We start from the raw sequence: 57,671 nt of genomic DNA on the forward strand, positions 1-57,671 counted from the left end.
TGCCGGCCTGGAAAAGCCATTATCAGGTGAGGTGACCTGGTTGGGGAAAGTACTTACTGGACCACATCCTCGTCTGTCAGTCGCTTTCCAGGATGCTACGTTATTACCGTGGCTTACACTTGAGCAAAATGTCGCTTTTGGTCTGGATTTTCGTCATCAGCCTCGCATCTCTGCGTCTCAGCGACAAACCAGAATAATGAAAGCAATTGAATCAGTCGGATTAATTCAACATCTGGGTAAAATGCCTGCCCAACTTTCAGGCGGTATGGCACAACGCGTTGCTTTGGCCCGCTGCCTGGCACGATTACCGAAGGTGATGCTGCTGGATGAGCCATTTAGCGCGCTGGATGAAATAACCCGGCATGATATGCAACGTTTATTGATATCAGTTTTGCGTCAACATCGCATGTCTGCGTTATTAATAACACACGATATAGATGAAGCATTATTAGTTGCAGACCGGATAATTTTATTAGGAGGTCAACCTGGACAGATTATGGGGATTTGGCGACTCCCTCTCCCTTATCCACGTGATAATCTCCTTGAGGATCTTGCTAAATATAGAATTGAGATCCTGAAAAAACTGCATGAGTTAACCCGTAAGAATGACGTGGAGAAATACAATGTGCCAGATGTGTGACAACCTGACGCGTAGAGATTTTTTAAAATTAAGCGCTTTGCTGACAACCGGGGCAGCACTCCCACTGATTCTTCAACAGCAGGCACGTGCAGCAGCTGAACCGAATGCTCCTGTCAGGATCGGATATTTGCCGATTACCGATGCTGCACCGCTTCTGGTAGCACATGGGCTGGGTTTATACGACAAGGCCGGTTTAAAAGCAGATAAACCTGTTATGTTCCGAAGCTGGTCACAACTGACCGAAGCATTTATTGCCGGCAATGTTAATGTGATACATATGCTCGCACCAGTAACTATCTGGGCGCGCTATAAGACTAAGATTCCTGCAAAAGTGGTAGCCTGGAACCATACCAATGGTTCCGCCTTAACCGTTTCTCCTTCTATCAATCAAATTACTGATTTATCAGGTAAAACTGTTGCAGTACCTTTTTGGTATTCAATTCACAACATTGTACTTCAGCAAATGCTGCGCAACTCTGGATTAGAAGCCGTAATGGGCACACCCGGTGAAAACCAGGTAAAACTGGTTATCCTTTCACCTTCAGATATGGTCCCAGCTTTAGCATCAGGTCAGATTCACGGCTTTATTGTGGCAGAACCCTTCAATGCACTAGCTGAAGCTAGCAAAGTTGGAAAAATTTTACGTTTCACAGGTGATGTCTGGCAAAACCATGCCTGCTGCGTCGTTATGATGCATGAAAATGATCTGACCCAGCGCCCAGCATGGAGCCAGGGAGTCACAGATGCCATCGTTAACGCACAGAAATGGATCCGTGAGAACAGAGAGCAATCAGCACAAATGCTGTCACGACAAGATGCGCATCACTACACCCCACATGATAATGGTGTGTTACGCCAGGTGATGCTACCAACTGAAGCTTTGCAAAAAAGCTGGATAGAAAGTGGTGCTATAAGACACCCTGACTGGCACCAAAAACGCATAGACTTTCAGCCCTGGCCCTATCCCAGCTATTTTGCATCACTCACTGAGCAATTAAAACTGACAACAATTGAGGGCGATAATACTTTTATCAAGCAACTCGATCCACAACAGGTGGCTAAAGACCTGGTAGAAGAAAAGTTCGTCCGCGAGAGCATTATACGGGCCGGAGGTATGAAAGCATTTGATTTGCCCGAGCACACTTATAGTCGAGAGGAAGTTATTACCTCATGAAAAGAAGTATAGTGCACCTGAGCTGGTCGTTACCTGGATTTGCTGTATTAATCACGATCTGGTGGTTAGTGACAAATGCTTCAGATGGTATGGCAACTTTATTTTCACCAGAGCAAGCATTTATCAGCCTCTGGGTAATGTTCCATCAGGGATTATTAATACAAAACATCATTGTCAGCCTTTCACGCGTTGCAATAGGTTTAGGATTCGCGTTATTAATTGGAGTACCTATAGGATTAATGATTGGATGCTCTGCTGTACTTGAGCGAATCACAATGCCCGCGATGCAGTTTTTACGTATGGTCTCCCCCATTTCATGGATGCCCATTGCAGTCATGATGCTAGGTATTGGAGATCACTCAATTTGGTTTCTTCTGGCATTTGCCGCTGTCTGGCCGATCATTCTTAATACAGCCAGCGGTGTAAAGCAATTGCCTCCAGGCTGGACGATGTTGGCGAAATCACTAAGTGCAACCCCTGTAGAATGGTTATGGTATATTGTAGTCCCTGCAGTAAGAATACACGTTCTAACCGGGATCCGATTATCTATCGGGGTTCTATGGATCGTACTTGTCCCCTGTGAAATGCTGGGTGTAAACTCTGGACTTGGTTATGCAATTCTGGATGCACGCGACCGTCTGGATTACCCAGCACTAATGGCCGTTATTATCACCATCGGATTTATAGGGTTTGTGATGGATTGGCTTTCTCGTATTTTGATATCGCATACCAGACATTAATTAAATATTAATGCTATACAAAAATCATGATATATATTAAAAAGACAAGTCTCTCAGCAGAGACTTGTCTTTTGTTTTAAATAATCCTAATCAACAATTTGCTCAGCTCAGATGTCTTTGTAAAGAATGGCTCATGGCCGGCATCCAATGTATAAATTTCAGAAATCCCGGCACGCTCAGCCATAGTTTTTTGAAGCAACGGAGATATTGCGTGATCTTCACCACTAATTATATATGCCTTAGTAAGACGTTCAAAACCCTCTGTCTGGACCAAGGATGTTGTTATTGGTGCTAAGGGTTGAGGCTTAAACTTGTGAATGATTGCTCCAAGGTCAGGCCCCGAATAGTCGTGAAAAAATGTCTCAGCAATTTTATCTGAATTAAGTACAGCCACGCCTTCATCCAAAAGATATTGTGCAATGGGTCCCGGAGTTCCTAACTCAGTACTCAGTTGGCCTAATGACGCAACAGACTCTCCGGTCTGAGGAAGAAAAGCACATACATATATAATTTTTGCAAATAACTCTGGAGCAAGAGAGGCAGCCGCGGTGACCGCTGCTCCTCCCATACTATGCCCTACAAGAAAAATATCCCCACGATTAGAAAATTTAAGCGCTTCTTGTATGATTTTTTGGGCATACGAGTCTAACGATACCTGGCTAACAGGTGTATTGTCATCTCCACTACCAGGCAGATCAAGTGCCCTGGCGTTACAGCCAGCACTAGTCAGCGCATTGATAACAGGCTCCCAAGCCCAGCCACCCTGCCATGCGCCGTGAACAAACAAAATTTTCTTCATCATTTAACCCCATGAATTTAGACTTAATCAACATTAAGTGAAAATTATGATAAAAATTAAAGATACAGTATGATGATTAAATCTTAGATCAGTTATCTGGAATCAGCAATTTCATAACATGGTAAAATACCTGGCAGAGCGAGTTAACAACATAATCAATTGAAGCAAACCATTTATGTATTGAAATAAGCATTTAACCCAACTGAAAAGTCAGTCAAGCACGAATAACATGATTAATGTTAATATCATGTTGATAACTATATGAGCACATAACAGATAAAAACACCTGACTTATGATGATTGAATTCATCAAGTATACAACTATAAATTATTACTGAAGAGTATATCCATGGCAGTTAATGCCGGCTTCAACAACCACTTCGCCATGAGGAGTGATTACCTCAAAAAAGAACGATAATCGCTCAAAATCATAAATAACACAAATACATTCAAGATATATTTAACTTCATCATTGTCAATAACCAATGATGAAGAAGGGAGTTATAGCTCTTAAATAGGCATCTTCAATTAGATCGTTATAAAGGGAATAATTATGCCAATATACGTAGCACCGCATAACAAAGTTGGTCGAGATGGTGGGTCATTTCAGGAATGTGAGATAAATACCAATAATCATACAGTCACAAGGAAATTTGGGAAGTACTGTACTATAAGAGATAATGAGTTCGCACCACCTACCAGCACAACCGGGCGCTTTTGGTTGCAAATTTATAGAACTCCAGATAACACAGAGTAATCAAATTCAGAGCCACTTGAATAGTGGCTCTCCTCATAGAATGTAAAAATCATATCAAATGAAATTTACATTAACTTTGAAAATATTGTCGACTCTAAGATATGACCATGTAAAGGATAATTTTCATAAAAAGCTAAAGAGTGGCGCTCTCACTGTGCACTGTTTAAAATCCCTTCCAGAGTCTCACCAACTGAAAGTAAATTAACATCACTACCAGGTAGTCCATCTATTTCCAGGGCAACAGGCATCTTCGTTGATGAACCCTTACCTACAGGGATAGAAAGTCCGGGTAAATTGATATTACTACCAAAATCAGTATTATGAATCATCAGCTGGAACATTGCCATTGATGTAGAATCAATATTACTAAGAGGAGCTACAATTGGAGAGGTCGGAAAAATCAATCCATCAAGATGATTTGTCTCCATAACATCTTTTGTCATAGATGAGAGTCTTGGAATACCTTCAGTTAACGCCCATTTATATTCTGGTTCTAGCGCAACCAGATTACCACTACGATCAGGATAACGTTGTGGTAGAATATTATTATCAAACAATTTCTTTACATCGGGACTGGCTATTTTAGCAGCAAGTTCTTCAATACTGATCTCGGTATGATTGTCCCGTAAATATTTTTCCAAATCATATTTCCCTTCATGTACAACTACTGGAAAGGAAACAGATTTGACTAACTCCCCCACGCCAGGCATCGAAACTGGGACAATCACTACACCTGCATTACGTAGTTTTTTCATTGCCTGCTCTGTTTTTTCTCTCACATCATGATCACGTCCTTCCCAAAAGTAACTAGCAACTCCAAGACGAATTAAATTAGCAGCTTTAGGCTTATTTTGATTTTCATTTGTAATGATCTGATCCATGAGCGCTATGTCAGCTACACTATGAGCCATGGTTCCTGGTGTATCCCGGTGATGAGATATTGGTATTATACCCTCACGTGGGTAACGACCTGTTGTCGGACGAAAGCCAACACAGCCATTCAAAGCACAAGGCTGACGAACAGAACCTCCTGTATCTGAGCCGGTTGCAATAGTTGCCATTCCGGCAGCTACTGCAACAGCACTTCCTGAAGAAGATCCTCCCGGAATACGGCTTGAATCATTTGCATTCCGAATACCTATAATACCAGGATAATGATAAGCCGGATTCAATCCTGTCATACCATAGGCCAACTCTTGCATATTTGTTTTTCCAATAAGAATAGCTCCTGCTGCTTGTAGTTTTCTGATGACAGGAGCTGTAGTTGATGGCACAAAATTACGCAAAGCCGGAGTTCCACCTGTATTTGGTAACCCTGCTACCTGTGTATTATCTTTCACAGCGAATGGAACACCGCCTAAGGGTAAACACGCTTCCCCCTTTGATATTCTCATATCATAGGCTTTAGCTTCATGAAGTGCACTTTCTGCAGTCACAGTAATAAATGCATTAAGATTTGGATACGTTTTAATATTTGATAAGTAGGCTTCTGTAAGATCTTTACTGGTAATTTTGCGCTCGCAAATTAATTTAGCTGCCTCAGTCGCCGTCAATCTTTTTAAGTCCGGTAACATTATTTTAGCATGCGCAAAACTAATGTTGTATAACAGAACTAGCAATACACAACAGGATTTTATCTTCATATCTCTTCTCTCTTCATGAACATGATGTAATCATGATTAAGTCAGAGACACGACGGCTTCTCTATCCTCAAAATTGAGGAGATACTAATTTCGTATACGTGCTGTTAGTTCCGTGCGGTTTGCGCATTTTAACTTATCCATAGCCCGATTCAGATGTGATCTGACCGTTGTAAAACCAATCTCAAGAGACCTTGCAACTTCTTTATCACTAAGTCCGGTTACAACAAGCCGTACCACTTCTCTTTCTCGTGGCGTCAGCGATTCAGTCGGTGTATTCAAACCTCTGACGAAAAAAGGTTCCAAAGTGGTGAGTAAACTCACTTCTCTCGCACCAAAATGGGGCATATCCTGCGCTCGCCAGATACGCAGGTCGCCAACATCACGACCCTCTTTAAAAAAGTACACATTTATGCCGTGAAACATGTCATTAGCTTTTAAAAAACCATGATAAAAGTCAGTCCTTTCAAGCTCAGAGCGTTTAATCACCTCTTCGGCTAATGAAGGGCAACGCTTTTGTCGAAGAGGTGCAGTAAGTGGATCGACTTCTTCCCATATTTCACTGTATTCTTTAAGTGCACTATTGCTGAGATTCCAGCCAACCAGGTCGCGAGTTTTACCACTGCCTGGCTGGCATATACCTGAAGCAATGACATCTGCTTTAAGCAATTTGCCAACCTCAGGCAATATATCAATCCTGATTTGTATATTGTCCTTATGGCTGGAAAGTTTCCAGATTATCTCACCAAATAAATCCAGTTCAGCATAAGTCATCTGATAGGTATTGTTCATAAGCCACCTCCTTTTCAGATTAACTTCATGCAAGAAACACACCAAACTAGATAGGAAGGTCAAAAAAACCATTAAAGCAACTAAGATCATAAACCACTAATAACCAGAATGCTTAATAGATTCACATGAATGAATACAGCTAAAAATACTTACACCTCAAGATTATAAAATAAGGTATAGCTAAAATGGACTTCGTTCGAGTATGAGTTATATAACATATTTACTAATCTCAGAATCCTTCCACACAAAGCCTGCTCCAGGTTCGTCACTAAGAATCGCCTGGCCTTCTATAAATCTTAATGAGGAGTCCAAAATGGATGACGCTATATCCATACGTTCAAGCCAATCAGCCGTTGGTGTTACTGTGAGAACATGGGCACTGAACTCTTGAAAAAGATGGCTGGATAGAGGAATACCTTTACTTTCTGCCAATGTTGCAGCTTTCAACCATCCGGTTACTCCACCAATTTTCATAATATCTGCCATAGCTAAGTCACACGAGTTGGCTTGTAAACAATTGTTCATCTCAAATATCCCAAGCCAGTTTTCACCCATCTGAATAGGTAAATGAGTAGATGAAGAAATTTTTGCGTGGCCAAAATAATCATACTGCTTAGTCGGTTCCTCAATCCACACAATCCCTTCATTTTCGAGTAACTGGGAACGTTTAATCGCCTCAGGAACATCAAGACTCTGATTATAGTCAACCATAACAGCAATTTTATTGTCTGTAGCGGATTTTATGGCCCTAATAACTGCAATATCTTCTTCGACTGTATCATATCCAATCTTAGTTTTCAGAGCCTTAAATCCTTCCTTAAGAGACCGTTTTGCGCGTTCGACTGCTAATACCGCACCGTCCATACTATGACTATCGTAAGCCTTTATTGGTCTGTGGTTACCCCCTAATATTTTATAAAGTGGTGAATTTGAAGCTTTTGCAAAGGCATCCCATAACGCCATATCGATACCTGCAGTAGCCATTCTTAATAACCCAGTATGCCCGACGAGTAGAAAAGCTTTTTCAATTGCAAATGAAATAGCCACTGGGTTGAGGTCATTTCCTTCAATAAAACTTCTTAAACTTTGTACCATTTCTCTTAGAGGAATAAGGCAAACAGGAGTATACGAAAAAATCCATGCATGCCCTGTCACACCCGCATTTGTATTTATATCAATCAACACTAATGGTGCAGAGGCTACTGTACCAACTGCAGTCTGAATCGGGATTTCAAGTGGGGCATTAACAGCACGGACCTCTAATCCAGTGACCTTAATATCAAGATTAGTCATAACTATCTCCTCTTTTTCAACTCCGTCAAATGGCAAAATGTGATGAGTTTTTCCAAATCACTTAGCCTTCTAATGAAGAATGCTACCTCTATGAGTTGATAAAGAAAAATAGATAGCAACTAATAATTAACATAGACGCATTCTATTTAACAATCATTTATTGCTGAAAAATCATAAAGATGAGTGTGATCTGAATGACCTATGCGGGAAGCATAAAATGATCAAAAAATGTTATGTAAAAAAGTCCGCCATGAGCAGCGGACAAATCGACACTTACAATTATTATAGTTACGTTACTATCGACATATCGGAGACACCAATAGCGTTTACCACCCTTTTGAATTTTCGATATCTAATCAAATCGATAGTTTAACATCAGGATTATAGATAAAGCCTATAAATGTGAATTATCACGAATTCTTGGTACGGGTGATCTAACCGAACAACATACTTCTTTAAGCATATTGCAGAACCATCTTTTTGCAGGTAAGTCTCCGCTGCTCATCTGGCTGTAGAGACAGACCTCCACATCAGGAACATTGAACGGCAATGGTAAAATTCTACCTTCATTCAACTCTGCAAACATATGGCCAATGCTTGATGGTAAAGTCGTAAGACACTCGGAAGAAGAAATCAACTCTCCTAAAGCGCTGAAGTGAGGAACTCGTAATACGACATGTAATTCGTTCCCTGCCTGCCTGACTCTCTCTTCAACATAATGGTGACCAGCCTGAGAGGATACAGTAATATGCTTTTCTTTCAGGAACGAATCTGACGTTAAATTATCCTGGATACGTGGGTGATTTTTATTCAACAGACATACATATTGGTCTCTAAGTAAGACTTCGCATCTTACATTGGATACTTTGCTATTTCTGTTGCAAATTGCAGCATCAATTTTACCATTGAGAAGCCAATCTTCAAGTAAGTCAACATCAAGTTGAAGCACCTCCAGCTTTACATTAGGAGCAACCTGTTGCAACTCTCGATATATGTAAGGTAAGAAAAAAAATTCACCAAGGTCTGATAACGCTAATGTAAAACGGAAAGTAGATGCTGCGAAATCGAAAGTCTTACTGTCTGCCACAGCCTGATCAATTGAACTCATCGCTCGTTTAAATACTTCATACAGCTGGACTGCACGAAAAGTAGGTAGCATGCCTGCACTATTGCGGGAAAACAAAGCATCATCAAACTCATCCCTCAACCGCTTTAACGCATAGCTTACAGACGGTTGGGTAATGAAAAGTCGTTCAGCAGCCCCTGTTACGCTCTGCGTCTCATATATTGCGATAAAAACCCGAAGCAAATTGAGATCCATATATAGACTCCATCTATTTTCTTCTCAATATACTATCTATTTGATTAATTACAAGGTGGGACTTTATAGTTTTCCTATCTAAAATGGAGATACTATGATGAAAACTGTACATAATATTACTTATCAATTACTGCGCAAAAATGGCATCAGTAAAATATTTGGTAACCCTGGTTCTAATGAACTCCCCTTTCTGAAAGATTTTCCTGATGATTTTGAATATGTTTTAGGACTACAGGAAGCAGTTGTAGTCGGTATTGCTGATGGTTATGCTCTAGCTTCTGGGAAAGCGGCAGTTGTCAATCTGCATTCAGCAGCAGGTACAGGCAATGCAATGGGGGCATTGGCTAACGCATGGAATTCACATTCTCCCCTTATAATTACCGCCGGCCAGCAAAATAGGGCAATGATGTCAGTTGAGGCATTATTGACCAACATAGATGCCTCCGCCCTCCCCAGACCATTAGTAAAGTGGAGTCATGAACCAGCGACACCACAAGAAGTACCTTATGCATTTAGTCGTGCAATTCATACCGCAACGTCCGAAGCACCCGGCCCGGTATATCTTTCAATACCTTATGATGATTGGGATAAACCAGCAGATAAGGCTTCAGAAAGTTTATTAGAGCGTAAGGTAAAAAGTGCGCGAGCACTGGACGATGAATCGTTACAAACTCTTGTCAGCCAGATTAATTCCGCAGTGAATCCTGTTCTGGTTTTAGGAGCAGATGTAGATGCGGCAGATGCTAATGAGAAAGCAATTACTCTCGCTGAAAAACTAAAATGCCCGGTGTGGGTTGCCCCATCAGCTCCTCGCTGCCCTTTCCCAACACGTCATCCATCCTTCCGTGGGATCCTTCCGGCAGGTATCGCCTCTATCAGTCGATTACTTGATGGGCATGACCTGATAATTGTAATTGGTGCACCAGTTTTTCGTTACCATCAATATGAACCGGGCGAGTACCTTCCTAATGGTGCTGAATTGGTATCTATCACTTGCGATTTAAATGAGGCCTCTCGTGCACCAATGGGTAATGCATGGCTCGCAGATATTAAACCCGCACTAAATCAACTCGTGATGAATGTCGCAGAACGTAATTCTGACCTGCCATCACCATTACCCTTACCCGATGTGGTGGAACTTACTTCTCCGCTCAAACCTGAAACTTTCTTTGATACATTGAACTCTGTAGCACCGAAAAATGCTATTTATGTTAACGAGTCAACATCCACAACTAACATACTGTGGCAACGTTTAGACCTGCGTTCTCAGGGTAGTTACTATTTTGCTGCAGCAGGTGGTCTTGGTTTTGCCATGCCCGCCGGAGTAGGTATTCAACTTGCCAAGCCTGACCGTCAAGTCTTTGTAGTAATCGGTGATGGATCTTCAAATTATAGTATTCAGGCATTATGGACTGCAGCTAAATACAATATCCCTGTCATATTTATTGTATTAAAAAATGGTACATACGGTGCATTACGTTGGTTCGCTGGGGTTCTGGGTGTGAATAATGTCCCTGGATTAGATGTACCCGATATCAACTTCTGCCGTCTTGCTGAAGGATACGGTGTGCAATCATTCCAAGCGAACACACCTGAGCAGCTCCGGCAGTCCATAATCGATGCACAACATTCCGGGAAACCAGCACTGATTGAAGTCGAAACCTGGGGTCCGCTGCAGGAGGGGAATTAATGAGCAACAAATTATTCAATGTTGAAGACTACCGATTATTGGCAGAAAAGAAACTACCTAAAATGATCTTCGATTATCTTGATGGTGGAGCGGACGACGAAAAAGGTCTCTCTCATAACAGAGAAGTATTTAATCGCTGGCGTTTTACCCCCCATCGCCTGATTGATGTAAGTAAAAGGGATATTACACAGAAGATTTTCGGTAAAAAATGGGATGCCCCATTTGCGATTGCTCCGACAGGTTTGAATGGAGCATTATGGCCTAAAGGAGACTTGATACTAGCTAAAGCTGCAGCAAAGGCAAATATTCCCTTTATGCTTTCAACAGCTTCAAATATGAGTATTGAAGATGTCGCACGGCAATCAGATGGTGAAAAATGGTTTCAGCTTTATGTTGTACATCAGGAACTAGCTTCACAGATGGTAAAGCGGGCACTTGATTCAGGTTATACTACATTAGTTATTACTGTTGACGTTGGTGTAAATGGTAATCGTGAACGTGACTTACGTAATAAGTTTGGTTTGCCAATAAAATACTCTCCTGCAATGATGCTAGATGGGTGTACTCATCCTGGTTGGTCGTTGAGATTTCTTCTTGGTGGTATGCCGCAACTGGCCAACTTTGTCACTGCCGAAACGAGTAGTCTTGAAATGCAGGCAGCTATAATGAGCCGTCAAATGGATGCCAGTTTTGATCAACAAAGCCTGAGACGACTTCGTGATATATGGCCACATCGTTTATTAGTAAAAGGTATTACACGAGTAGAAGATGCTGAAAATTCTATCAAATCTGGTGCAGATGGCGTAATCCTTTCAAACCATGGTGGGAGGCAACTGGAATATAATCTCGCCCCAATTGAAACCCTCCAATCCGTAGCTAGCAAAATTGATAAACCAGTTTTGATCGATAGTGGTTTTCGTCGGGGTTCAGATATCGTTAAAGCCCTATGTTTGGGAGCTGACATGGTTCTCTTGGGCAGAGCTACTCTCTATGGATTAGCAGCAAAAGGGCAACAAGGAGTAGATGATGTTATAACCCTTCTTAAACAGGATGTAGATCGCACACTGGCTCAAATAGGGTGCCCTTCTGTTAAGAATCTAAGCACTGATTTCATTACAAAAGATTGACTCTGCCCTCATCCTCGTAAAATTATCGAAGCCGAAATGAGTACATACTCACGGCTTCAATTATTTTATCTTCTTCGGCATATCTATTATATAGATAAGCATTACCTTAATTATTAATAAGTTTATCACTTACAACTGTTATAGATAAATCCTCCAAAGCTGTGCATGGTGAATGAAAAGAATGGATGTTCTAATCACGCAAAACGACCGAGGAGACATCATGAAGGATAATAAACTTTCAGATAATGAAAGATTAAAGGAAGAAAGCAATTTATTGAGAGGAACTATCACTGATGACTTAAAAGATTCAATGACCGGTGGTTTCAAAGGTGATAACTTCCAATTAATTCGATTTCATGGTATGTATCAACAAGATGACCGTGATATTCGTCAGGAACGGCTTTCTCAAAAGTTAGAGCCTCTACACACGGTTATGTTGCGAGTGAGACTCCCTGGTGGGATTATTACTCCCAGCCAATGGTTAGGTATTGACGAATTCGCTCGTGAACATACTTTATATGGTAGCATTCGTATAACTAATCGCCAGACCGTACAATTTCACGGCGTGCTGAAACAAGACATTAAACCCGTACATCAACTACTTAACAGACTGGGCCTTGACTCACGAGCTACAGCCGGTGATGTTAATCGCAATGTTCTTTGCACAGCTAACCCAGTAGAATCCTCTCTTCATCTTGAAGCCTATGAATGGGCTAAGAAAATATCTGAACATTTACTCCCTCGCACAAATGCTTATGCGGAAGTTTGGTTAGATAAAGAAAAAATTGTCTTAGAAGAAAATGAACCTATTTTAGGTAATACTTATCTCCCCAGGAAATTTAAGACTGCCGTAGTTATTCCTCCACAGAATGATGTCGATCTTCACGCAAATGATCTCAATTTCATCGCAATCGGAGAGAATGGAATCCTGAAAGGTTTTAATGTGTTGGTAGGCGGCGGATTAGCAATGACGCAGGGAGACACCAGCACCTATCCACGACTCGCTTCTGAATTTGGATTTATACCTCTGGAGTATACATTAAAAATTGCTGAAGCCGTTGTATCTGTCCAACGTGACTGGGGAAATCGTACAAACCGTCGCAATGCCAAAACGAAATACACACTCGAACGAGTTGGAGTTGAAGTATTTAAAGCCGAAGTTGAAGCTCGAGCTGGCGTCAAATTTTCTGATCCAGAACCGTATCGCTTTACCGAGCGTGGTGATCGAATCGGTTGGGTACGTGGAATTGATAAGGACTGGCATTTAACACTTTTCATTCCAAGTGGTCGTCTTATTGATAGACCCGGATTACCTTATAAAGCTGGAGTTGCAGAAATTGCAAAAATACATACTGGTGACTTCAGATTAACTGCAAATCAAAATTTAATTGTAGCAGGTGTAAGCGATGACAATAAGCAACGAATTGAAAGCATCGCACTTGCGTATGGGTTAATTAATGAAAGTTTAACTGAGCAAGAGAAAAATTCTATGGCATGTGTTTCTTTTCCGACATGTCCTTTAGCAATGGCTGAAGCAGAACGTATTTTGCCTGATTTTGTCTCAAGTCTTGAGAAATCACTTGTACGTCATGGAATAGGAAATGAATCCTTAGTCTTCCGTATCACTGGTTGTCCAAACGGCTGTGGGCGTGCCATGTTGGCTGAAATGGGTTTGGTTGGTAGAGCGCCTGATCGCTATAGCCTCTACATCGGTGGGAACAAGGAAGGTACTCGCATACCACGCCTTTATCGTGATAATTTCGAAACGTCTGATATTAAAGAAATTATTGACCATTTAATTGCTAGCTGGTCATCTCAGCGGTTAGAAGATGAAGGTTTTGGAGATTTTGTGATCAGAACTGGAATAGTTTCGCCTGTTATTGACTCTGCCAGAGATTTTCATCTTCAGGATTGATAAAATTGCAGAGGTTTACAATGTAACCTCTGCAGCCTTCTGTATATCCCATTTTATGCTCTTGAATTCGATCCCCCTCATTTATCCAAAATTATATTTATTGTGGCTGTAAATAAATCTATTCGATAGAAAATTGATGACATCATTTTTTCAAAAAAAAACTATAACAATTATATTGTTTATATCTATAACAGAACAATGTTTATATAATTTATTTACTTTTCACGCCATCGGAGTTAATATAATAAACGGCAAAGATGGACGTATTTTTGTCGTTTAAGTGTAATCGTCCGAATTATATGCCCGCCTCGTCCTTGAGGACGGGCTTTTTTTAATGTTATTATTTTCACAAATACAATTTATTTTTCACCACATATAGTTTCCACTGGATTATCAATGAAGAAAAAAAAGTCTAATGAGCTGCCAAAAAAAAGGCCTGGTTGTTTGTTATTGATTTTCTCAGCAATTGTTTTTATCGCATTAGTTTACGGGATAATCATTGCTTGCATGACGTTGCCAGATAAGGTCAAAGCACGGGAAAACTCTCTACTACAAGTTAACTCATGTAAATCAGATGGAAAAACAGAGGGTGATGACGAAATTCAGAAGTACTACGATAATGAATCTTGTGAGGAAATGATAAAACAACATACATCACGATTTAAAGAGGAAAAGTAATAAAAGGCCTGCTGATTATGTATCAACAGGCCTTTTTTTTAACCTCTAATCATCATGTGGTAATGCATGCTCCAGATAATCCAGATTGATAATCCAATCACGATGAGAAGTATGAGCAGTGTAAAAATAAAACTGGCAAGATTCCAGCCGCCTTCAGCTTTTCTATTCAGATGGAGGAAAAAAACCATCTGTACTAATAATTGGGCTACGGCAGCTAAAATAAATACAGTTAGCGTGAGTGACCTGGGTCCGACAGGATACATGACTAACATGAATGGAATTAAGGTTAGGATTACACAAAGTACAAAACCAGTAATGTAGCTTCTATAAGTCCCATGTGCTTCTGAATGAGCCTGCGATGCTGAACTTCCCATCATTAGTAAACCCCCAATAAATAAACAATGGTGAATACACAGATCCATACTAAATCAAGAAAATGCCAAAAGAGGCTCAGACATTCTAAGCGCTGGGTTATTTTTCCACCAATCCCCCTTGTGATGATTTGATGGATTAAAATCCCCATCCAAACTAAGCCAACAGTCACATGCAAACCATGCGTGGCAACAAGGGAGAAAAATGCAGAAAGCCAGGCACTCCGGTCAGGTCCCGCATTAATCTCAATGAGGTGGTGAAATTCATTAACTTCCATAGCAACGAATGCTACGCCAAACAAAAATGTAATAACAAGCCATACTAACACTTGGTTTTTTTTGCCTTCCCTCAAAGAGAGCATAACAAAACCACATGTTATGCTTGATAACAATAACATGAACGTTTCAGCTAATACGTATGGCACATCGAATAGATCTTTTGGTGTTGGTCCACCAGCAAATGCGTTACTTAACACAGCGTAAGTCGCAAAGAATGTACCAAACAAAATGCAATCTGACATAAGGTAAATCCATAGTCCCAATTTGGTACCATGATCATGACTCTCATGCAGGTGCTCATGAATCACTTCTTCTTTATAAGAAGCCTCAATCGTATGGCTGCTCATTGTTATACCTTTTTGAATTCTTTATTTAGGTGATTGCCTTCGATTTTTTCAATCTCTTCAACGCTGACAACGTAATCAATATTTTCGTCATAAACTCTCATGAAGACACCGGCGACCATGCCAAAGAAGCATACTATTGCTAACCACCAGATATGCCAGATTAGTGCAAATCCGAGCACTGTCCCGATCATCGAGATAACAAAAGGTGTTGCAGCATTACGTGGCATATGAATTGGTTCATACTTTGGTGCTTCTTTATCCAATCCTTTTTTCTTTAATTCATGCCAGTAATCCAGGCTATCAACATGAGGAACTACCGCAAAGTTATAAAATGGAGGCGGAGACGCTGTTGCCCATTCCAGAGTACGTCCATCCCACGGATCACCGGAAACTGCAGGAAGTTTTTTGTGGTCACGTACACTGACAATAATCTGCAGGATAAAGAAAATGATACCAAAGAGAATGAAGACAGCACCTAATGCTGATATTTTCAGATAAGGAGACCAATCGGGGTTTGTATAGTGGTTAAGGCGACGAGTCATTCCCATGAAGCCAAGTATATACATAGGAATGAAGGCAAGATAAAAACCTACAATCCAACACCAGAATGAGTATCGACCCAGCTTCTCATTTAGCTTGATACCAAAGACTTTTGGAAACCAGAAACCAAAACCAGCAAAGTAGCCAAACAAAGCACCGCCGATGATGACATTATGGAAGTGAGCAACCAGAAACAGGCTGTTATGAAGTAAAAAATCAGCTCCCGGAATTGCCAAAAGAACCCCTGTCATACCACCAATTGTGAAAGTGACCAGAGAACCCAGTACCCATAACATAGGTGTACTGAAGACAAGGTTGCCGCGATACATGGTGAAAAGCCAGGTAAAGATTTTTACACCAGTTGGAATTGCAATAATCATCGTCATAATGCCGAAGAAAGCATTGACGTTAGCACCCGAACCCATTGTGAAAAAGTGGTGTAACCATACGATAAACGACAAAATGCCGATAGCGACTGTTGCACCGATCATTGAGTTATAACCAAACAACTTTTTGCGTGCAAAAGTTGGAGTGACTTCAGAGAACACCCCAAATGCCGGCAGCACCAGAATATAAACTTCTGGATGACCCCATGCCCAAATCAGGTTCACATACATCATTGGATTTCCACCTAATTCATTGGTGAAAAAATGCATGTCTAAATAACGGTCGAGCGTGAGCATGGCCAGAGCAGCTGTAAGGATTGGAAATGCAGCAATGATGATGGCGCAAGTAACCAGTGTGGTCCAGGTAAATACAGGCATCATCATCAATTTCATACCCGGTGCACGCATCTTAAGGATCGTGACAAAAAGATTCACACCCGTCAGTAATGTCCCCAAGCCTGACAGTTGCAAACTCCAGATATAGTAATCGACACCAACTCCAGGACTGTATTTAATACCCGAGAGAGGTGGATAAGCGACCCATCCAGTTTGTGCAAATTCACCTATCCCTAAGGAAAGGTTGACCAGAATCACACCACCGACAAATAACCAAAAACTTAAGGCATTTAACCATGGGAATGATACATCCCTGGCTCCAATCTGTAATGGCATAATGATATTCATCAGGCCAGTGATAAATGGTGTGGCGACAAAGAAAATCATGATGACGCCATGAGCCGTAAATATTTGATCGTAGTGATGTGGTGGCAAAAATCCTTCATTGCCTCCACCAGCAATCGCAAGTTGGGTGCGCATCATAATTGCATCGGCAAAGCCACGGACCAACATGATCAACGCAACAAAAATATACATTATACCAATGCGTTTGTGATCAACTGTCGTAATCCAGTCATTCCATAGTACTCCCCATTTTCTGAAGAAAGTCAGCCCTGCAACGACAGCAATACCGCCAAGTATAATGGCCGCTACCGTTACCATGATAATGGGTTCATGGTAAGGAATATCGTCCAGTGTTAGTTTCCCGAACATCATAAACTCCGTATTTCTTATTCGCCGGAATGGCTCATGGTGGTTTGTGCTGAAGTCATATCCATGCCTGAATGCTGTTCATCTTTCGCATGCATATCCATGCCTGAATCCATAAATTGGTCGATAACCTGTTGAAAGACTCCATCCTGGACACTGGAAAAATACTCAATGGGATGTTTCTGACTAGGTTCGGCAAGTTTCTTAAATCCTGCAAAATCAAGGGAACTGTTTTTTGACCTGACGTTGTCTATCCACTTGTCGAAATTTTCTTCTGACGTCGCATGTGCTATAAACTTCATATCAGAAAATCCTTGACCACTGAAATTGCCAGACATGCCGTCATAATTTCCAATTTCATTCGCTTTTAGATTTAACTGAGTTCTCATACCCGCCATGGCATAGATCTGCCCGCCTAGCTGTGGTATGAAAAATGTATTCATGGTTGAATCAGAGGTGATCTGGAAAGAAACCGGGCGATCGGCTGGAAAAACTAATTCATTTACGGTCGCAACTTTCTGTTCTGGATAGATAAATACCCATTTCCAGTCTGTTGCAATGACCTCAACGGTCAACGCAGGTTTTGAAGATATTAGTGGCTTGTATGGATCCAGTTTATGTGTACTTACCCATACAATTGCAGCAAGTATCGCAATAATGATCATTGGTACACCCCAGACAACCAGTTCAATTTTGTTTGAATGTGCCCAATCAGGGGTATATGTGGCTTTTTTGTTCCCCGCCCGGTAACGCCATGCAAAAAGAAAAGTCATTAGTATTGCTGGAATTACCACTATAAGCATAAGAAGGATAGCAGTGATGATAAGGTTACTCTGCTGGACTCCCACCTCACCTTTTGAGTTGAACAATACCCAGTTACATCCACTTAATAAAAAAGGCATTGCGATAATTATCAATGCTTTCAATGATTTAAATAATTTAATAACCATCCCGAATGCCCTAAATTTCTTTAATGCACATGCAATCATCAACATGGATAATGTTGTGCTGTTTAGCCATAGAACAGTGCCCTAAACTACTACTCTCGATGGAAAGAGAGAGGTAGGATGGAAGAAAATTTGTTATCAACTTGTTATCTCCTTTGCGATAATTTTGTTAACCAAGCAACATAACCCATACAAAAATCCGATTGCGTGCATACACATTGTAACAATGGATTATTTTTATACTCTTTTGTATGGCTTTTTTAAAGGTTAAATAATGCTTAAATCACCGAAAAACCATACAAGACCAGTCAAAAGAGAGTGGATCAAACCGCTCTCCCAAGGAGATGGCCCACGCTACAAACAGATAGTGAAAATGGTGATCGCTGCTATTGATGAGGGGCGATTATTGCCTGGAGACAGACTGCCCCCTCAGCGGGAACTAGCGGATATGTTGAAAGTCGATCTGACGACGGTCACCCGGGCGTATAAGGATATTAAGGAAAAAGGCCTTACCCAGGCTGCCACCGGAAGAGGATCTTATCTATGCTATCAACCTGATAGCCATTCCCATGTGGACCTGAGCATGAACACCCCACCAGGTTCAATAAAAATTCTCCCTTTAATCTCTGAATCAATTGAACGGCTGCAACATACGACGGATGCTGGTAGCCTAATGTCTTACCATGTAGGTGCCGGTTCTCAAGCAGAACGCATGGCTGCTGTAAAATGGCTGCAACCTTTACTGGGAATGTTCAGTAGTGAGCGAGTGGTAGTAAGCCCTGGTGCGCAGACAGCTATTAGCATTTTGTTAAATCTTCTGACCAGAGTAGGTGATACGGTTATAACTGATACATTAACTTATCCGGGATTTATCGCTGCGGCACGACAATTCAATCGTAGAATTGTAACGGTTGAGTCAGACAAATACGGCATTATTCCCGACAAACTAGAAGCAGCATGTACACAGCACAAAGCTAAGTTGATTTATCTTAACCCAACCATTCATAATCCGACTGCAATTACGATCCCTGCAGAGCGTAGAAAAGACATAGCGGAATGTCTCAAACGCCATAATCTGATACTCATTGAAGATGATCCTTATGGACTACTTCCCTCTGTGATTGAGAAGCCTATCGCTAACTATGCGCCCGAAAATACGTATTATATATCGACGATTTCTAAATGCCTGTCACCCGGTCTTCGCGTCGCATGGATCATCACTCCGCTAACACCATCGCTTGAACAGGTTGTAAATGCACTGAGATCTACTATTCTGGTCAGCAACCCACTCATGCTTTCAGTTGTAACCGACTGGATAAACTCGGGAATTGCCTATACTTTATTGAATGAGTTAAAGCAAGAAAACCTCAAACGTCAGAACCTGGCCAAAAGCATACTAAATGGAAATATTCAGTCTGACACGTATGGCTTACATTTATGGCTTGAAGACATGCGACCATTTGATTCCCAGTCGATTGTACAGTCTGCAGCCCAGGTTGGACTTGGGATCACACCTTCCCACGTTTTTTCACCAGACGGTGTTGCAGCTAATGGAATTAGAGTTTCCCTTGGCGGTGCAAGAACACTTGAGCAATTATCAGACGCGTTAAAAAGGTTAAATAAGGTGATTTCAGACAAAAATTCTTATGGAAGTCAAAATATGATTAATGGTATTGTCTGACGCATAGATAGGCCGGGATAAAATGATTTATTATTTCTTTATGATAGGTCATTTTTACTTTCACCATAACATGGATACTTCTTATATAAACTTAACTTATTCTTAATAAAAAACAAATAACTCAATCACTAAAAGTTTTATTATAAATTAGCATTAATTTATGTCGGTATAAATGATAAATTTCACTTACTCAATGTTAACAAATTTTATCTTTTCATAAAAATTGTCATCTTTAATTTCCCCTAAGAGGTCTGGGTGTCCCATAAATATCCCGTGACCTTGTATTTTTTTTGCTTTCCGGTAAGACCCTGGCGTCTCATTAAATTGTATTTTAAAGGCACGTGTAAATGATTGTTGAGAAGAAAAGTTATACTTTAATGCAATTGAAAGTAATGGTTCAGATGTTTTACATATATCAATAGCTGCTTTGGTAAGGCGACGCAAACGCAAATAATCAGCTATAGATATACCTGCCACTTCTAAAAAAATCCTTTGAATATGCCATCTCGAATATCCGGATTTTTTTATTACATCATCCATGTTTATTTGGTCATCAAGATTTATTTCGATCCATTGGATAAGATCGATAACTTGCTGGCATTTATTTAGCATGTCAATTACCTTGATCTGATAAGAAATAGTGTTTCATTTATTAAAAGTAACGTTAAATAAATTATTAACTCGTTGATTTAGCATTAGATATTGCTAATATAGTATAAAAAGACACATCAAACCATAAACAGTTTACTGCTAAAAACTATAACAATTATTATAACTTCTTCTTACATTTTGGATGTGCATATCCCGCAGATTTGAAAGAATTTCTTGCCAGATCGCCCAAACCTCTACCAGTACATGCTCATCACTGCAAAATTTTTCAAGCTGTACTCCTGATATAACTATTTTCTTTCAATTATGTGAAATTTTTTTATTAGCAAAATTTTCATCTTGCATTGGAATAATAATCATTGTTATTACCATTCATAATTTTATTATCATATTGATTTATAAGGAATTTATTAATTTAGATTTATTTTCAACAGTGGCTACACTTTAGGTGAAATTTACATTAATAGAACAAAAACACCAATAAACTAACAATTAGCCTCCTAATTATAAAGTGTTATAGGTTTTAACCTACCAAACTGTATCTTGCGCAATTCTGTAATGGGTTTAGCATTTTAAACACGGCATAAACTAACATGAAACTTATTATCACCTGCGTTATTACAAACTTTTCACATTTTGGGAGCAAACAATGTTTGGTCTAGATGCCTATCATCTCGCAAGGATACAGTTCGGGTTCACTGTGTCTTTTCATATAATTTTTCCCGCTATTACTATAGGACTGGCAAGTTATCTTGCGGTACTTGAAGGCCTGTGGCTGAAAACTCGTAATGAAGCTTATCGGGATTTATATCACTTTTGGTCTAAAGTTTTCGCTGTGAACTTTGGAATGGGCGTTGTATCCGGTTTGGTTATGGCATATCAGTTTGGCACCAACTGGAGCGGCTTTTCCCAATTTGCAGGTAGTATCACTGGCCCTCTTCTGACTTACGAAGTGCTCACTGCATTTTTCCTGGAAGCTGGTTTTCTTGGTGTGATGCTATTCGGCTGGAATCGTGTTGGGCCTGGACTACATTTTTTTGCAACATGTATGGTCGCTTTAGGAACGATATTCTCGACCTTTTGGATTCTTGCATCCAATAGCTGGATGCACACACCTCAAGGTTACATCATACAGAATGGCGTTGTAGTACCTCAGGATTGGTTAAAGATCATCTTCAATCCATCGTTCCCATTCAGATTACTTCATATGTCAACCGCAGCATTTCTCGCCAGTGCATTTTTTGTTGGATCTTCTGCTGCATGGCATTTGCTACGTGGGAATGACTCACCTGCCATACGCAAGATGTTTTCCATGGCATTGTGGATGGCGCTTATTGTTTCCCCAATCCAGGCTTTTATCGGTGATGCGCATGGGCTTAATACCCTCGAACATCAACCTGCAAAAATCGCGGCTATTGAAGGTCACTGGGAAAATCCCCCCGGAGAAGCAACGCCTCTCATTCTTTTTGGTATTCCAAATATGGAACAGGAGCGCACAGACTATGCATTGGAAGTCCCTTACCTCGGTAGCCTGATCCTTACTCACAGCCTGACTAAACAGGTACCGGCGTTAAAAAGTTTTCCTAAAGAAGACCGACCAAATTCGCTGATTGTATTCTGGACATTCCGAGTGATGGTCGCTTTAGGATTGCTTATGATCCTGACCGGAGTAATCAGCTTGTGGTTACGTTATAAAAAACGCCTTTATCAGAGCAGACCATTTCTATGGTTTACGCTGTTCATGGGACCATCAGGCCTATTAGCACTTCTCGCTGGCTGGTTTACAACAGAGATTGGTCGTCAGCCCTGGGTTGTTTATGGGGTACAACGGACTGCTGATGCCGTATCGGCGCATGGTGATCTGCATATGTCAATCAGTCTGCTACTTTTTATTGTGGTTTATTGCTCAGTATTTGGGGTCGGATATCACTATATGATGCGTCTGATTAAACGAGGCCCAGTAGGAGGGGAAGGCCAGCATGTTGAAGACGGTGGTCCAGGAACAGATAAAACTCCTGCGCGCCCCTTGTCAGCAACCGGTTCACTTAATCAGAAAGGTGAGAAATAACATGATTGACTTTACCTTTATTTGGTTCGCCATCATTGTTTTTGCGACACTCATGTATATCGTAATGGATGGATTTGACCTGGGAATAGGCCTGTTATTCCCATTTAACAAGAATCCGGTCGAGCGCGATATGATGGTGAATACTGTCGCACCGGTCTGGGATGGTAATGAGACCTGGCTTGTTCTGGGAGGTGCTGGGCTTTTTGGTGCATTCCCTCTTGCCTACTCGGTACTATTGGATGCACTCACTATTCCTCTAACAGCAATGCTGGTCGGTTTAATTTTTCGCGGTGTCGCTTTTGAATTTCGTTTTAAAGCGACCGAGCAACATCGCCCATTTTGGGATAAAGCGTTTGTTGCTGGCTCACTGATTGCTACCTTTAGTCAGGGTATTGCCGTAGGTGCGATTCTCAACGGTTTTGAAGTTACAAACAGGACATTTACAGGCTCCCCTTTGGGATGGCTGGCACCGTTTCCCCTATTCTGCGGTTTTGGTCTGGTGATCGCTTATGCCCTGCTGGGTTGTACCTGGTTAATAATGAAAACAGAGCATAACCTTCATCGTACTATGTCCTCATTAGCAAAACCTTTGGTTGTAGCATTATTGATTGTAGTTGGGATAATTAGTATCTGGACTCCAGTCCAGCATGCTGCAATTGCTCAGCGTTGGTTTTCTCTGCCAAATCTGTACTATTTCTTACCTGTTCCAGTATTAGTTCTGGCTTGTTCATATGGTATTTTACGAAGCATAAGTCGGAACGGACACTACGCTCCGTTTATACTTACACTGGCTTTAATCTTTCTTGGATTTTCAGGTCTTGGAATCAGTATCTGGCCAAACATTATTCCGCCGTCAATCTCTATCTGGCAAGCAGCAGCGCCAGCCAGTAGCCAGGCATTTATGTTGGTTGGAGCCCTGCTGATCATTCCGATTATCCTTGGGTATACCTCCTGGAGCTACTATGTTTTCCGCGGAAAAATTAAAGCTGAGGAAGGTTACCATTAATCTATAACTGGTGGTTCGAATGTCTCAAATGAATCCTGCTAAACAGCAACCAGTCTGGAAAAGGATATTCTGGATGGTATTAATATACAGTGCCAGTGTGCTGGCACTAGGTCTTGTCGCAACGCTATTTCGCTTTATGATGGCAGCCGCAGGGATGCGTACACACTAATATCTACACGTAAAACCTTCCTGCCCGACATAGTATTGGGCAGGAAGGCGATTGATTTTTCTGACTGTACTCCTGCCTGTCTTTGAATATCCCCCCAAGCGAACAACGACTCTTCCATAAATCAGTCTTCCATTACTGATTTCTTTTGGTTACGCGATGAGGCAATCACTACGGCAAATTTGGAACTTCACATTGGGTTGATAAACATGCGGATGACAGTCTTTTTCCACAAAAACTTTGCACACGAGTACCACAACCGACAAAACGATGATGGCCGAGAGGGATGATAATTTGAAGCGGGATTGAGAATGAGAGACCAGCTCTCACGTTGCAGCTACTTTATTAGAAAGTACCAATCTGAACGGGTCAGTCAAGCTCACCACCCGCAAGAGATCTAATAAGCAGAATCTGGTAATTCATAACCACGACGAAATCATCAAAGCAGTAGTTCCTGCTTACCTGAAATCACGCGCTGACGATAGCAATCTGTCGGTTCCAACTGGTTCCCGTTCGCCGATCGTACTTCCAGCGGCTGGATCGGTTGTCCATCAACATTATCAAACAGAACCGAATGCACCTCGCCCTCATCAAACATAAAACGCTCTCCCCACTGTCGCATCGCCACCACAATCGGGAAGATGGAACGTCCTTTTTCGGTCAGAACATATTCACGATACGCACTGCCATCTGAAGCTGGACAGACCTCAAACACGCCAATATCGACCAGTAGTTTCAGGCGAGAAGCCAAAATATTTTTGGCAAGCCCGAGGTTCTTTTGAAACTCACTGAATCTACGCACATTGTCAAATGCCTCACGGATGATCATCAAACACCAGCGTTCACCAATGGACTCCAACGTCCTGGCAACGGGACATTCGCTGGTTCTGAGCGATTCCTGTCTTGCCATCTGAATTCTCTCTCCATAAACCTCTGTACAAATATCAGCATAATCCCCGCCAAAAGAAGTTGCAAAAAAAAACCAATATTGCTAATTCTATCCACAATCTAGTTTTAAAAAGAAACCAGAATGGGAAAGCGTGATGAACTGTAATGAAGGCATACATTCAGATGGTGCGATGCACGCATATCCGGCTGATGCCACAATTCTCAAACCCTGGATGATATTTATATTTTCACTTACCTGTGGTCTGACAGTGGCAAATGTCTATTCTGCGCAGCCTTTACTTGCGTCGATATCAACCAGCCTGAATGTGCCACCCGGTATGATTGGCAGCGTCGTAACTACCACACAGGCTGGTTATGCTGCCGGGTTACTTTTTCTGGTTCCGCTTGGAGATCAGCTAAACCGAAAAATCCTGGTCATTACTTTGCTGATAGTCTCAGCATTAGCATTGATGGTGGCTGGCTTAGCACCGAATCTGGAGATCCTGTTATGTGCCATGTTATTTATCGGTCTAATGGCAGTTGCTGTGCAGTTAATGGTTGCCTGGGCCGCCGTGCTTGCAGCTCCTGAGCAACGTGGGCAGGTAGTTGGCACCGTGACCAGCGGAATTGTTTTGGGGATCCTGCTGGCTCGCTTCACCTCTGGAATCCTTGCTGATATTGCTGGTTGGCGAGCTGTTTATCTGATTTCTTCCTGCCTGATGTTACTAATCTCTGTCTTACTGAGAATAGTGATGCCGGCCCCCCCGCATCAGATACAAAAACCGGCCTATGTTCCCCTGCTGCTGTCTGTTTTCCGCCTGTTTACCGCTGAACCGCAACTAAGAACGCGAGGAATTTTTGCTTTGTTTATCTTTGCGGCTTTCAGCATGTTGTGGACCACAATGGTCATGCCTCTCAGTGCCATGTCGCTATCACATACCCAGATCGGTTTGTTTGGTTTAGCTGGAACTGCCGGGGCACTCGCCGCTTCCAGAGCGGGCTTATGGGCTGACAGAGGCATGATGCAACGTGCCACCGGGTTAGCGCTAATCGTACTGACATTGTCATGGCTACCCATCGCATACACCGAAAAATCGCTTCTTTGGCTGATAATCGGTGCCATCACGTTGGACTTCGCAGTGCAAACGGTCCATGTGAGCAATCAGAGCATCATCATTGCTATCAGGCCGGAAGCCGCGAGTCGTCTGGTAGGGGCTTACATGTTTTTTTATTCAGTGGGCAGTGCAGTAGGTGCCATTGCCGCAACTCAACTTTATGCGCACTGGGGCTGGCTGTCGGTCTGCCTTGCTGGTGCATCTGTAAGTGCTTGTGCTCTTCTCTTCTGGATAGGTTCACTTAAACCATGAAATTACATCATCTGCTGCTCGCCATTCTGATAACAGCTATCTGGGGCATTAATTTTTCCGTTATTAAGCTGGGATTGAGTTCAGTCGATCCTTTCGTTCTGGCAGGAATTCGTTTCACGCTATGCGCATTACCTGCTCTGTTTTTTATACCGAAACCGAATGTAGCCTGGCGTTATATTATCAGCTATGGACTGATTTTTGGCATTGGTCTCTGGGGAGTAGTCAATCTGGGGATCAAAACCGGAATTTCAGCAGGGATTGCATCACTCCTGCTGCAATTCAGTGCCTTCTTTACCATCCTGTTAGGCAGCATGGTTTTTAATGAACGCCTCACCCGTTATCAAATCGCTGGTTTCCTGGTTGCCTGCGCTGGACTGATGAGCATTGTTTTCATTACTGATGGTTCCGTCACCCTGTCCGGTATGCTACTGGTATTGGCGGGCGCGATAGCCTGGAGTATCGCCAATATCATTAATAAGAAGTCGGCCACAACACAGGTTTTTTCGTTTCTGGTTTGGTCGAGTGCTTTTTCTCCTGTCCCACTCTTTCTGCTGGACTGGTTGCTCTATGGTACCAGCGGCTATATTTCACTGTTCAACCAAATGGACACTTCCGCAGTGCTGTCAATTCTATTTCAGGTTTATCCCAATACTCTCTTTGGCTATTGGGTCTGGAATTCTCTGCTTAAACAATACCCGGTTTCTACCGTGGCCCCTCTGTCATTGCTGGTGCCAGTTTTCGGGATTCTTGGTTCAATGATGATCTTTGGAGAACAAATCTCTGTGGTGAAAATTCTTGCTCTATTACTGATTATCACCGGACTGGCGATAGGGTTGTATGGGCATCGGTTGCAAAGAATCTTACTGTGGAGAACCTAAAAAGAGACTCTGTAATCAATGGGGCAGGCTCGCTAATTGAAAAGACTGCCCTGTGGTATAAAAATTAACGCAAATTTCAGTCAGTATGTCAGCACGATCAAATCCAGAATATCTGGGACAGATTAAACACCAGCATCGCTCAGAACATAATGATCCAGCCCCTGCTGCTGATAAATTACAGCAGAGGCTGAGTCATTGATGCCTCTTCTTTGTGTACCTGTTTTTCTGAATGGTACCAGTGGCTTAATTACCTGTTCCGGATCTGCAATCGGCACGGCCGACAGCAAATGACGGGTATACGGATGTGCCGGAGTTTCAAATATCGCCTGTCGTGAACCTATCTCGACAATCTTTCCCTGATACATCACTGCCACACGATGACTGATACGTTCCACCACCGCCATATCATGGGAAATAAACAAAATGCTGATGCCCCGTTCACGCTGCAACGCCATAAGTAGGTTGATAATCTCAGCCCTGACAGTGACATCCAGAGCAGAGACAGATTCATCAGCAATAATGACTTTGGGTTGAACAGCAAGCGCTCGCGCGATACAAATACGCTGGCGCTGGCCTCCTGAGAATTGATGCGGAAAGCGCTCTGCCATGCTGGCCTCCAGTCCTACGCTCTCCAGTAATTCCGCAACTGCCCGGCGACTTTCTGACTGCTCAATCAGACCATGAGCCAACATGGGTTCAGCCAGTGCGTCCCCTACGCGTAATCGTGGGTTCAGGCTTTCCCAGGGATCCTGAAAAATCAGCTGAATTTTACGACGCATGACCTCAAGTTGACGTCGATTTGCCGTTAGCAGATTCTCATTTTCCAGAATGACCTGCCCTGCACTGGCTTCTGCCAACCGGATCAATGTGCGTGCAAGCGTGGATTTCCCACAACCGGATTCCCCCACCAGCCCCAGCGTTTCACCGGGTAGAAGCTGGAAACTTACCTGTTCTACAGCGTGAACTTGTGCCTTTATACGACGCAGCCAACCTTGTCGGATTGGAAATTGCTGACAAAGATTCTTAACCTCCAATACCGGAGCACCACTCTGCACGGTGTTACCTTCGATTCTTGTCACGCTGTGAAACGGTTGAGGATAGGGAATCCCTGCCATATCACCCAATTTTGGTACAGCTGCCAGCAACCTCTTCGTATATGCGTGTTTTGGCTGTCGGAATAGTTCACGCGTAGATGCCATTTCAACTTCTTGTCCCTGATACATCACCAGTGTCTTATCAGCAACTTCCGCCACTACTCCCATATCGTGAGTAATAAAAAGAACTGCCATATTTTCTTCCCGCTGCAGGCTTTTTATCAATTGCAGGATCTCGGCCTGCACTGTCACGTCGAGCGCGGTGGTAGGTTCATCCGCGATAAGCAGAGCGGGTTTACAAGCCAATGCGATGGCAATGACAACGCGCTGACGCATTCCCCCGGAAAAATGCAGGGGATAATCGCTAAGACGTTCAGCAGCAGCACTGATCTGTACGCGATCCAGTAGACGAACTGCCTCGGCTCTGGCTGACGCAGAATCCATATGCCGATGCTTCCTTAATACTTCGGTTATTTGTGTACCAATGGTAAGCACCGGGTTGAGACTGGACATCGGTTCCTGAAAGATCATACCGATACGGTTGCCACGAATCGCCTGCATTTGTCGTGATGTAAACCTCAACAGGTCCCTATCCTGAAAATGAACCTCACCGCTGATGCGGCATTGTGATTGTGGCAACAGTTGCAGCAATGAATTTGCCGTGACACTTTTACCAGATCCAGACTCTCCAACCAGCGCAAGCGTTTCTCCCGGCAGAATGGAGAAGGACAACGGGTGGACGATGGTTTTCCACTTTTCTCCCACCAGCAACTCAGTGTGCAGGCTACGGACATCTAGTACCGGTTTAATCGAAGACATTATCAGGATTCTCGTTGCGGATTGGTGATATCTCGTAGTGCATCGCCCAGCAAATTGATGGCGATAATCAGTAGCAACAGTACAATGCCGGGAAATAGGCTAATCCAGTAATTCCCGGAAAGCAGATAATCAAAGCCATTGGCGATAAGGAGCCCCAGGGAGGGCTGCGTAACAGGAAGCCCAATACCAAGGAATGAAAGCGTGGCCTCCAGCATAATGGCGTAAGCCACCCGCAGCGTAGCGACCACAATCAGAGAAGATAAACAATTCGGCAGCAAATGGCGGAACATAATGCGACGGCGGCCTAGTGCCAGGGTGTGCGCCGCTGCAATATAATTACGACGCATCTCCACCATTGCATTACCCCTTACTGCACGGGTGTAATAGGCCCATTGCGTCAGGACCAGAGCAAGAATGATTTTGTCGGCCCCCTGACCGAAAAGCGTCAGTAATATCAGTGCAATCAGTATGGGTGGGAAGCTGAGCTGGATATCAACAATGCGCATGATAAAGGCGTCGATACGTCCTCCGTTCCAGGCACTGAGTATGCCAAACACGGTGCCGATCAGTAACGCCAGCAAACTGCTACAAAACCCAATCCACAGGCTAATGCGGGTACCGTAAAGGATGGCACTCAACATATCCCGCCCCTGATCATCCGAACCGAGCCAGAATGTCATACCGGATAGGCTTTCAGCACCCGGTGCCAGCCGGCCATCAGTGATATCCAACTGAGACAGGTCATACGGATTTTGTGGTGCAATCCAGGGTGCCAGCACAGCGGCAATCACGATGACGACTAATAGCAATAACCCCATCAGTGAACCTGGTTTTTTTATCAGCTGGTGCAGTACCCGGAGCCAGGCTGATTGTGATAAACGTAATGAAGGTGATTCACTCATTTACCACCTCCGTGGCGCACGCGGGGATCGATCAACACATACAACAGATCAACAAACATATTAATCAGGGTAAACATCAATACCGTCATCAGCAGATAGGCAAGGATCACGGGTCTGTCGAGCACCCCAATCGCATCAATGATCAGTTTCCCCATCCCAGGCCAGGCATAAATGGTTTCCGTTACCACAGCAAAAGCGATGATTGACCCCAGCTCCAGCCCAAGAACGGTAGTCAGTGGAATGAGGGTATTTTTCAGGACATGAACAAACAAAATGCGACTGGAAGACAGTCCCTTTGCACGAGCGAAACGTATATAGTCCTGTTGCAGGCATTCCAGCGTGCCAGCGCGCGTCAGACGGATAACCATCGAGATTTTAAAAAGTGCCAGATTGAAAGCCGGCAACAACAAATGACGCCAGCCATCCCAGGTCAGGAAACTCACCGGGACACCCAATATATTTACGGTTTCCCCACGACCCGAGGCGGGTAGCCAGCCCAACTTTACGCTGAACAACATAATCATCATCATGCCTACCCAGAATGACGGGAGGCTTACCCCAAATAGGGAGAATCCCATCACCGATTTCGCCGCCAGGCTGCGTGGCCTGACACCGGCTAAAATACCCAAAGGAATACCGACCAACAAAGCAAACAGGAACGCCACGAGTGCCAGCTCAAGAGTTGCGGGCATACGTTGAGTGATTAGCTGGAGAGCCGGAATATTATAAACCCACGAGATCCCCAAATCCCCATGCAGCGCCCGATCGAGAAAATGCCAGTACTGCATCCAGACCGACTGATCCAGCCCAAAGGCTTTTATCACTGCAGTGCGTTCAGCGGGTGTGGCATTGCTGCTCAGCAACATATCCACCGGGTTGCCCACCAGCCAGACGCCAATGAATACCAGTAATGACATGGCAAACAATGTCAGCAAGGTCTGCCCGATACGCTGAAAGATCCATAGCAACATTACTTTTCCCCTTTGCTTCCATAGACTGCGAGCACCCGCTGGAGCAGCGAATGAAATCCCTGTTCATCTATATGCCGCATGACTGTCGCATTGGCTTGCTGTTTCAACTTGTGATAGAAGTCTGCCCAGCAATATCCGGCCGTCTCCCCGGTAGTCGCTATGCCCACGGTCACTTCACAGCCCTGAAACAACTCCGGTTCTAACAACCATGCAATTACCGTAGCATCATGCACCGGACCACCATCACGCAGAAATCGTCCGGGATCATTGCGGTCAAAAGTTGTAAACAAGTGCTGGATCGCTCTGCCTGGTTCACCGGCATCATGCGCTAACACCTCCAGGTGTGCCTCGGTCAGCAGCGCCTGAAAAGTCATATCCAACGGCATGATGACCAACGGAATACCACTACGGAAGACCCTTGCCGCTGCATTCGGGTCTGCATAAAAATTAAATTCTGCCCAGGGAGTACGATGACCCATCGCACTGAAAGCCCCTCCCATCATCACTATTCGCTTGATACCCTTTGCTACTTCAGGTGAGAAATTCAACGCTAGCGCGATATTCGTCAGAGGTCCAAGCGCACACAGAGTGATCGGACGCTGCTGCCGAGCGGCTTCCTGTGCTTTACGTACAATAAATTGCACAGCATGTTCTGCGCTGACTGCCACACTCCCCTCATCTTTAAGCAATGATGCAAAACTGCCAATATGGGCATACTTGCCGAAACGCTGGGTACCAGTTAGTGGCCCGTGCGATCCGGCATAGATCGCCACATCCTGACGGCCCGACTTTGCAATAATTGACCCGGCGTTACGGCAAACATCCGATAAAGAAACATTGCCTGCCACAGTCGTGATCCCCAGAACCTCAAGCTCTGGTGCTGCCAGCGCCAACCAGATTGCCACGGCATCATCCACGCCAGGATCGGTATCGATAATGATCTGCTCGGTCATTCCTCAACCTCCTGATATTGGCTGAACAGTTGACAAAACAGGGCAAACACCTTTTCTGCATTCACGCCTGTGACTACATTCACATTCTGGGGCTGCTGAGTTTTGCCATACCAGTCAGCAGTGGTGCGTCCCAGTGTTTCCCTACTGTCGAGTTCGACATAGACTCGTGCTTTTTCGCTGGTGAAAAATTCCGGTCGCAGCAACCAGGCAATAACTAAAGGGTCATGCAGCGGCCCACCGCGCGAACCGTAACGGCGCACATCATTACGGTCCCAGCTCGCCATTAATGCATTTAAAGCGGGAGAAATACGCCCGGCTACTGCTGTTAACGCATCAACATGCTCAGGGGTGAGCATGACCTTGTGGGTGACATCCAGTGGCAAAACGGTAATCGGCAGATTCTGACGAAACAACACATCTGCGGCATGCGGGTCGGCGAGTGTATTGAATTCAGCATAGAGTGAGGTATTGCCACTTTCTCGATAGGCTCCGCCCATCAGCACCACTCGCTCGATGCCCGTAACGATATCTGGCGCGATCATCAACGCAGTAGCAACGTTAGTCAGGGGACCAAGACAACACAGGGTAATAGGGGATTGCTCCGCTCCAGCTTGTCTGCAACGCTGGATCAGATAATCGACAGCGTGCAATTCCTGGGCGGATGATGCAGGTGCAGGAAGCTGGCAGGCACCCAGACCCTGTTCACCATGAAACCGTCCGTGTAGTGGATCCCGCACCAGTGGCTGCCAGCAGCCGCTAAAAACCGGTATCGGGCACTTTGCCAGCTCTGTAATTTGCAGCGCATTACGCAAAGTGGTTTCCAGAGGACGGTTGCCATTGACCACAGTGATCGCTTCAATGTTTAATTCCGGTGCCTTAAATGCCGCCAGTAACGCGATTGCATCATCGATACCCGGATCGCAGTCAATGACCACGGAACGACAGGTCATAAGGCTCCAACCTCGCGGAGTACTGCAGCTATTTCTGCACACGCCTCATCGTTGAGTGGTTGCTGCGGGGCAATGGGATCCCCGACATCAAAACCCTGCAAATTCAGTGCTGCTTTGATACAGGCAGCGATAGAATATTTAGCGAAAATTTCATTGATGCGCCACAGAGGACGCTGCAACTCCATCACCCTCTTCCAGTTGCCCTGCTGAGCCATTTTCCATAACGCGAGGCTCTGTTCAGGAACAATGCATGCCGGACCAGCCATCCAGCCCACACCGCCGATTAACATCACACATGCTGGAATATGAGCTGAAGCGGCGAAGACCTTCATCCGTCCTTCAGTGCGCGAGATTATCGACAATAACCGCCCGGTATTAGTTGAGGCATCTTTAATGTAGTTGATATTGTCGACATAACTTAAACGCTCAATCACGGGTAGCGTCAGATCCGAACGCTGAAACTGTGGGTTGGTGTAAATCACCACAGGTAGCGGATGCGCAGCCTCCGCAATCGCACGAAAGTAACTTTCGACACCCTTTTCGGTTAGAGGGAAGTAAGCTTCAAGGATGGCCAGAATGCCATCTACACCTGCGGCGATGTAATCACGGGTCTGTTTTACCGCATCATCGATAGTGGTGGCGGCTACCCCGGCGATAACCGGTACGCGCTTATTAGTGGTATTCACTACCGTCTTCACCACATCAAGACGCTGTCCGCGGTTGAGATAAGCAAACTCCCCCGTGCTGCCGAGCGGAGTCAGCCCGTGAACACCTGCGGCGATGAGGTGTTCACACAGACGGCTCAACTCTCCAGTATTAACGCTTCCGTCAGGATAGAGCGGAGAAACCAGATAAGGGTAGACGCCATACAGTTCAGTCATGTTATTTCCCTGGTGTCAGCAACTTTTAAAATTTATTTATGAACGTAGTAAGGCAACGTGAAACCGTCTGAGCGGCCATCGTAGTGGAAGCCTTTTTTCATCGCCCAGGTATTGGCAAGAAACAACAATGGGATAATCCCTTCATCCTGCATCGCGATAGACGTCGCCTGCTGCAACAGCTTCTCTCGTTGGCTAGCATCGAGGGTCTCACGCGCCTGGTTTAACAGGCGATCGAATTCCGGGTTGGAGTAGCGTCCGCGGTTACCCTGCCCGGCACCCGGACCAAAAGTCTCCAGCAAAGGGCCAAGAATGCCCGAAGCTTCGCCGGTCTCAATCGCCGCTCCCCCCATGACCAGGCTGAAGTCTCGTTTTGCGGCGCGCGAGAAATAGACGCTGCCAGGCATGGTTTCTACACTGGTTTTAATACCTACGCGGCTTAACATCTGACCAAGTGCCTGTGCAACACGTGCATCGTTGGGATAACGGTCATTAGATGCTTGAAAAGTCAGGGTAAACCCGCTCGGATAACCCACTTTCGCCAGTAGATCCTTCGCTTTAGCCGGATCGTAAACCGGAGCGGCAATAGCAGGCTGATAACCAAAATACCCCTGGGGCACCAGCTGCGATGCCACGCTGCCCTGCCCATCGTAAATACGATCAATAATGAGTTGACGGTTAATCGCAAGTGACATGGCGCGCCGCACATCTGCTTTCTTAAGCGGGTTACTGCCGTCACTGGCCTGTACAAAGGGCGACTTATCCCGATCCTGGTCCGGGTGGAGATACAGCAGACGATTACCCGGCACGGATAAAGTGGCGAGCTGACTCTGCTGGCTGAGACGGTGGCGATCACTGGTAGGGACATTCTCAATCAGGTCAGTATCACCCGCCAACAACGCAGCAACACGCGAGCTGTCATTTTTATACACTTTAAGCGTAACATGCTCCCATTCAGCCTTACCTCCCCAGTAATGATCATTCCGCTCCAGCACCACCTGATCGTTAGGCGTCCAGGAAACGAATTTAAATGGGCCGGTACCGATAATGTCCGTATTTTTTAACGCATCGGTCCCCACTTTTTCCAGCCGAGCAGGCAGGATGGCAATCCGGCTCAGGTTATTGAGCAACAATGCCGCTGGCTGTTTGGTTTTAATTTCCACCGTCAGTGGATCTATCGCACGCACATCTGCAATATCGGCGACATAAGGCAGATACGAGCTGGGGCTATTTTTGGCAGCAAGCGCGACACGGTGAATACTCGCCACTACATCCTGGGCGCTGAATGAAGAACCATCATGGAATGTGACACCAGGGCGTAGATGAAAAACCCAGGTGGTTTCATCAGTAGCTTTCCAGGAGATCGCCAACGCTGGGACGATTTTTTGTTTATCATCCTGATTGACCAAGCCATCAAACAGAGAGCGCGACAACGCGCCATTTGCCCCGCCAACATAGAACTGGGGGTCTATGGATGTGGATAACGCCGATAAACCTACTGTCAGGTTTTGGGCATGTAGGCTTGGAATAAATAACGCTCCGCAAAGCAGAGATGCACTGAGTGCTAATAATTTCCGGGTCATCTTATATCAATGCCTTATTCATATATTCCATAAAGGAATAAAAATCGATTTTTTATATCAGCGGATACAATATAAGATGATTAAGCTTAAAAAAAATAGTATTTACTATGTTTTGTATAAATGAAAGTTATGAGCGTTAACAAAAAATGGCACAGATCAACCCAAGACAACTTGAAGCTTTTTATAAGGTAATGAAAACAGGCGGAGTCACTGAAGCGGCTAAAATAATGAATGTCACGCAACCAGCAGTCAGTAGGCTAATTAAAGACTTCGAATTTTCTTTAAACTTGCAGTTATTCGAGCGAGATGGAAGACGCCTGGAACCTCGGCAGGAGGCATCGCAATTATACCGGGAGGTAGAACGTATTTTTCTCGGCATGGAGCACGTTGCTCAGGTAGCTGACAATATTCGCCAGGAAAAAAATCGCGTTTTACGTCTTGGCGTTGCGCCGGGCCTCTCCCAAATCTGTGCGGATCATGTCATCCCCACTCTGCTGACACGCTATCCGGGCTTATCACTCGTCATGGATGTGGAAAGCACAGCGTCAATAACCGAAATGGTGCTCAGTCGCCAGTACGATATCGGCTTTATCAGCGGAAATCCGGGAAATACAGCACTACGTGCAGAAAAAGTGCATCAGTCTCATGCTGTGGCAGTATTATCGAAATCCCATCCGCTTGCAGACAAAACCGAAATTGCTTTGTCAGACCTCACGGATTACCGCGTTTTACTGCCGGGAAGACAAACCATATTGCGGGAATCACTGCAGAAAATTATCTCCGATAACGACATTATTCTCTCTCAGATTCTTGAGACGTCGATGAAGCATTGCTGCGATCTTGCAGCAGCAGGTTTAGGGGTGGGTATTGTCGATGCAATTACTGCACAACATATGCACGAAACACTGGTCGCTGTTCCTTTCTTCCCTTCAATAGAGGTCGGTTACTTTGCCATTTCCCCACCAAAATCAGGGAGATCATCCCTGAATACAGAGTTGCAGCAAATTTTCATATATGAGATTAACAAGTTTCATAAATAAATCCTGATAATGCATTAGCGTTTACGATACATAAACACCCTCCAAAAAAACTGAAAAAAACAAGGAAGAAAAAAAACATATAATTATCAATAGTAAAAGCAAAATGATGATTTTCCTTTTATTCGAATAGAAATAAAAAGCATAAGCATATTCAAAGCCCTTAATTGGGCGCTCAGATAAAGGTTGTTAGTCTGCGCCGCGCAATAGCAGTCATCAACTTAATAAAACAATGCTTTTTTATTCTCATCAGGGGAAAATCATGAATAAGAAAATTTATTCATTACTGCTTTTATCTTTTGCGTCCAGTGCGCATGCTCAGGGTTTCTGGGATGACAGCAAGTTAGTGCTGGATACCCGTGTACTCTCCTATGATCGGGACTGGCGAAGCGGTTCAGGTCAGTCATATGGGCAGGAAACTGCCTCACTAACTCAGTTGAAATATCAGTCAGGATATACACCTGGCTTGGTAGGCTTCGGGTTCGATTTTAATGCGATGGCTGCATTAAAACTGAATTCATCAAAAGAGCATTCCGGTGTACTACTAAAAAAACATGGCGATGGGGAAGCCTATAATTACGCTGGAAAATTCATGCCAACATTTAAAACAAAAGTATCTAATACGGTTATCAATGCGGGTAGCATGGTGAGTTATCTCCCAGTACTGTTGTACGATGGAGCCGTATTGCCTCAGGTTTATCGTGGTGTCAGGTTGTCTTCACAAGAAATACCCAATCTGACGTTAAATGCCGGCCACTTTACGGAAGTAATGAACCGGAGTGCTACCCACTATACTCCGATACAACTAGCGACCACCAATGGTCGCTACAAGACTATAAATAGTCGGAAAAATTTCAACTATCTGGGGGGGGAATATCAATTCACCGATCTCGCTCTCAATGCCCGTTATTACTATGCCCAGTTTGTAGATGTTTATGATCAGCAGTTTGTTGGTGCGACAAAAAAATGGCAGGTGGGACCGGGTGCATTAACCACCGACTTTCGTGGGTTTTACAGTAAAGGAGATGGCAGTCATCTCGCTGGTAAAATAGATAATACCTTATATAGTGGTCTGCTATCGTACAGTCTGGGGGTACAGAAGCTGAATGTAAGTTACCAGCGCTCACTTGGAGATACGGCATTCCCATATATTTCAGGCACAGACCCTTATCTGACCAACTATCAACTAATTGGATCCTTCAGTGAAACCGGCGAGCACTCATGGAAAGTTCAATATGACTATAATTTCCGAAACCTTGGTATACCGGGCTTGACAATTAGTAACATGTATATTTCAGGCGGAGGTATAGAGCGTAGTGGTTACACGGGAAAAGAATGGGAACGTAACACTGATATTACCTATTCATTTGACCCTCATGGAATATTTAAAAATGTAAGACTAAAATGGAGAAATGGGACCTACCGTTCAAACTTTACACGCAATGTTGATGAAAATCGTTTCTTTATTTTCTACAGCATCGCGTTAAAGTAATCGCTACTCGCCTGCTCAGATTTTTACTGAGCAGGCAGAGATCAACCGTTACGTATTTCATCAATTTCGAAACTGTTACGCAGTATATTATAAGCCTGCCGTACAAAAGGGTTCACCGCACGTGGCCGAATCCACAGGTAATAGCTGATTTGAGGCAACGGCGGTAGCCCGTCCTTCTCACTGAGAATCCGCATATCGGGTGAAAGAGCCTCTATACCCCGCGCTGTTACTCCCAGACCAGCATGAATAGCTGATTTAATGGCTATCAGATTAGATGACAGAAATGCCTGTCGCCAGGGAATTCGGTGTTCTTCAAGCGCTTTCAACGCGAACTTCGCAAACAAACCAGGCCCATCCGCCAGAATCAGGGGCAAAGGCATTCGTCGATCGTATCTATAGTGCTCAGAACAAAACCAGACAATGGGGGAAGTTTTGAGTATCCCGCCTTCGAGCTTGTCATCTTCACGTGTTGAAATAATCATATCTATCTCACCACGGTGCAATGCATCCATTAACATAGCACTATGTTCAATCTTGATTTCAATATCAATGTTGGGCGCCGCTTTTACAATATGACTTAGCAGCATTGGTAAAATGGTATCGGAGACATCAAATGGTGCTCCAATGCGCAAATGGCCAGTAATACTGCTATTGTAAACGGACCGAATAGTTTCATCATGAATGGCAAGTAACTGATAAGCATGCTGGAGAAGTTTTTGCCCATGAATTGAAAGCCGTTTTGTACGACCATTCTTGTCAAAAAGCGATAAACCAAGCTGATGTTCCAGACGCTGCATTTGCTGACTGATAGCGGGTTGAGTTTTATTGAGTTTAGCCCCAGCTGTTGAAAATGAAGAAGATTCAGCTATAGTCAAAAATGTCCGAAGCAACTCGATGTCAAGATTTACATTATACGGGTTTTGGCTTAATAACTCTTTGAATTCCTGCACAGAACAATCACTCACATGATATATATATCATGTGAGAATACTGTGAATTTATCTAATAAACAAATGTAATTTTAATGTTCTATTGATTCTGGTTGATGAAACGCCCCCCTGCCCGGCAGAAAATATTTCATTTTACTGTCAGTAAAACTCATGCGAAAAATTCGTTTTACGAAACGTTTCACGCCAATAAGAGCAAGTGTTTGTGTGGGAAATTAATTTTCCACTTGTAATGTGTGGCATAATTGATGATTTACCAGGTTAGTAGTCAGTATGAGTCTCTCTCAGCGCCGAAGTATTAGCATCCATTTTTCAGGAGATTAGAGTAGCCAGGTCAATAGCATATCGAGAGGAATACACAAGACAAACAATGTCTCAACATTTTGTTTTCATTTCCAGTCTCAAGTTGTGAGAACGTTCATTTGTAAATTAATCACTCATTTTGAAAAGTACCATAATGACAAACCTACTTTAACTCGATTCCCTAACTAAGTTTTCCGCATCAATTTACCTGGTTCGGCTATATGTCGTCCTATCGTTCGTTAAAATGAACAGGATACTACTTGAAGATTTCATCCGGGAAGTGCATTTTAATGAACGTTTCGTTCGATATGGAATACATCATGCTCTCAAAGATTCATCTCATTTTGCCGCGAGAAACCAAAAAATCCATCTTACTGCTTTGTCTAGCCTTAGGAATGGTAGGCATATCATATGGTTCATTATCAATAGGTTATGGATTCCCACTTTGGATACCTCTCCTAACCTCAGTAATAGTTGCTGCCGGTTCGTCGGAATTTATATTTCTTGGGATAATTGCCAGCGGAGGACATCCAATTGCAGCAGCCATCGCTGGATTACTTGTCAATGCTCGTCATTTCCCGTTCGGTTTAGCTGTACGTGAATTAGTAGGAAGCCGCATGAAGGCAATACTCGGCGCTTACATTATGAATGATTCAAGCGTTGTTTTTGGCATGTCCCAATCCACACATAAAATGCGCGTTGCAGCTTATTGGGTCTGTGGTATTGGTGTAGTGATTTTCTGGCCGCTTGGGACGTTGATTGGGGGATTATTAGGAAAAATATTACCCTCTCCTCAGAACATCGGTCTGGATGCAGTGTTCCCCACTGTTTTATTAGCGTTAGTCATTCCTGCATTCAAAAATAAAACCACATTACTTAGATCTTCCGCGGGAGCTTTAATCTCATTGATTACCATTCCCCTGATCCCAGCGGGTGCTCCGTTTCTGTTATCAATATTGGGATTACTGGTGAGGAAAAAATAATGGATGACTTTATTACCATTCTTGTTGGGATAGCTATTCTCGGGGGTGGGACATATGCTATGCGACTCGGAGGCGTGAAGCTAGGGAACCGCCTGGCGCTTTCTGAAAAATCAAGTGCACTGCTGTCAGATGCAGCTACAACACTCCTCGTCTCCGTTGCATTGGCTACAACGTTTTACAGTAGTGGCCACTTTGCCGGTTTTTCTCGAATACTGGGAGTCTTTGTTGGAGTTATTCTGGCGTGGCGGAAGAAATCTATGATTCTTGTTATTATTGCATCTGCAGTGGTGACATCTTTTATGCGATATATTGGGATACCTTGAAATCTTAATATCTTAGCTTCCTCATTAGTAAATACCATTATAGATATATAGGACATTCCTATTATTTTTAAAAATTGAAACATGACAAGCCCCTATTAAAAATATAGAGGAGAAAACATCTCCTCTTCCAGGGAAAATCACTCTCTATAGGTTTAAGATAGGCATTAACATCTTGATTATAGTAAAACAAACTATTCAACCTTGAGCATGATTTGATTCATTCCCTGCCTGATGCAGGGTGATTTTTCAACAATAAAAATTAGTTAAAAATCAGAATTAAACGTTATGAAAACAATACAAATTTACTTCTTTTTTGAAAATTCAAAATTAATATGTTAAGTATTGACCAACTACCCTTTCGGGCTTCAAAATTTGTTACATATGTCACATAATGGATAGATTGCAAAGTAAACTATTGAAAAGTGCTCCTGCAAAATACTTTAATGCATATAGCGAAGTACAGGCGTGTAACTGGTAAAGCAGGCAAGACCTGATATGAGCAATGAATTGAATTCATTGCTCATATCAGGTCTTTTTTTTGTGTTTGTGTGTGAGGTAGCAGATGGATTACTTAAAATTAGTCCAAAAAACACTCAATCTTGTTGGTGGACCGAGAGACACCACGCATATCGAGCACTGTTCAACACGGCTTAGTCTTCATGACAAAAAATTAGTCGATAGTTCTGAGCTTGAAAAAGCACCTGGAGTGATTGGCGTCAGGGTTAATGCTCAGTGCCAAATTGTTATCGGCAAAGAGGTTGCAGATATCTGCAATGCTCTTAAAAGACTGGTTGCAGGTAAGCAAACGACCAGCGATAAAACTCGTGCGAAGAAGAAGTGGGGAGCTGTCATTGTTGATTTTGTGATCAGTGTTTTCCAGCCACTCATTCCGGCTATCGCTGGGGGGGGTGTCCTGAAATCGTTGCTGATTATCCTCGATATGGTTGGATGGTTAAGCAAAGAGACCTCCACATACAAAGTGCTGGACAGCATCGGAACCGCACCTATTTATTTTCTGCCCTTGTTAGTCGCCATCACTACAGCGACGAAGCTTAAAGTCAATATCCTACTGGCCATATCTGCAGTATCAGTGCTTGTTCTGCCTTCTCTGACAGCGATAATGGCAAAAGGTACAACGTTCCTGATTTTTGACTTCAAGAACATACCTTATGCAATACAGGCAGTTGCCACAGTAGTCCTTGCCGGTACTTTGCTTTTCATCGTGGCCGCTGGGATACATAAACCTTTGCTGCCTTACGCTGAGGCAGCAATGGGACAGTTCGGGCGCGAAACGTTATATCTGCCTGCATCACTGGCTCATAACATTGCCGAAGCTGGTGCCTGCCTTGCTATTACGATTAAAAGCAAAGACAAAAGCATGAAATCCACAGCACAGTCATCAGGATTATCTGCTCTTTGTGGCATCACTGAACCCGCACTTTACGGTATCACGCTGCTGAATAAAAAAGTGCTGTATTCCGTAATGATTGGCAGCGTAATCGGTGGCGGTATCCTTAGCTATATGTCTGTGGCGGCCTTTGCCCTAGTTGGTCCTTGTCTGGTAAGTATTTCAATTTTTTCACTCCGGATACCCCACACAGCCTGATGTATACGTTTAATGGTTATTTAATTCCCTTTGATTTAAATTCTGTCAAAAAAATCATTACTCTGATGAGATAAGGTGAGCGACTAATTAGTTAACACATTATATAAGCGTTAGAAAAGGAATCTTCTTTATGTTTATCACCCTCCCCTGAGAATAGAGATTAAACATAAAAATAAAATATTTACTTTTCGTACCTGAAAGCGGCTCGAGATTTAAATTGAAACATACAGATTCATACATATCGTCAAACACATATGAGAATTAAAAAATGAAGAAGACACTTTTATTTTGTCTCATCTCTGCCATATTCAGTAATGCTTACGGTAAAAGTCTAACTGTGGAGGAGCGACTTTCTCTGCTTGAAAAAAAACTACAAGAAAATACGGCAGAGTTAGCCAGCACAAAAGCTGAACTGAATAAATATAAGAACGCAAGTCTAGCGAACCAGAGTTCGGCGAACACATCAATAGCAATGGTTCAGCCGAAAGTTAATACTGCTGCTGCTCCAGAGACGGAAAAAAACAAAAAATCAACTCAAACCGGCACAACCAAAGTTAATAGCGACCTGACATTAAAGGACATTAGTAATTTTGTAAAAAATGATATTGGATTTTCTTACAATGGTTATTTCCGTTCAGGTTGGGGAACATCTAATCACGGCTCGCCAAAAGAATATGCTATTGGATCTCTTGGACGTTTCGGTAATGAATACACTTCATGGTTTGATCTCCAACTCAAGCAGAAAGTATACGACCAGGATGGTAAGACTGCACATGCTGTCGTTATGCTAGATGGTAACGTCGGTGAACAGTACGGGAACGCTGTCTTCGATAAAAGTACTGAAAACGTTCTCCAGTTCTCCGATATCTATCTGACAACCAAAGGTTTCCTGAACTTCGCACCTGAAGCTGATTTATGGGTGGGTAAACACTACTTACCGAAGTACGAAATTCAGATGCTTGATTGGAAAAGTGTCAGAACAGACAGCGGAGCCGGTTTAGGTATTGAAAACTGGAAAATAGGGCCAGGTAAATTCAACTTCTCAATTGTGCGTCAGGATCTGAATGCACGAGCTGTTGATTACAGTACCTCTGGTCAAACTGTACAAGTAAACAGCAATACGGTTGACATGCGTTACCGTGAACTTCCACTTTGGGAAAATGCCACACTGGAGCTTGATGGCCGTTACGCCGCTGCAAATAAGTCAGATACGGTCAAATCCGGTGAATCTGATGGTAAGTTTTATCATGTGAAGGATGCATGGCTTGCCGGTGCAATTCTTAGACAAAAATTTGAGTCCGGTGGTTATGATGAATTAACATTCCAGGTTGCTGATAACTCGATTGCAAGCGCATTCGCACGTATCTCTGGAGCGAATCCTTCCTATGGAAACGGTGATAATTACTACGGAAACCATACTAATGGAACAGCATTTAGGTTGATTTCACAGGGTGAGTTTTACCCTATGAAAGATACTATTGTAGCCCATGCTCTGGTGTATTCTAATGGTAATGATATTTATAGCTACGATACTGGTGCACACACTGATTTTGAAAGCTATCGTGTTGTAGTACGGCCAGCTTATATCTGGGATTATTATAACCAAACGGGCGTCGAATTGGGCTGGTTCCGTCAGGAGAACAAAGTACAGGATGATACTTTCTCTGAATCTGGTTATAAGGCAACACTTTATCATGCATTGAAAGTAAACACATCGATTCTAACCTCCAGGCCAGAGTTGCGATTCTATATAACATATTTGCGAGCTAATCAGAACGATATTTCCAGCTTCGAATTTACTGATAATAAAAAAGATCAGCTAGCTATAGGTGCGCAGGCAGAAGTTTGGTGGTAATTCATTAGTTACCAGAAAATCATGCCTGGAATTCTTTCATATAAGTAATATTAGGAATATTTGTTCAATATCTGATTGCACTTGTAGTAAGTGTATACATTTTCGACGATTATTTGGAATTTTGTTATCCTTGTCACAGTTCGAAGAAAAACGATTATTGACTATTGATATTTCAAACATCAAATTATATTAATTACTAATTAGTATTACAGGCATGTAACTGGTAAAGCAGGCAAGACCTGAAGAGCTCCCCATAAAAAGGGAGGTCTTCGGGTCTTTTTTTTTGTATAAGAGGCTTCAGATGGACTACGAAAATACCGGCCGCCAGATCCTTGATTTGATTGGTGGACCCAGCAATATCGAGCATATTGAGCATTGTTCTACGCGTCTCCGGCTCAGTCTTCATGACAACAAGTTAGTCGATAGTTCTAAGCTTGAAAAAGTACCTGGAGTGATTGGTGTCAGAGTTAATGCTCAGTGCCAAATCGTTATCGGCAAAGAGGTTGCAGATGTCTGCAATGCTCTTAAAAGACTGGTTGCAGGTAAACAAACGACCCGCGATAAAGCCCGTGCCAAAAAGAAGTGGGGAGCTGTCATTGTTGATTTTGTGATCAGTGTTTTCCAGCCACTCATTCCGGCTATTGCTGGGGGGGGTGTCCTGAAATCGTTACTGATTATCCTCGATATGGTTGGATGGTTAAGCAAAGAGACCTCCACATACAAAGTGCTGGACAGCATCGGAACCGCGCCTATTTATTTTCTGCCCTTGTTAGTCGCCATTACCACAGCGACGAAGCTTAAAGTTAATATCCTACTGGCCGTGTCTGCAGTATCAGTGCTTATCCTGCCATCTCTGACAGCGATGATGGCAAAAGGTACAACGTTCCTGATTTTTGATATCAAGAACATACCTTATGCTACACAGGTATTCCCGGCCATCATTTGTGTACTCTTTTATGCGCAAACGGAAAAATTCTTCAACCGTTACTCACCCAGTGCGCTGAAAATTTTTCTGGCACCGATGATGTCGCTTCTGGTAACAGTACCGGTCACATTACTGTTTCTTGGTCCATTAGGTTATGAGCTGGGATCAGCCCTCGCAACAGTCATCCTCTGGCTTTATGGGAAATTCGGTTTTGTTGCCACAGCAGTACTTGCCGGTGCTTTGCCTTTCATCGTGGCCGCTGGGATGCATAAACCTTTACTGCCTTACGCTGTGGCAGCAATGGGACAGTTCGGGCGCGAAACATTATACCTACCTGCATCACTGGCTCATAACATTGCCGAAGCTGGTGCCTGCCTTGCTATTACGATTAAAAGCAAAGACAAAAGCATGAAATCCACAGCACTGTCATCAGGATTATCTGCTCTTTGTGGCATCACTGAACCCGCACTTTACGGTATCACGCTGCTGAATAAAAAAGTGCTGTATTCCGTAATGATTGGCAGCGTAATCGGTGGCGGTTTCCTTAGCTATATGGCTGTGGCGGCCTTTGCCCTTGTTGGCCCTGGGCTGGCAAGTATTTCAATTTTTGCCGCTCCGGATAACCCACACAACCTCATTTACGCTTTTTCCGGTGCAATAATATCTTTCGTTCTCACTTTCGCTGTCACTCTTCTGCTTTGGCAGGACAAAGCTAAAGTAGACTCTAAAGAAACTTCTACTAATAAGCCAGCAACGGAAGCCCTTAAAATAGCTGTCCTTACTAGCCCAATTCAGGGAAAAGTCATTCCTCTCGAAGAGGTCAATGATGATGTTTTTTCAAGCAAGATTATGGGTGATGGTATCGCAGTTATCCCAACTTTTGGGGCACTTTACGCGCCAGCAAATGGGGTGATATGCCATGTATTCGAAAGCGGACATGCGGCGAGTATGCTTATGGAAAATGGCGCTGAAATCATTTTCCATATAGGTATTGATACCATCCAAATGAACGGTAAAGGTTTCAATCCGAAGATAAGCGATAATCAGACAGTTAAGAAAGGTGACCTCCTGATTGAGTTTGATATCAGTCAGATCGTCAAAGCTGGCTATGACCCAGTAGTAGTAATGGTGGTTACTAATAGCGAACGCTTTGAGATCACTGCAGAATCACCAAAAAATGAAATTGATAACCAATTCAATATATTGACATTAAAGGAGGCCATATGAGCACGCATAACCCTGTATTTCCTGATAACTTTCTATGGGGTGCTGCTATCGCAGCAAACCAGTCCGAAGGTGCATGGAATGTTGATGGTAAAGGACCATCCGTTGCTGATGCCGTACAGGCAAAGCCCAAACTAAGCGTGAAGGACTATGCAGGACACATGGCTATCTCTGATGAGAATGTCGCTGATGCACTTAACGGTCTGAAAGACTTAGAATATCCAAAACGACGTGGTATTGATTTCTACCATCGTTACAAAGGTGATTTGGCATTATTTGCGGAAATGGGCATCAAAGTACTTCGTGTATCTATTGCATGGACTCGCATTTTCCCTACAGGGGAAGACAAATCCCCAAATGAAGCAGGTCTGAAGTTTTATGAGGACCTCTTTATTGAAATGCGGAGATACAACATAGAACCACTTGTAACATTGTCACACTATGAGATGCCGCTTGTTTTAAGCGAGAAATATAATGGTTGGGTCCACCGTAACGTTGTTGACGCCTTTGTCCGCTTCAGCAATGTGTGTTTCGAACGCTACAAAGATTTGGTCCTTTACTGGCTGACATTTAATGAAATAGATAGCATCATCCGTCATCCATTTACTACAGCAGGGATCCGCGAGGAAAAAAGTACGGAAGGCAAATCTGAAGAAGACATCTATCAAGCATTACATCATCAGTTTGTTGCCTCAGCAATGGTAACCCGTGACTGCCATAAAGTAATCCCTGGGAGTAAGGTTGGCTGCATGCTAACTAAATTAACCACATATCCGCGTACCTGTCATCCGGATGATGTGGAAGCAACTCTTAAGAAAAACCTCGAAAACTATTTTTACTCTGACGTTCAGGTAAAAGGTTACTACCCACCGCTGATCAAACGCGAGTTGGAACTTCGTGGTATTAACATTGAAATGCAGCATATTGATTTAGATATCATACGCCAACACACTGTCGATTTTGTTTCGTTCAGTTATTACATGTCCATGACGGAGTCAGTACAACCTGATGCAGAACGTACCCCTGGAAATACAGTTCTGGGCGTAAAAAATCCCTATCTTCCTGCGTCAGAATGGGGATGGCAGGTAGATCCGGTCGGGCTAAAAATTTCATTGCTGGAACTTTATGACCGTTATCAGAAGCCACTTTTCATTGTTGAAAATGGTATGGGAGCCAAAGATGTAGTCGTGGATGGAAAAATCCATGATGAGTATAGGATTGAATACTTTCGTTCTCACTTTGAGCAAATGCTTGCGGCTGTTCATGAGGGGGTTGATTTACTGGGCTACACTAGCTGGGGCACTATTGATATCATTAGTGCGGGTACGTCCCAGATGTCAAAAAGATATGGTTTTATCTATGTCGATCAAGATGATGAGGGCAACGGAACTCTTGAACGTCTGCGTAAAGACTCGTTCTACTGGTACAAAAAGGTTATCGCCACTAACGGCGCGGACCTTAGCTAACTGAAAATAATCGCTGCAGGATAGTATCGTGATTAAAGTTAAGAAAACATTGAACAACAGCATGTTACTGGTGGATAACAACAACAGTGAAATGATTTTGTTTGGCAAAGGAATTGGATTCAATACCAAGGCAGGAACAATTGTCGAGTTGGCAAACATTGAGCAAGTATTCATTCCTCTGGAAAAAATGAAATCACGGCATTTCCTTTCATTGACCGACGATATACCTGCAGCCTTTTTTGACGTAACCCATGATATTATTCTCATGGCACAGAAATCCTATACATCGAAATTGAATAGCGTGTTACTTTTTACATTGTCTGAACATCTTTTTTATGCAGTTGAGAGAAGCCGGACAGGGGATAACATTGTTAACAAATTGAGTTGGGAAGTTAAAAGGTATTATAAGAAAGAGTATGAAATTGGGGTAATAGCCAGGGATATGGTAGCTAATAGGTTCAATATAGATTTACCAGAAGATGAAGCAGTACATATCGCATTCCATTTAATAAATGCATCCTCGGAAAATCAAAGTGGCGACGCCCATGCTCAGGTGCAAATAGTAAATAGAATTTGTGATATTGTCAGATATAAGATTAATAAAAGCATTGATACCGATACAATTAACTACAACCGATTTATCACACATCTCCGCTATTTTGCAGAGAGGGTGACCAACAATAATATTGTATCCGATGGAAATAATGATTTTTATGAGGAACTATTAAAGTTCCATCCTTTGGCAATGAATGTGGCATGGGCTATACGTGACTATATATCCGAAAAGCACGAAATCATTCTACCTAAAAGCGAGTTAACATGGTTGAGTATTCATATCAGTCGGATCATAACATAATTATATAAACCCACCAAAAATGTGTTTATGAAATGATCAACCTGGATACTCAAAGATGAAAAGAAAAGTATTGCCAACCCCTGATGAGTCTAACTTTATTAAAAATGACGATATTTTGCCATAAGCAAGATATCTGCGCAGTCCAGGAAAGGCTTCTTGTAGAAATAACATATATTATATTCATCAGAAATCGAAACTGTCATAGATGAAATCGATGACAGGAAAAATATAAATGTATCTCTGGAAAAGGCAGGAAGGGAGGTGTTCTTACTGCCTCTTAAAAATTATGAGTAAAATCTTTTCACGAATCGCTTCGCTCCTATAAGAGCAAGTGCTTGCGTGGGGGCGTTAGTATTTCCGCTTGTGATGTTCGGCATGACTGAAGCATCAATCACAAAAAGGTTCTCCACCCCTTTAACCTGCAAGTTAGCATCAACGACAGCCATGACATCGTTACCCATCCGGCAGGTACCAACCGGATGCCACATCGTTGTCGCCACTGCTTTTACGAATTCCCTAATCTGCTCATCACTCTGAACATCACTTCCCGGTAATAACTCTTCTTCAAGAATATTGGCAAGTGACTCCTGTTTCATCACTTCCCGGATTGCCTTAACCGCCTGGATTCCAATTTGTGCATCATAATCATCCCCGATAAAGTTAGGGTCAATATGCGGCATATCAAGCGGGTTACTGCTGGCCAGCCTGATTGAGCCGCGACTACGTGGCTGCAATACGACCAGGGCGAAGGTGATGCCGGATCGACTCCCCGTTGGGGTCAGCCCATTCGTAGAGATAATAGGTTCGTGATAGCACTGGACCGTGGGTTCAGCATTGAAGTCCTGTGGATTCCAGTAGGAGACCGTCTCGATTCCATTACCTGATGCAGGCCCATCTTTTGTCATGTAGTAGCGCATGCCAGCTTTAATGGTACCGAAACCCAGTGCTGCATTCTGATAACCCAGAACACCCTTTACATAATTACTTACAGGGATAATCGGGTGATCATGAAGATTTTCACCAACACCGGGCAAATTAACATTTACTTCAATGCCAAACTTACTGAGGTGTTCCGCAGGGCCGATACCAGAATACATCAGAATCTTTGGCGACTGAACAGCACCAGCAGAAAGGATAACCTGCTCAGCCAAGAGGTTTTCATTGCCACTAACCTCAACACCAATAACTTTATTATCTTTAAATAATATTCTGGTGACCGTATGGTCGGTTAACAAGGTTACCCTGCCACTTTCTACATGACGTTTTAAATGAGCGACATATGCACTGCATCTTTTTTGATCGCTAACATTACTTTGGACTGGTGAAACGCCCACCTGGCTGTCACCATTATAATCTGGATTATACGGCAGTCCATACTCCTGGAAAGCCTTCATACAGTATTGATTGAGAGAATTAATACCGTGCGGAAATTGTACGGCAAGATTACCTTTTATACCATGATGTTCATTATGGAAAGTGTCATTTTTTTCCTGTTCAATAAAGGTTTGCCAGATATTTTCAAACGACCAGTCAGGATCTTTACCACTTGCCTCATACCAGCAATCAAAATCGCGTTTTTGACCTCTTACATAACACATCGCGTTAACAGAAGTGCCACCACCAACAACCTTTCCCATTCTGAAGCGACGAGTCGTGCCATGCTGAGGCACGGTATCATAGGGCCAGACATGATGATCTTTTGCCAGAATTTGCCCATAACCTGCTGGAATATGAATCATCGGGTCTTTATCGCTTGCTCCTGCCTCCAGTACTGCTATTTTTGCCTTAGTAGTCTCTGCCAGATAACCTGCAATTACGCAACCCGCAGCACCGCTGCCAATAATTAGCACATCATAATTTTGCTTAGCCATGTTTATTCCTTAACAAACTATAGGTGGACAACCCGCTAATAAAATCCACTAAAAGGATTCGCAAGCTGCTTTTGTTAATTACTATCATAAGATGTGTTAAAAAATTCAATAGCAATTAAATAAAAACCACCATAAAAATCAACTTTCAATCCATTGTAATACCATGATTAATATTAACATTATTTTTCATGCACATTACAAAACAAACAAATGAACATTACACTTAAAAAAATAGTTTCATAATTGTTAAATTAGACTCTCACTTTGAGAAGAGCTATTAAGAGGCTATTAAAAAGACACAGGTATCAACCTGCGTCTTCTCTATATTTTTTAAATTTTCAAAGAGGAAGATATGACAAATCAACAAATCATTGACAGCACTTTTGATGCACAAAAAGCATGGTTCCTTAAGGGGCATACCCGGAGCATTTCTCGCCGTTCGACGGCTTTAGAACAACTCAAAAAAATTATACTTAACCATAAACCCGATATCTATGCAGCTCTCGAAAGTGATCTCGGTAAAACCCCTGATGTTGTCGATTTAGCAGAAATAGGTGCTGTTATCGATGAAATTGACGTAACAATCACTGAGCTGAATAAATGGGCTGAGGATGAGGTTTTCCCATTAACAGGTTTGTTCGCAGACTCTGAGGGCCGTATTTGCCCCGAACCTTATGGTGTCTGCTACATCATTGGTCCCTTCAATTATCCTTTCAACCTGACACTGACCCCGTTGGTCGGTGCGATTGCTGCCGGTAATACTGCCATTTTAAAACCCTCGGAGGCCACACCTGAAACATCTCATGTGATTAAAAAAATTATTGAACTGGCATTCCCTGGTGAATACGTCGCTGTCATCGAAGGAGGACGGGAAGAGAATACATTGCTCCTGGCGAAGCCTTTTGATTTCTATTTCTTTACCGGCAGCCCTGCGGTTGGAAAACTCGTCATGAAAGCCGCGGCAAATAATCTAGCCCCGGTGGTACTTGAGCTGGGAGGTAAATGCCCGGTAGTCGTTTTTGAGGATGCTGACCTAGACCTACTGGTACAATGCCTCGCTTTTACAAAATATCTTAATAGTGGACAAACCTGTGTCGCGCCGGACTATTTACTGGTACCCAAAAGCAAACAGGAAATTATCATTTCACAATTGAAAACCCTGATTGAAGCAAACTATGCTGGCAAAAGTACGGGAAAAATTGTTAGCGAAAGGCAGGTTGATAAACTGGCCGGTTATCTTCAAAACACCCAGGGTAAAGTCGTTACCGGCGGTCAGTATGACCGTGTTACTCGCCAGTTCTCACCGACTATTGTCGCAGACGTCAACTGGGATGATGCACTGATGCAGGATGAAATCTTCGGGCCGATATTACCCGTGCTTACCTATGATAACCTCGAAGACTGTCGCCAGAAAATTATCGCTCACCATGCTAAACCTCTGGCGATATATGCTTTTAGTCGTGATGAATCAAGTGCACTAGCATTTATCAAAACTGTTCAATCGGGAGATGCTCAGATAAATGATATATTGACACATGCACTTTCTCCGCAGCTACCTTTTGGCGGGATCGGCCCATCCGGAATGGGTAAATATCATGGCAAAAGCAGCTTCGATACTTTTTCCCATACTCGCTCTATCCGTATTGTATCAAGCGAGTCGTAACATCAAAGTGGGTTGAGGTCCCGCATTTCTCGCGGGGTAATTCCGAATTTTTTCTTAAATGCCTGTGAAAAATGAGATTGGCTGGTAAAACCACATAGCCAGGCAATCTCAGCCAACTGCATGGTCCTCATACCTGGTTTGAGTAAAAGTTTTTTTGCTGCTTCAAGTCGTTGTTGCCAGACCAATTTCATCAGAGACAGATTTTCCTCGGCCAACAATCTGTTCATATAATTAACACTTAAGCGGATATTTTCAGAAATCATTTCAGCATCTAACGAAGCATCATGAAGGTTTGCAGCGATAAAACGCTTGATGGCAGCAATATTTTGCACTTTTGAAGTCAGTCGTGATGTTGTGGTTTGCCGACTATTAATCAAAACCTCTCCAAGTGTTGCAATAATCATCTGGCTGCTGGTCACTGATAACCCGGAACTGATTCTATCAGCGTGAAAAATATATTGGTTTATGAGTCGTGTCAGATATTGTAGGTCTGGAGTTTCAAGCTGAGTGGTAACCCCACCATTTTTTTTCAGGATAGGAAGCAGACTCTGACACGCCCCCTGGCCACATCCAATCACAAACAACGATGTTGGTTCACTAAAGCTTTCCTCAAATTGTGAACTCCATGGCAACAGAGATAATGTGCCTTCAGATAGCCATAACTCTCTTGTTCGACTTTTAATGCAAATCTCCCCCTGGGTAACAAGCTTAAAAAGCACCTGTTCGGGTTGAGGTGATGTCCGGCTGGGTGTAATGGTTTCTCTGAATGCACCAAAATGGGCAAAGATACCTGATGGCGTTTTAAGATAATGCATAGATTCATCAGCACACTGGCTGGAAGAGGATTTCTGACTCTTTAGACCAAAAGCATTATCCAAAAATAACGATAGATCATTTGAATTCATATTGTCCTCTTCAACTCCAGCTTATCCAGAAACCATTAAAGCAAAATTTACGTCGCTGATTGACGCTCAATGTGCGTTATGTTTTCACTACAAAATCCCCTCTGGCGGACAAAACCAGAAGCTTTATCAGTGCGAATCTCTCTTCTGCTAAACACAAAGGCTGAGTACACGTAAAAAGAGAAATAGATTATGGCATTTCTTAAACGGATTAAACTATCGGCCTCTGTGCGCGTTCACTAACAGTGAGCCGACAGTTTTATATGCTCAGGAGCATTTGTTGAGGCCGCTAACCTAAATCACCGCCTGCCACCGGAAGCACAGTGCCAGTAATATAACTGGCCTCGTCACTGGCAAGAAAAAGAATAGCAGCAGCCTGTTCATCTATACTGCCATAACGATGCATCAGGCTGGTCTGGCAGGTTTGTTCAATCACCTGAGCATACCAGGTGTTCTCCTGCTCTGTCGGTGTTTCCTGATTGCGCGGTGTCAGACGTGGAGGTGCGCTGGTGCCGCCAGGTGCAGTGGCGTTAACGCGAATTCCCGCTTCGGCGTACTCCATCGCCAGCGACTGTGTCAGTGCATTTACTCCCCCTTTGCTGGCTGAATAGGGAACCCTGTTAACACCCCGTGTCGCCACTGATGAAACGTTGACAATCGCGCCCTTCCCCTGTGCCAGCATATATGGCAGTACAGCACGGCATCCCCAGAGCGTCGGAAATAGTGAACGTTGCACTTCTGCCTGAATTTGATGCGGGGAATAGTCTGCAAATGGGCGTGCCCAGATCGTTCCACCAACGTTGTTGACCAGAACATCAATGCGACCGAATTGATCATAAACCTGTTGCATGGCCAACACCGTATCTTCCCACTGTTCCAGGTCAGCACGGATCCCCATCACCCGGAATCCCTGCTGACGGAGTTCATCACAAACCTCTTCAAGGTAATCAGCGCGATCAATCAGCGCCAGACTCGCCCCTTCAACAGCGGCACGCACGGCGACAGCCTTCCCAATACCCTGCGCTGCACCTGTAATGACCATGACTTTATCTGTGAATCTATCCATTATCACGATGCCTCTCTGATCGCTTGCGGGGTGAATTTCTCGTAATGGAAATTCTGTGGCGTTATTGTTTTCTCGCTGAAATAGCGCATCACAGCTTCCACCATCGGTGGAGGCCCACAGAGATAAACGTCAACATCCCCCCCATTCAGCATGGCGTCATCAATATGCTGAGTGACATACCCTTTTCTTTCGGCAGTTGAGTGGGTATCCGCCACACAAACACGATAGCTGAACTGCGGAATCTGCTCCACCAGCATGTCCAGCTCATCCAGTTTGACCCGGTCAGTGTCGAGGGTTACGCCATACACCAAGTGAATCGGATAGTGGACACCAGTACGCATCATCGTGCGCAGCATAGACAAAAACGGAGCCAGCCCGGTTCCTCCGGCCAGCATCAAAACCGGGCGCACCACCTCACGCAGATAGAAACTTCCCTGAGGACCAGTAAGCGTGAGGTTATCACCGGGCTTAGCGCGTCGGGACAACCAGGTGCTCATCAGTCCATCTGGGACATTGCGGATCAGAAATGACAGTTCTTCTGCGCCAGGCAATGAACTAAAGGAGTATGCTCGGGTGATATCACTGCCGGGCAACTGAATATTGACGTATTGTCCGCTAAGAAATGCAATGCCCGGATGGTCCTGGAGACGAAGCCGCAGTTCGATAGCGGAGGCAGAAAGATGCTCTACTGAGATCAGTTCCGTACGGAAAGTTTCATTACCGGTTTTACACATAGCTGACGAAACTGGCACAGCGATAACACAATCCGATTCCGGGATCATCTGACAGGTAAGTACTAACCCTTTTTCGCGTTCCTGCTCTGATAGCGCATCTTCCAGATAATCATCACCGAGATCGAAATTGCCGGTTTCGCAGCGACATTTGCAGGTGCCGCATACCCCATCAGAACAATCCATCGGCAGATTGATTTTCTGCCGATAAGCCGCATCCAGCACTTTCTCATTTTCATTGCATTGAATAAAACGGCTGACGCCATCTTCAAAATTGAGTGCGATGGTATAACTCATCTCCGCCCCCTATAAGTGGTAAATATCAATGACATGATTGATGTAGTCATTATTAAGCTGGATTTTTTTACGCTGAATCAGCAGTCGGTTATCCACCTGCACCAGGGTGCACTGGCTGTTGCCAAAAAAAACGTCCGAGTTTTTATAACGATGGCTCCAGGTGCACCAGTTGTAGCGCACTTGATGCTCATCACCATCGCTTCCCAGAATCTCGACATTGCTGATGCTGTGAGTGGTACGTGGCTCCGGTGTACTGGCCGCTGAGCGTTCTGTTTTGATCCGATACACCCTGTCTTCCAGGCCATCCCGGCTGGCATAGTAGATCAGCGAGATCTCACGCTGCGGGTCACGGGTGAGATAATCATCATCACCCCAGGCAGGCATCCAGTACTCTACCTCTGGGTGGTAGCAGTCAAGCCACTCATCCCAGTGCCGGTCATCCAGCAGACGCGCTTCACGATAGAGAAATTGTTCAATTTGCTGTTGTAGCTCACTCATTCGGCATCCTCCGCACCAAGGGCATTGAGCAACGTCGTCTGCCAGTGATGATGATGGGTGATATAGAGCGCTTCATCTTCTGCACTGTTACCTGTCAGCAGAGGCTGAATGCCCATTTGTCCGGCATTGTCATCCGCACCTTCGTGCCAGCGCATGGCACCGCGACTCATATCACTCCAGGGGAAGTTGGCTGCGTTATAGCCAGTCTGACAGGCGCGAAACTCTTCCAGATCATCCGGTGTTCCCATACCACTGACATTGAAAAAGTCTTCGTACTGACGGATACGTAATGCCCGGTCTGCTGCATCTTCCCCTTTGGGCGCGAAGCAGAAAATGGTCACCTCCGTTTTGTCCACACTGATGGGTCTTACCACACGCAGCTGTGTGGAAAATTGATCCATCAGATACAGGTTGGGATAGAGGCAAAGATTACGGGTTTCGTTCACCATCAGATCTGCCTGCTGCTCACCAAACTCAGCGGTCAAACGTTCCTTTTGTTTATAGATAGGTCTTACTTCGGGATTGAGTGCACGGGTCCACAGCAGCATATGGCCGTTTTTGAAACCATAAACGCCACCAGTGCTTTTTGACCAGCCGTTGGCATCGACGGTATGCGTTGCGTTGGCTTCATAGTTACGGCGAGACATAGTGGAAGCGTAATTCCAGTGGACTACGCTGACATGATAGCCATCTGCCCCGTTCTCCATCTGGAGCTTCCAGTTACCTTCATAGGTGTAACTCGATGTTCCGGCGATGACTTCCAGACCCTGCTCCGCCGGATCAGCGATCAAGTCAATGACCCGTCGCGTATCCCCCAGCCACTCCTCCAGGTCTGGCACCGTAGCTTCCAGGCTGCCGAAAAGAAAACCTTTATAGCTGGCAAAACGCGGTAAAGACTTCAGGTCATGTGACCCGTCCTGTTTAAAACAGGGAGGATATCCCCCGGTTTTTTCGTCTTTGGCTTTCAGCAACCGACCATCATTACTGAAAGTCCAACCGTGAAATGGACAGGTGAACGAGCTTTTATTACCGGTTTTTCGGGTTGCCAGCATGGCCCCGCGATGCGAGCAGCTATTGATCAGCGCCTGCAGCTGGCCATTTTTATCACGCGTTAACATCACCGGCTGGCGACCAATCGTCAGCGTGTAATAATCGCCGGGATTTTCTAACTGGCTTTCATGGGCAAGAAAAACCCACCCACCTTCAAAAATATGCTTCATTTCCAGTTCAAATAGTTCGGGGTCGGTAAAGATGCTGCGATGGCATTTATAATGTCCGGCCTCTTTATCAATAATCAGCGCATTATTAATTTTGTCTTTAAGCGTGCGCGGACGCAGCGAGATGATTTCGCTCATATCGTCTTCCTCTCGAAAATAAGTATTTTTTCAGATATCCAGGAATTTATTCGAGTGCGCGCTCGCGTTTAATTCTTTTTTCTTCGTCCACTGCATCTGATGACACCAATTGAAAATCAAATCTGATTTCCGTATGAGGGAAAGGCATATCCCGATCACGCGAAACATTTGCATCGGTAACTTTAATCGGATCAGCGATTAACTCCTCACGTGTCGCGAAAGCAAAGTCATCCCATAAATAGGCATCGCCATTCAAATTGATTTGTGTGGTGAGGTGTTTATGACCCGGGCCCGACACAAAGAAGTGAATATGTGCCGGTCGGTTACCATGTCTACCTAGCTGATTGAGCAGCGACTGGGTCGGGCCATCCGGCGGGCAACCATAACCAGAAGGGAGAATGCTACGCACCGCATAACGTCCATCCTCACCCGTCTCGATACGTCGGCGCAGGTTATATTCGCTCTGCGATTGATCGAAAAACGAGTAATTGCCAAGCGTATTAGCATGCCAGATATCAACGATGGCACCGGAAACAGGTTTGCCGTGTTGATCCGTCACCTGACCGAATAACCACATCGGTTCTCCCGCATCCTGTCCATCATCCATACGGGTGTAACCTTTACTCAACGGCGCATTGGCCACATACAACGGCCCCTCAATGGTACGTGGCGTACCGCCTGCCTGGCCGGCAGCCAGCTCTTTAGCATCGGCACGCATATCCAGAAAATGCTCCAGACCGAGCCCGGCAGCCAGCAGTGCAACCTCTTTACGTTCGCCCAGCACATTCAGATAGTTTACGGCGGTCCAGAACTCCTCATCGCTAATATCAAACTCCTCAATCAGATTGCAAAAATCTGACATCATACGATGCATAATTTGTTTCATTCGGGGATTACCTTCATCTGTATTCAGTCCACAGCTGATGGTAAGAAAGGTGTTAAACTCTTCAGTATTAATAATATTCTGTGACATGC

49 protein-coding genes (1 of these 49 running past the window's edge) are annotated in these 57,671 nt (G+C 43.8%); 23 read left to right on the top strand and 26 right to left on the bottom strand.

Going from position 1 to position 57,671, the window contains the following annotated elements:
- The 3 genes in view from RCF31_RS26165 to RCF31_RS26175 are tightly spaced (each overlapping or abutting the next) and all read left to right on the top strand, a layout consistent with a single transcriptional unit that may run on beyond the window.
- Positions 1–640, top strand: the 3' portion of a protein-coding gene (locus tag RCF31_RS26165; RefSeq protein WP_416414245.1) for an ABC transporter ATP-binding protein. The gene continues 161 nt to the left of window position 1, outside the view; the window shows 640 of its 801 coding nt (coding positions 162–801); its start codon lies off the left edge, out of view; its stop codon occupies positions 638–640.
- Entirely contained in the window at positions 624–1,814 is a 1,191-nt protein-coding gene (locus RCF31_RS26170; protein WP_416414246.1) for an ABC transporter substrate-binding protein, read from the top strand. Before RCF31_RS26165 ends, RCF31_RS26170 begins: the two co-directional genes overlap by 17 nt.
- Positions 1,811–2,554 carry an ABC transporter permease gene (locus RCF31_RS26175; RefSeq protein WP_416414247.1) on the top strand — a complete coding sequence of 248 codons (744 nt, stop codon included), beginning with the start codon at positions 1,811–1,813 and terminating at the stop codon, positions 2,552–2,554. The genes RCF31_RS26170 and RCF31_RS26175 overlap by 4 nt, the downstream gene beginning before the upstream one ends.
- 76 nt (positions 2,555–2,630) lie before the next feature.
- On the opposite strand, the gene RCF31_RS26180 is transcribed toward RCF31_RS26175, so the two are convergent.
- The 5 genes from RCF31_RS26180 to RCF31_RS26200 form a co-directional block, all read right to left on the bottom strand.
- A complete protein-coding gene (locus RCF31_RS26180) occupies positions 2,631–3,356 on the bottom strand; it encodes an alpha/beta fold hydrolase (protein WP_416414248.1) in 726 nt (241 codons plus the stop codon).
- Positions 3,357–4,259: 903 nt separating this feature from the next.
- The gene (locus tag RCF31_RS26185; RefSeq protein WP_416414545.1) at positions 4,260–5,684 is read right to left on the bottom strand and encodes an amidase family protein; all 1,425 of its coding nucleotides are present in this window, start codon (positions 5,682–5,684) and stop codon (positions 4,260–4,262) included.
- 153 nt (positions 5,685–5,837) lie between these two features.
- Positions 5,838–6,542, bottom strand: coding sequence for a response regulator transcription factor (locus RCF31_RS26190; RefSeq protein ID WP_416414249.1), 705 nt, complete (start codon positions 6,540–6,542; stop codon positions 5,838–5,840).
- 207 nt (positions 6,543–6,749) lie between these two features.
- Positions 6,750–7,835, bottom strand: a complete 1,086-nt coding sequence (locus RCF31_RS26195; RefSeq protein WP_416414250.1) for an enolase C-terminal domain-like protein — start codon at positions 7,833–7,835, stop codon at positions 6,750–6,752.
- Positions 7,836–8,229: 394 nt separating this feature from the next.
- On the bottom strand, positions 8,230–9,156 hold the full coding sequence (locus RCF31_RS26200) for a LysR family transcriptional regulator (protein WP_416414251.1): 927 nt from the start codon (positions 9,154–9,156) through the stop codon (positions 8,230–8,232).
- 97 nt (positions 9,157–9,253) lie between these two features.
- On the opposite strand from RCF31_RS26200, the gene mdlC reads away from it, so the two are divergent.
- The 4 genes from mdlC to RCF31_RS26220 all read left to right on the top strand — a co-directional run bounded on the left by mdlC (position 9,254) and on the right by RCF31_RS26220 (position 14,566).
- Positions 9,254–10,846: a benzoylformate decarboxylase gene (gene mdlC, locus RCF31_RS26205; protein WP_416414546.1), complete on the top strand. Its 1,593-nt coding sequence runs from the start codon at positions 9,254–9,256 to the stop codon at positions 10,844–10,846.
- The gene (locus RCF31_RS26210; RefSeq protein ID WP_416414252.1) at positions 10,846–11,973 is read left to right on the top strand and encodes an alpha-hydroxy-acid oxidizing protein; all 1,128 of its coding nucleotides are present in this window, start codon (positions 10,846–10,848) and stop codon (positions 11,971–11,973) included. Before mdlC ends, RCF31_RS26210 begins: the two co-directional genes overlap by 1 nt.
- Before the next feature lie 220 nt (positions 11,974–12,193).
- A complete protein-coding gene (cysI, locus tag RCF31_RS26215) occupies positions 12,194–13,888 on the top strand; it encodes an assimilatory sulfite reductase (NADPH) hemoprotein subunit (protein WP_416414253.1) in 1,695 nt (564 codons plus the stop codon).
- Between the two features lie 396 nt (positions 13,889–14,284).
- Positions 14,285–14,566 carry a hypothetical protein gene (locus tag RCF31_RS26220; RefSeq protein ID WP_416414254.1) on the top strand — a complete coding sequence of 94 codons (282 nt, stop codon included), beginning with the start codon at positions 14,285–14,287 and terminating at the stop codon, positions 14,564–14,566.
- Between the two features lie 38 nt (positions 14,567–14,604).
- On the opposite strand, the gene cyoD is transcribed toward RCF31_RS26220, so the two are convergent.
- From cyoD to cyoA, 4 genes are read right to left on the bottom strand one after another with little or no spacing between them, the layout of a single operon-like run.
- Positions 14,605–14,940, bottom strand: a complete 336-nt coding sequence (cyoD, locus tag RCF31_RS26225) for a cytochrome o ubiquinol oxidase subunit IV (RefSeq protein WP_416414547.1) — start codon at positions 14,938–14,940, stop codon at positions 14,605–14,607.
- Positions 14,941–14,942: 2 nt separating this feature from the next.
- Positions 14,943–15,563, bottom strand: a complete 621-nt coding sequence (gene cyoC, locus RCF31_RS26230) for a cytochrome o ubiquinol oxidase subunit III (protein ID WP_416414255.1) — start codon at positions 15,561–15,563, stop codon at positions 14,943–14,945.
- A gap of 2 nt (positions 15,564–15,565) precedes the next feature.
- Positions 15,566–17,539, bottom strand: coding sequence for a cytochrome o ubiquinol oxidase subunit I (cyoB, locus tag RCF31_RS26235; protein ID WP_416414548.1), 1,974 nt, complete (start codon positions 17,537–17,539; stop codon positions 15,566–15,568).
- Between the two features lie 17 nt (positions 17,540–17,556).
- Entirely contained in the window at positions 17,557–18,486 is a 930-nt protein-coding gene (gene cyoA, locus RCF31_RS26240; protein ID WP_416414549.1) for a ubiquinol oxidase subunit II, read from the bottom strand.
- Between the two features lie 271 nt (positions 18,487–18,757).
- Between cyoA and RCF31_RS26245 the strand changes: the two genes are divergently transcribed.
- The gene (locus RCF31_RS26245) at positions 18,758–20,164 is read left to right on the top strand and encodes a PLP-dependent aminotransferase family protein (RefSeq protein WP_416414256.1); all 1,407 of its coding nucleotides are present in this window, start codon (positions 18,758–18,760) and stop codon (positions 20,162–20,164) included.
- A 186-nt stretch (positions 20,165–20,350) separates the two neighbouring features.
- Here the strand turns inward: RCF31_RS26245 and RCF31_RS26250 are convergent, their stop codons facing one another.
- A complete protein-coding gene (locus RCF31_RS26250) occupies positions 20,351–20,776 on the bottom strand; it encodes a helix-turn-helix domain-containing protein (protein WP_416414257.1) in 426 nt (141 codons plus the stop codon).
- A 646-nt stretch (positions 20,777–21,422) separates the two neighbouring features.
- Between RCF31_RS26250 and RCF31_RS26255 the strand changes: the two genes are divergently transcribed.
- From RCF31_RS26255 to RCF31_RS26265, 3 genes are read left to right on the top strand one after another with little or no spacing between them, the layout of a single operon-like run.
- Positions 21,423–22,841 carry a cytochrome ubiquinol oxidase subunit I gene (locus RCF31_RS26255; RefSeq protein ID WP_416414258.1) on the top strand — a complete coding sequence of 473 codons (1,419 nt, stop codon included), beginning with the start codon at positions 21,423–21,425 and terminating at the stop codon, positions 22,839–22,841.
- Between the two features lies 1 nt (position 22,842).
- Positions 22,843–23,847, top strand: coding sequence for a cytochrome d ubiquinol oxidase subunit II (cydB, locus tag RCF31_RS26260; RefSeq protein WP_416414259.1), 1,005 nt, complete (start codon positions 22,843–22,845; stop codon positions 23,845–23,847).
- A gap of 19 nt (positions 23,848–23,866) precedes the next feature.
- Positions 23,867–24,016 (top strand): DUF2474 domain-containing protein, encoded by a 150-nt coding sequence (locus RCF31_RS26265; protein ID WP_416414260.1) that lies wholly within the window; start codon positions 23,867–23,869, stop codon positions 24,014–24,016.
- Positions 24,017–24,452: 436 nt separating this feature from the next.
- Here RCF31_RS26265 and RCF31_RS26270 read toward each other — a convergent pair whose 3' ends face one another.
- Positions 24,453–24,923 carry a winged helix-turn-helix transcriptional regulator gene (locus RCF31_RS26270; protein WP_416414261.1) on the bottom strand — a complete coding sequence of 157 codons (471 nt, stop codon included), beginning with the start codon at positions 24,921–24,923 and terminating at the stop codon, positions 24,453–24,455.
- Between the two features lie 169 nt (positions 24,924–25,092).
- Here RCF31_RS26270 and RCF31_RS26275 point away from each other — a divergent pair, with 169 nt between their 5' ends.
- Both RCF31_RS26275 and RCF31_RS26280 read left to right on the top strand, forming a co-directional pair.
- Positions 25,093–26,268 (top strand): MFS transporter, encoded by a 1,176-nt coding sequence (locus tag RCF31_RS26275; protein ID WP_416414551.1) that lies wholly within the window; start codon positions 25,093–25,095, stop codon positions 26,266–26,268.
- The gene (locus RCF31_RS26280) at positions 26,265–27,146 is read left to right on the top strand and encodes an EamA family transporter (RefSeq protein ID WP_416414262.1); all 882 of its coding nucleotides are present in this window, start codon (positions 26,265–26,267) and stop codon (positions 27,144–27,146) included. The genes RCF31_RS26275 and RCF31_RS26280 overlap by 4 nt, the downstream gene beginning before the upstream one ends.
- 122 nt (positions 27,147–27,268) lie before the next feature.
- Here the strand turns inward: RCF31_RS26280 and RCF31_RS26285 are convergent, their stop codons facing one another.
- From RCF31_RS26285 to RCF31_RS26315, 7 genes are read right to left on the bottom strand one after another with little or no spacing between them, the layout of a single operon-like run.
- Positions 27,269–29,059 (bottom strand): ABC transporter ATP-binding protein, encoded by a 1,791-nt coding sequence (locus tag RCF31_RS26285; protein WP_416414263.1) that lies wholly within the window; start codon positions 29,057–29,059, stop codon positions 27,269–27,271.
- Between the two features lie 2 nt (positions 29,060–29,061).
- Positions 29,062–29,961 carry an ABC transporter permease gene (locus RCF31_RS26290; protein ID WP_416414264.1) on the bottom strand — a complete coding sequence of 300 codons (900 nt, stop codon included), beginning with the start codon at positions 29,959–29,961 and terminating at the stop codon, positions 29,062–29,064.
- On the bottom strand, positions 29,958–30,932 hold the full coding sequence (locus RCF31_RS26295; RefSeq protein WP_416414265.1) for an ABC transporter permease: 975 nt from the start codon (positions 30,930–30,932) through the stop codon (positions 29,958–29,960). The genes RCF31_RS26290 and RCF31_RS26295 overlap by 4 nt, the downstream gene beginning before the upstream one ends.
- On the bottom strand, positions 30,932–31,885 hold the full coding sequence (locus RCF31_RS26300; RefSeq protein ID WP_416414266.1) for a nucleoside hydrolase: 954 nt from the start codon (positions 31,883–31,885) through the stop codon (positions 30,932–30,934). The genes RCF31_RS26295 and RCF31_RS26300 overlap by 1 nt, the downstream gene beginning before the upstream one ends.
- Positions 31,882–32,835: a nucleoside hydrolase gene (locus tag RCF31_RS26305; protein ID WP_416414267.1), complete on the bottom strand. Its 954-nt coding sequence runs from the start codon at positions 32,833–32,835 to the stop codon at positions 31,882–31,884. The genes RCF31_RS26300 and RCF31_RS26305 overlap by 4 nt, the downstream gene beginning before the upstream one ends.
- Complete coding sequence (locus RCF31_RS26310; protein ID WP_416414268.1) at positions 32,832–33,716, bottom strand: dihydrodipicolinate synthase family protein; 885 nt, start codon at positions 33,714–33,716, stop codon at positions 32,832–32,834. The genes RCF31_RS26305 and RCF31_RS26310 overlap by 4 nt, the downstream gene beginning before the upstream one ends.
- A 32-nt stretch (positions 33,717–33,748) precedes the next feature.
- Positions 33,749–35,296, bottom strand: a complete 1,548-nt coding sequence (locus tag RCF31_RS26315; RefSeq protein ID WP_416414269.1) for an ABC transporter substrate-binding protein — start codon at positions 35,294–35,296, stop codon at positions 33,749–33,751.
- A gap of 146 nt (positions 35,297–35,442) precedes the next feature.
- On the opposite strand from RCF31_RS26315, the gene RCF31_RS26320 reads away from it, so the two are divergent.
- Complete coding sequence (locus tag RCF31_RS26320; RefSeq protein ID WP_416414270.1) at positions 35,443–36,336, top strand: LysR family transcriptional regulator; 894 nt, start codon at positions 35,443–35,445, stop codon at positions 36,334–36,336.
- Between the two features lie 259 nt (positions 36,337–36,595).
- Positions 36,596–37,825, top strand: a complete 1,230-nt coding sequence (locus tag RCF31_RS26325) for an OprD family outer membrane porin (protein WP_416414271.1) — start codon at positions 36,596–36,598, stop codon at positions 37,823–37,825.
- Positions 37,826–37,866: 41 nt separating this feature from the next.
- Here RCF31_RS26325 and RCF31_RS26330 read toward each other — a convergent pair whose 3' ends face one another.
- The gene (locus RCF31_RS26330) at positions 37,867–38,775 is read right to left on the bottom strand and encodes a LysR substrate-binding domain-containing protein (protein WP_416414272.1); all 909 of its coding nucleotides are present in this window, start codon (positions 38,773–38,775) and stop codon (positions 37,867–37,869) included.
- A gap of 620 nt (positions 38,776–39,395) precedes the next feature.
- Between RCF31_RS26330 and RCF31_RS26335 the strand changes: the two genes are divergently transcribed.
- The 7 genes from RCF31_RS26335 to RCF31_RS26365 all read left to right on the top strand — a co-directional run bounded on the left by RCF31_RS26335 (position 39,396) and on the right by RCF31_RS26365 (position 48,313).
- Entirely contained in the window at positions 39,396–40,058 is a 663-nt protein-coding gene (locus RCF31_RS26335; protein WP_416414552.1) for an AzlC family ABC transporter permease, read from the top strand.
- On the top strand, positions 40,058–40,381 hold the full coding sequence (locus tag RCF31_RS26340; protein WP_416414273.1) for an AzlD domain-containing protein: 324 nt from the start codon (positions 40,058–40,060) through the stop codon (positions 40,379–40,381). The genes RCF31_RS26335 and RCF31_RS26340 overlap by 1 nt, the downstream gene beginning before the upstream one ends.
- Positions 40,382–40,943: 562 nt before the next feature.
- Positions 40,944–41,987, top strand: a complete 1,044-nt coding sequence (locus RCF31_RS26345; protein WP_416414274.1) for a hypothetical protein — start codon at positions 40,944–40,946, stop codon at positions 41,985–41,987.
- Between the two features lie 268 nt (positions 41,988–42,255).
- Positions 42,256–43,842 (top strand): carbohydrate porin, encoded by a 1,587-nt coding sequence (locus RCF31_RS26350; protein ID WP_416414275.1) that lies wholly within the window; start codon positions 42,256–42,258, stop codon positions 43,840–43,842.
- 301 nt (positions 43,843–44,143) lie between these two features.
- On the top strand, positions 44,144–45,994 hold the full coding sequence (locus RCF31_RS26355) for a beta-glucoside-specific PTS transporter subunit IIABC (protein WP_416414276.1): 1,851 nt from the start codon (positions 44,144–44,146) through the stop codon (positions 45,992–45,994).
- Positions 45,991–47,457 (top strand): glycoside hydrolase family 1 protein, encoded by a 1,467-nt coding sequence (locus RCF31_RS26360; protein ID WP_416414277.1) that lies wholly within the window; start codon positions 45,991–45,993, stop codon positions 47,455–47,457. The genes RCF31_RS26355 and RCF31_RS26360 overlap by 4 nt, the downstream gene beginning before the upstream one ends.
- A 28-nt stretch (positions 47,458–47,485) precedes the next feature.
- Entirely contained in the window at positions 47,486–48,313 is an 828-nt protein-coding gene (locus RCF31_RS26365) for a PRD domain-containing protein (protein ID WP_416414279.1), read from the top strand.
- Positions 48,314–48,597: 284 nt separating this feature from the next.
- Here the strand turns inward: RCF31_RS26365 and RCF31_RS26370 are convergent, their stop codons facing one another.
- A complete protein-coding gene (locus tag RCF31_RS26370) occupies positions 48,598–50,184 on the bottom strand; it encodes a GMC family oxidoreductase (protein WP_416414280.1) in 1,587 nt (528 codons plus the stop codon).
- 352 nt (positions 50,185–50,536) lie between these two features.
- On the opposite strand from RCF31_RS26370, the gene mdlD reads away from it, so the two are divergent.
- Positions 50,537–51,847, top strand: coding sequence for an NAD(P)-dependent benzaldehyde dehydrogenase MdlD (gene mdlD, locus RCF31_RS26375; protein ID WP_416414281.1), 1,311 nt, complete (start codon positions 50,537–50,539; stop codon positions 51,845–51,847).
- A gap of 2 nt (positions 51,848–51,849) precedes the next feature.
- Here mdlD and RCF31_RS26380 read toward each other — a convergent pair whose 3' ends face one another.
- The 6 genes from RCF31_RS26380 to catA all read right to left on the bottom strand — a co-directional run bounded on the left by RCF31_RS26380 (position 51,850) and on the right by catA (position 57,669).
- Entirely contained in the window at positions 51,850–52,752 is a 903-nt protein-coding gene (locus tag RCF31_RS26380; protein WP_416414282.1) for a helix-turn-helix domain-containing protein, read from the bottom strand.
- Positions 52,753–53,038: 286 nt separating this feature from the next.
- Positions 53,039–53,815, bottom strand: coding sequence for a benzoate diol dehydrogenase BenD (gene benD / locus RCF31_RS26385; protein WP_416414284.1), 777 nt, complete (start codon positions 53,813–53,815; stop codon positions 53,039–53,041).
- A gap of 2 nt (positions 53,816–53,817) precedes the next feature.
- A complete protein-coding gene (benC, locus tag RCF31_RS26390; protein WP_416414285.1) occupies positions 53,818–54,843 on the bottom strand; it encodes a benzoate 1,2-dioxygenase electron transfer component BenC in 1,026 nt (341 codons plus the stop codon).
- A gap of 9 nt (positions 54,844–54,852) precedes the next feature.
- The gene (gene benB / locus RCF31_RS26395; protein WP_416414287.1) at positions 54,853–55,341 is read right to left on the bottom strand and encodes a benzoate 1,2-dioxygenase small subunit; all 489 of its coding nucleotides are present in this window, start codon (positions 55,339–55,341) and stop codon (positions 54,853–54,855) included.
- Positions 55,338–56,696 carry a Rieske 2Fe-2S domain-containing protein gene (locus RCF31_RS26400; protein ID WP_416414288.1) on the bottom strand — a complete coding sequence of 453 codons (1,359 nt, stop codon included), beginning with the start codon at positions 56,694–56,696 and terminating at the stop codon, positions 55,338–55,340. Before RCF31_RS26400 ends, benB begins: the two co-directional genes overlap by 4 nt.
- A gap of 46 nt (positions 56,697–56,742) precedes the next feature.
- Positions 56,743–57,669 (bottom strand): catechol 1,2-dioxygenase, encoded by a 927-nt coding sequence (catA, locus tag RCF31_RS26405; protein ID WP_416414554.1) that lies wholly within the window; start codon positions 57,667–57,669, stop codon positions 56,743–56,745.
- Between the last annotated feature and the right edge of the window lie 2 nt (positions 57,670–57,671).

Source organism: Pantoea sp. App145, assembly GCF_047947045.1.
Classification (GTDB): domain Bacteria; phylum Pseudomonadota; class Gammaproteobacteria; order Enterobacterales; family Enterobacteriaceae; genus Pantoea.

Coding starts and splice junctions, on each gene's coding strand:
- RCF31_RS26290 (WP_416414264.1), bottom strand. CDS start 29,961: ATGAGTGAATCACCTTCATTACGTTTATCACAATCAGCCTGGCTCCGG.
- cydB (WP_416414259.1), top strand. CDS start 22,843: ATGATTGACTTTACCTTTATTTGGTTCGCCATCATTGTTTTTGCGACA.
- benB (WP_416414287.1), bottom strand. CDS start 55,341: ATGAGTGAGCTACAACAGCAAATTGAACAATTTCTCTATCGTGAAGCG.
- mdlC (WP_416414546.1), top strand. CDS start 9,254: ATGAAAACTGTACATAATATTACTTATCAATTACTGCGCAAAAATGGC.
- benC (WP_416414285.1), bottom strand. CDS start 54,843: ATGAGTTATACCATCGCACTCAATTTTGAAGATGGCGTCAGCCGTTTT.
- RCF31_RS26175 (WP_416414247.1), top strand. CDS start 1,811: ATGAAAAGAAGTATAGTGCACCTGAGCTGGTCGTTACCTGGATTTGCT.
- RCF31_RS26190 (WP_416414249.1), bottom strand. CDS start 6,542: ATGAACAATACCTATCAGATGACTTATGCTGAACTGGATTTATTTGGT.
- RCF31_RS26280 (WP_416414262.1), top strand. CDS start 26,265: ATGAAATTACATCATCTGCTGCTCGCCATTCTGATAACAGCTATCTGG.
- RCF31_RS26360 (WP_416414277.1), top strand. CDS start 45,991: ATGAGCACGCATAACCCTGTATTTCCTGATAACTTTCTATGGGGTGCT.
- RCF31_RS26285 (WP_416414263.1), bottom strand. CDS start 29,059: ATGTCTTCGATTAAACCGGTACTAGATGTCCGTAGCCTGCACACTGAG.
- RCF31_RS26400 (WP_416414288.1), bottom strand. CDS start 56,696: ATGAGCGAAATCATCTCGCTGCGTCCGCGCACGCTTAAAGACAAAATT.
- RCF31_RS26380 (WP_416414282.1), bottom strand. CDS start 52,752: ATGAATTCAAATGATCTATCGTTATTTTTGGATAATGCTTTTGGTCTA.
- RCF31_RS26265 (WP_416414260.1), top strand. CDS start 23,867: ATGTCTCAAATGAATCCTGCTAAACAGCAACCAGTCTGGAAAAGGATA.
- RCF31_RS26210 (WP_416414252.1), top strand. CDS start 10,846: ATGAGCAACAAATTATTCAATGTTGAAGACTACCGATTATTGGCAGAA.
- RCF31_RS26370 (WP_416414280.1), bottom strand. CDS start 50,184: ATGGCTAAGCAAAATTATGATGTGCTAATTATTGGCAGCGGTGCTGCG.
- RCF31_RS26305 (WP_416414267.1), bottom strand. CDS start 32,835: ATGACCTGTCGTTCCGTGGTCATTGACTGCGATCCGGGTATCGATGAT.
- RCF31_RS26355 (WP_416414276.1), top strand. CDS start 44,144: ATGGACTACGAAAATACCGGCCGCCAGATCCTTGATTTGATTGGTGGA.
- RCF31_RS26315 (WP_416414269.1), bottom strand. CDS start 35,296: ATGACCCGGAAATTATTAGCACTCAGTGCATCTCTGCTTTGCGGAGCG.
- RCF31_RS26220 (WP_416414254.1), top strand. CDS start 14,285: ATGAAGAAAAAAAAGTCTAATGAGCTGCCAAAAAAAAGGCCTGGTTGT.
- RCF31_RS26340 (WP_416414273.1), top strand. CDS start 40,058: ATGGATGACTTTATTACCATTCTTGTTGGGATAGCTATTCTCGGGGGT.
- cyoD (WP_416414547.1), bottom strand. CDS start 14,940: ATGGGAAGTTCAGCATCGCAGGCTCATTCAGAAGCACATGGGACTTAT.
- cysI (WP_416414253.1), top strand. CDS start 12,194: ATGAAGGATAATAAACTTTCAGATAATGAAAGATTAAAGGAAGAAAGC.
- RCF31_RS26310 (WP_416414268.1), bottom strand. CDS start 33,716: ATGACTGAACTGTATGGCGTCTACCCTTATCTGGTTTCTCCGCTCTAT.
- RCF31_RS26320 (WP_416414270.1), top strand. CDS start 35,443: ATGGCACAGATCAACCCAAGACAACTTGAAGCTTTTTATAAGGTAATG.
- benD (WP_416414284.1), bottom strand. CDS start 53,815: ATGGATAGATTCACAGATAAAGTCATGGTCATTACAGGTGCAGCGCAG.
- RCF31_RS26250 (WP_416414257.1), bottom strand. CDS start 20,776: ATGCTAAATAAATGCCAGCAAGTTATCGATCTTATCCAATGGATCGAA.
- RCF31_RS26350 (WP_416414275.1), top strand. CDS start 42,256: ATGAAGAAGACACTTTTATTTTGTCTCATCTCTGCCATATTCAGTAAT.
- RCF31_RS26255 (WP_416414258.1), top strand. CDS start 21,423: ATGTTTGGTCTAGATGCCTATCATCTCGCAAGGATACAGTTCGGGTTC.
- RCF31_RS26270 (WP_416414261.1), bottom strand. CDS start 24,923: ATGGCAAGACAGGAATCGCTCAGAACCAGCGAATGTCCCGTTGCCAGG.
- catA (WP_416414554.1), bottom strand. CDS start 57,669: ATGTCACAGAATATTATTAATACTGAAGAGTTTAACACCTTTCTTACC.
- cyoC (WP_416414255.1), bottom strand. CDS start 15,563: ATGAGCAGCCATACGATTGAGGCTTCTTATAAAGAAGAAGTGATTCAT.
- RCF31_RS26295 (WP_416414265.1), bottom strand. CDS start 30,932: ATGTTGCTATGGATCTTTCAGCGTATCGGGCAGACCTTGCTGACATTG.
- RCF31_RS26345 (WP_416414274.1), top strand. CDS start 40,944: ATGGATTACTTAAAATTAGTCCAAAAAACACTCAATCTTGTTGGTGGA.
- RCF31_RS26200 (WP_416414251.1), bottom strand. CDS start 9,156: ATGGATCTCAATTTGCTTCGGGTTTTTATCGCAATATATGAGACGCAG.
- RCF31_RS26195 (WP_416414250.1), bottom strand. CDS start 7,835: ATGACTAATCTTGATATTAAGGTCACTGGATTAGAGGTCCGTGCTGTT.
- RCF31_RS26335 (WP_416414552.1), top strand. CDS start 39,396: ATGCTCTCAAAGATTCATCTCATTTTGCCGCGAGAAACCAAAAAATCC.
- RCF31_RS26325 (WP_416414271.1), top strand. CDS start 36,596: ATGAATAAGAAAATTTATTCATTACTGCTTTTATCTTTTGCGTCCAGT.
- RCF31_RS26275 (WP_416414551.1), top strand. CDS start 25,093: ATGCACGCATATCCGGCTGATGCCACAATTCTCAAACCCTGGATGATA.
- cyoA (WP_416414549.1), bottom strand. CDS start 18,486: ATGGTTATTAAATTATTTAAATCATTGAAAGCATTGATAATTATCGCA.
- cyoB (WP_416414548.1), bottom strand. CDS start 17,539: ATGTTCGGGAAACTAACACTGGACGATATTCCTTACCATGAACCCATT.
- RCF31_RS26180 (WP_416414248.1), bottom strand. CDS start 3,356: ATGATGAAGAAAATTTTGTTTGTTCACGGCGCATGGCAGGGTGGCTGG.
- RCF31_RS26245 (WP_416414256.1), top strand. CDS start 18,758: ATGCTTAAATCACCGAAAAACCATACAAGACCAGTCAAAAGAGAGTGG.
- RCF31_RS26185 (WP_416414545.1), bottom strand. CDS start 5,684: ATGTTACCGGACTTAAAAAGATTGACGGCGACTGAGGCAGCTAAATTA.
- RCF31_RS26300 (WP_416414266.1), bottom strand. CDS start 31,885: ATGACCGAGCAGATCATTATCGATACCGATCCTGGCGTGGATGATGCC.
- mdlD (WP_416414281.1), top strand. CDS start 50,537: ATGACAAATCAACAAATCATTGACAGCACTTTTGATGCACAAAAAGCA.
- RCF31_RS26170 (WP_416414246.1), top strand. CDS start 624: ATGTGCCAGATGTGTGACAACCTGACGCGTAGAGATTTTTTAAAATTA.